We start from the raw sequence: 55,982 nt of genomic DNA on the forward strand, positions 1-55,982 counted from the left end.
ACGTCCTCGGAGTCGAGGTCGCGGCCATTATGCAGCTTCACGCCCTTGCGCAGCTCGATCGTGTAGGTCTTGCCATCGGCCGAGACGGCCGGCAGCGCGGCCGCCAGCATCGGCTGCGTCGCCCAATTGGCGTCGAAGGTGAACAGCGGCTCGTAGACATGCTGCATGATCGTGCCGACGAGATCGGCGGTCGACGCCATCGGATCGAGCGACTGCGGCTCACCGACCATGGCGAGGTTCGCGCTCGAAGCGGCCTGGGCCCAGGCCACAGCAGGAGCCAGCATGGTCGAGCCCGCAAGACCGGCGGCAAGGCCGCCCAGGCCACGGCGCGTCAAACCGGCGCGAGAGAAGGAATCGTTGTGCATCGTCACTCCCCGGATGAAACCGCCCTCGGCGGCATTATGAAATTTTATTACTGATAACGATATTCGACACTGCCTCGCGTGGCAAGATGGTGCATCGATCGCTCTCGACAAACTCCGACACTGTCGGACTTTGTAGACGAAACTCATCCGCACACGCCGCCGTAGATATGTAATTTAATTCCCGCAAGCTGTCGCATTCGACCCTTACCGCGCTTCGAAGCGAAAGCACGAGCGCTGAAGCGATCAGTCCGCACCGATGCGGGCAGCGGCGAAGCGTTTGCGCAGCCAGCTCGCGGCCGGCCCGCAGGGACGCTGCTTGTGCCAGACCATTTCCAGCGCGACGGGCAGGTCGAAATTGTCGAACTGGAGATCGGGCATGGCGAGATCGGCGGCGACCGGCGAATGCTCGATCACGGAGCTGGAAACGAAGGCCCAGCCGATGCCCTGCTTCACCAGCTGCAGGATGACCCAGTGGCTCTCGACCCACCAGACCTCCGCCGCGACGCGCAGGCGCTGCTTCTCCGGCCCGTCGCCGCGCGCCGCGACAAGAATTTGCCGGTGCCGCTTGAGATCCTCCCAGTCGACGCGGGTGCCGGCCAGCGGATGCTCCTTGCCGCAGACGAGCTTGATCGGCACCCAGCCGACCGTCTGGAAGCCGAGCTCGGCCGGCAGCACCTCCTGCCGCCACATCACCCCGATATCGGCCTGCCCGGCCAGGACGAGCTGGCTGACATCCTCCATCAGCGGGAAAAGCAGCTCCAGCTCGACATGCGGGAACTGCCGGGCGAAATCCGCGAAGAGCGCACCCAGCAGATGTTCCGGATAGAGCTCGTCGATCGCGACCACCAGCCGGTTCTCGACATGCGCCTCAAAGCCGCTGGCGACGCCGAGCAGATGCTCCCGCCGGTCAAGGATCACCCTCGCCTCGCGCAGCAGCCTCTCGCCGGCCGCCGTCAGCACGGGGTTGCGGCCGGCACGGCTGAACAGCACGATGCCGAGATCCTCCTCCAGATTGGCCACCTGCGTACTGATTGCCGACTGCGCCTTGCGCAGGACCCGGCCCGCCGCCGAGAAAGAGCCGTGCTCGGCCGCCGCGACAAAGGCTTCCAACTGCTCGAAGGAGACACTCATCTATCTGCAATCCAGATAATACCCAACTTGAGATGCTCAAATTTGGCGATAGAAGACCGGGCGTCAACGAGAACAACGGGTTTTTGAATGTCGATGCGCTCCTTTCCCGACAGGGTTCGCCACACGGTCTTGTTCGAGGTGATCGGACTGGCTCTGGTGATTCCCGGCGGCGCCCAGCTCTTCGGGCTGCCGGCGACGCATATGGGCGTGATCGGCGTCGGCTCGGCCACCGTCGCGACGATCTGGAACTTCTTCTTCAACCTCGGCTTCGATCACGCCATGCACCGGCTGGTCGGGCACACGCAGAAGAACATCCCGGCGCGCGTCCTGCATGCGCTGCTCTTCGAGGGCGGCCTTCTCCTGCTGCTCCTGCCGCCGATCGCCTGGTATCTCGGCATGGGCCTGTGGGAGACCTTCCTGATGGATCTCGCGATCGTGATTTTCTACGTGGTCTACGCCTTCCTGTTCAATCTGGCCTATGACCGGGCATTTCCGATCCCGGGATCTGAGCGGCTGGCCGCCGCCTGAAGCCGGTAGCAGATGGAACACGCCGACATTGCGCGAAGGCCGTGCCAGTTGCGTCACGGCCATAGACATTCTCCCACGTTCGTATTCTGATCGCGCCGGAAACTTTGGACCGGTCTAACTGTGGCGCCGCCGGCACCGAGGCAGCCGGAACACCGGAGCGAACGCTGAGGCCACAAGCCTCGCCCAGGGAGGACAGATGACGCGCAAGATTTACGACAGCCCCGCCGCGGCGCTGGAGGGGCTGCTTTTCGACGGCATGACGATCATGTCCGGCGGCTTCGGCCTGTCGGGCAATCCCGAAAGCCTGATTCCGCAGATCCGCGATTCCGGCGTGAAGAACCTGACGGTGATCTCGAACAATGCCGGCGCCGACGGCTTCGGCCTGTGGATGCTGCTGCAGACCCGGCAGATCAAGAAGATGATCGCGTCCTATGTCGGCGAGAACAAGCTGTTCGAGCAGCAATATCTCGCCGGTGAGCTCGAACTGGAGCTCAACCCGCAGGGCACGCTGGCCGAGCGCATCCGCGCCGGCGGCGCCGGCATCCCGGCCTTCTACACTAAGACCGGCGTCGGCACCGTCGTCGCCGAAGGCAAGCCGATCGAGGAATTCGAAGGGCACCTTTATGTCCGCGAGACCTGGCTCCGGGCCGACCTCGCCATCGTCAAAGCCTGGAAGGCCGACACCGCCGGCAACCTCGTCTATCGGAAGACGGCGCGGAACTTCAATCCGAACATGGCGACCGCCGGCAAGGTGGCGGTGGCCGAGGTCGAGGAGATCGTGCCGGTCGGCTCGCTCGATCCCGAGGCGATCCACACGCCGGGCATCTACGTCGACCGCGTCATCAAGAGCACGATCAACGAGAAGCGCATCGAGAAGCTGACCGAGCGCAAGAGGGAGGCGGCATAATGGCCTGGACCCGCGAAGAGGTCGCCGCCCGCGCGGCCAAGGAGCTGAAGGACGGTTTCTACGTCAATCTCGGCATCGGCATTCCCACACTGGTGGCGAACTACATCCCCGAGGGTGTGGACGTCACGCTGCAATCCGAGAACGGCCTGCTCGGCATCGGCCCCTTCCCCTATGAGGGCGAGGCCGATCCCGACCTGATCAATGCCGGCAAGCAGACGATCACGACCCTGCCGAGCTCCAGCTTCTTCTCCTCAGCCGATAGCTTCGCGATGATTCGCGGCGGCCATATCGACCTGACCATCCTCGGCGCGATGGAAGTGTCTGCGAATGGCGACATCGCCAACTGGACCATCCCCGGCAAGATGGTGAAGGGCATGGGCGGCGCGATGGACCTCGTCGCCGGTGTCAAGAAGGTCATCGTCGTGATGGATCACGCCAACAAGGTGGGCGAATCCAAGGTACTGGAGCGCTGCTCGCTGCCGCTGACCGGCGCGGGCGTGGTCGATCTCATCATCACCGACCTCTGCGTCCTGAGCTGCGACAAGGAGAATGGCGGTGGCCTCACCCTGATCGAGCTCGCCCCCGGCGTCACCCTCGACGAGGTCAAGGCCAAGACGGCGGCGCCCTTCACTGTGGCGCCGAGCCTCGCCAAGGCCGCGTGAGCGGGTTCCTCCGCTCGAGGCCGGCGACCACCGAAGCCATGCTGGCCGTGTTCTCGGACGCGGCCACGCTTCGGCACGCGCTCGCCTTCGAAGCCGGACTCGCCCGTGCCGAGGCGGTGGAAGGGCTGATCGGCCCCGATGCAGCCGGCGCGATCGCCGCGCTTTGCGCGGAGATCGCGATCGACCCTGCCGCGCTTGCCGAGGAGGCAGCGCTGGCCGGCACGCTGGCGATCCCGCTGGTGGCACGGCTGCGCGCCGCCTTGACCGGCGAGGCCGCCAAGGCCCTCCACAAGGGCGCCACCAGCCAGGATGTCGCCGATACCGTACTGGCCTGCCAGATCCACGCCGCCAGCAATCGGCTCGGCGGCGATCTCACGCGTATCGCGACGGCGCTCGCCGCACTCGCACAACGCCATGCCGAGACCCCGGCGATTGGCCGCACGCTGTTGCAGGACGCGCTGCCGATCGGCTTCGGTCTGCGCATCGCACATTGGCAAGCCGGCATCGTAGAAGCCGCCGCCCGCCTGAACCGCGAGGTCGAAACCGGCGCAACGCTGCAATTCGGCGGCGCCGCCGGCTCGCGCGCCGGTCTCGGCGGCAAGAGCGCAGCCGTCTCCGCCCGTCTCGCTGCCGCACTCGGCCTGCCCGATTCCCCGCCCTGGCATGCACGCCGCGGCGGCATCGCCGGTATCGCCACGGCGCTGGCCATCATCATCGGCGCACTCGGCAAGATGGCACGCGACGTCTCGCTCCTGGCCCAGAACGGCGTCGGCGAGGCCCGCGAGCCGGCGATCCCCGGCCGTGGCGGCTCCTCCGCCATGGCTCATAAGCGCAACCCCACCGGCTGTCAGGTCGCGCTCTCCGCCGCCCTGCGCGCTCCCGGCCTCGTTGCCGGCATCCTCGCCGGTCTCCCGGCCGAGCAGGAGCGTGGTCTCGGCGGCTGGCAGGCCGAGGGTCCGGCCCTGGCAGAGCTTTTTCTGCTCGCGGCAGGCGCGGCCGGCGCCATGGCGATGGTCGCGGAAGGCCTTGAGGTCGACGAAGCCGCCATCGCCCGTAATCTCGCGGCCGCCGGCCTCGGAACCGATATCGGCGAGAGTCCGGCACTCGTCGCCGCATTGCTCGCGCAGAACGACTAAGGGACGAACGATGCCTTTCGCAGCAAGCAGCGACGCCCGCATCTATTGGAAGCTCGAAGGCACGGACGACAAGCCGGCCCTCGTCCTGCTGAACTCGATCGGCACCGATCTCGGCCTCTGGGACGCGGCTATGCCCGCTCTCCTCCCCTCCTTCCGTGTCCTGCGGCTCGACACCCGCGGCCATGGCGCCTCCGACGCGCCGAGCGGCGACTACACGCTCGCCCAGTTGGCCGGAGATGTTGCTGCGGTGATGGACGCAGCCGACGTGGACAGAGCGGCAGTCGCCGGCGTCTCGCTCGGTGGCATGATCGCCATGGAGCTCGCGCTCACCCGGCCGGAGCGGGTTGCGGCGCTGGCACTGATCTGCACTTCGGCAACCATGGACAAGGCGGCATGGCAGGATCGAGTCGAAAAGGTCCGCGCCGGCGGCACAGCGGCGATAGCCGATCTCGCCATGCAGCGCTTCCTCTCGCCGGCTTTCGCCACAGGCCAGCCGGCAGTCGCTGAGAGCGTCCGGCGCGGTCTCATCGCCATGAACAGCGAAGGCTATGCCGGCGCAGGCGCCGCCATCCGCGACATGGACCTGATCGGCCGGCTCGCCAGTCTCTCCTGCCCGACGCTCGTCGTCGTCGGCGATCGCGACGCCTCCACCCCCTTCGCCGGCCATGGCGAGAATCTCGTCGCCGCGATCCCGGACGCGACCCTCGAACGGCTCGACTGCGGCCATCTCGCCCCGCTCGAGGCGCCCGCTGCCCTGGCCGGTGCGCTGCGTGCCTTCCTGTCGCCCGGCCCCGATGCGGCCGGCGCTGCAGAAACCCTGTTCGAAGCTGGCCTGAAGAACCGCCGGCGCGTCCTCGGCGACGCGTGGGTCGATCGATCGCTCGCCAATCGCACGCCATTCAATGCCGAGTTCCAGGCGATGATCACCCGCATCGCCTGGCAGGAAATCTGGAGCCGCCCCGGCCTCGACGACCGGACGCGGCGCCTGCTCGTCCTCGCCATCACCGCGAGCCTCGGCCGCTGGGAGGAATTCCGCTTGCATGTCCGCGCCGGGCTGACCCGCGGCGGCTTCACCGCCGACGATCTCAAGGAGGTGCTGATGCAGACGGCGATCTATGCCGGCGTGCCCGCGGGCAACACCGCCTTTGCCGAGGCTGCCGCGGTGATGAAGGAAATCGAGGCCGCGGGCTGACCGGCGTCAGGGCGTCGCCCGATAGTCCGAGGGCGACAAGCCCGCGCGTTTGGCGAAGAAGCGCGAGAAATAGGCCGGGTCGGAAAATCCCAGGCGGAACGAGATCTGCGAGATCGTCATCGCTGTGTAGACGAGATCGCGCCGCGCCTCGATCATCAGCCGGTCCTGGATGACGCGCGCCGCCGAATGGCCAAGCAGTTCCCGGCAGCTGCGTGACAGATGCGGCACCGAGGCGCCCAGCGCGCGGGCGTAGTCCGTGAGCGCGTCATGGTGCTGGAAGCGCGTCTCGACCTGCTCGACGAAGCGGCGCACCAGCTCGGCCCGTGCATCCCGCGCCGGCTCGGCAACCGCGCGTGCGCCCCGCATCGCCCGCACGAACCAGGACGCAATCAGGTCGGCATAGGCGCCGAGCGAGAATTCCCGCACCGGCAGGTTCGCCGCGAACTCGCTCATCGCCAACCGCATCGTGGCGTCGAGTGCGGCGAACTGCGCGCTCCCGACCGGCACATGCAGCACCGCTGCCGCACCGAGCAGTGCGTGCGCCTCCGGTTCGTTGCCGAACAGGCGCTTCAACGATGTCGCGGCCGCGCTGGCAACAAAACCGTTGGTATCGTCGAGGAAGGCAAACTCATGGATCGTCGACGGCGGCAAAAGCAGCACCGATCCCGGCGCCAGCTGGTGCTCGCGACCGTCGACCCGCGTCCGGCCGCCGCCGTCGGTGACGAGGAAGAACTGGAAGAGATCGTGATGCAGATGCGGCTGGATCGTCCAGCCATGCAGCGAGCTGCGCGCCACGATCGGTTCGATATGCAGCGCGTCGGGGAAGCGATCCGTCAGGCGCTCGCCATAGAGCCAATAGGCGGGGACGCTCCTGCCGGGCATGCTTTCCTCAGGATCGATTTGTCCAAGACAATGCGCGAATCCTCCATTCCGTCAATCGCCTTGCGTAGGATATCCTTCGACCACGGATCGAACGGTGCAAATCGACGCTCCGTGGGAGGTCAAAAAGAATGCGAACGCAGGTCGCCATCATCGGCGCCGGGCCTGCCGGCCTGCTGCTTGGGCAGCTTCTGTCGCGTGCCGGCATCGACAACGTCATCCTGGAGCGGCGCAGCGCCGATTATGTGCTGTCACGCATCCGCGCCGGCGTGCTCGAGCAGGGCATGGTCGATCTCCTGCACGAAGCGGGCGTCGGCGAGCGGCTCGATCGCGAAGGTCTCGTCCATGACGGCTTCGCGCTGGCCTTCCGCGGCACGCTCCACCGCATCGACCTGAAGGAGCTCAGCGGCGGCAAGACGGTCACCGTCTACGGCCAGACCGAGGTGACGCACGATCTCATCGACGCCCGCCAGCGGCTCGGAGGGACGACATTCTACGAAGYCGAAGATGTCGCACTGCACGATTTCGGCGGAACCTCGCCGCGCGTGACCTTCCGGGCGAACGGCGAGGCCAAGGAGCTGCATTGCGACTTCATCGCCGGCTGCGACGGCTATCATGGCGTGTCGCGTCGCTCTGTCCCGGCCGATGCGCTGCAGATTTTCGAGCGCGTCTATCCCTTCGGTTGGCTCGCCCTGCTGGTGGACCGTCCGCCGGCAGCACACGAACTGGTCTATGCCAATCACGAGCGCGGCTTCGCGCTGTGCTCGATGCGTTCGGCCGAGCGCAGCCGCTACTACGTCCAGGTTCCGCTGGAGGAGCGGGTCGCGAACTGGTCGGACGATGCCTTCTTCGACGAGTTGCGCCGGCGTCTCCCCACAGGGATCGCCGATTCCGTCGTGACCGGTCCCTCGCTGGAAAAGAGCATCGCGCCGCTACGCAGCTTCGTCGCCGAGCCCATGCGCTTCGGCCGGCTCTTTCTCGCCGGAGACGCCGCCCATATCGTGCCGCCGACCGGCGCCAAGGGGCTCAATCTGGCGGCGAGCGATGTGCGCTATCTCTTCGACGCCCTGCGCGAGCACTATCGCGATCATTCGGATGCCGGCCTCGACGCCTATTCGGCCCGCGCACTTGCACGCGTCTGGAAGGCGGAACGCTTCTCCTGGTGGATGACCAATCTGCTGCACCGCTTTCCCGAAAAGGACGGCTTCGACCGACGCATTCAGGAGGCCGAGTTCGATTACCTCACGCATTCGCGGGCGGCGGGCGTCACCATCGCGGAGAACTATGTCGGCCTGCCCTATTAGGGCCGGGTTCGCCCAGCACCTCAGCAGGATCATCTTCATTTTTAGCCCCGGAAGGACGAAATCATCTCCAGCCAGCCTCAGTTCGAGGGTTTTGAGTTCCGGACGGCGATGGGCATTGCCCTCGCGCGAAAAATTGCGTTGGTGACAACAAGAGTCGGGCGCCGCAGCGCAGCGATCCGGCCAGGAACGAACGGCAAGAGTTGTCGCACCGCGCGAAAAGGCGGCCGCGGCAGAGGAAAGATCGGGAGGTAGGGACAATGCAGAAGACATCCTTCGGCCGGCTGCTGCGTGCCGGCGCCCTGGCGCTTGCAGGCACTCTGGGCATGGCCGGCGCAGCCAGCGCCGACACCATCAAGGTCGGCATCATCGGGCCGTTCTCCGGCCCCTTCGCCTTGCAGGGCAAGAACTTCCAGGCCGGCGCCGAGGCCTGGCTGGCGCAGAACGGCAAGACCGTCGCCGGCCATGACATCGAGCTGATCTATCGCGACCTGCCGACCGCCAATCCGCAGCAGGCCCGGGCCCTGGCGCAAGAATTGATCGTCCGCGACAAGGTGCAGTATCTCGGCGGCGTCTACTTCACCCCCGACGCCATGGCGATCACGCCGCTGCTGAAGCAGGGCAACGTGCCGCTCGTGATCTTCAACGCCGCGACTTCGGCGATCATGACCTCCTCGCCGCTGGTGGTCCGCACCTCCTTCACCACCGCACAGACCGCAACGCCGATCGGCAAGGCCGCAGTCGACCGCGGCATCAAGAAATTCGTCTCGGTCGTCAGCGATTACGGCCCCGGCGTCGATGCTGAAGGCGCCTTCAAGAAGGCGATCGAAGCGGCGGGTGGCGAAGTCGCCGAATCGATCCGAATGCCGCTCAACACCACCGAGTTCAGCCCGATCATGCAGCGCATCCGCGATGCCGGCGCGCAAGGCGTCTTCGCCTTCCTGCCCTCGGGCCCGCCGACGCTCGGCTTCGTCAAGGCCTTCAGCGATACCGGCCTGAAGCAGGCCGGCGTCAAGCTCTTCGCCACCGGCGACCTGACGCAGGAGTCCGATCTGCCGGCGCTCGGCGAGGCGGCGGCGGGGATGGTGACCTCCTTCCACTATGCCGTCTCGCATGACTCCGAGATCAACAAGCGCTTCGTCGCCGCCGCCGACAAGGCGATCGGCGCGCCGGATCTGCTCTCCTTCCCAGCCGTCGGAGCCTATGACGGCCTGTTCGTGATCTCGAAGATGATCGCGGCCACGGGCGGCAAGCAGGATGCGGAAAAGGCGGTCGAGGCGGTCAAGGGCCTCGCCTGGGAGAGCCCGCGCGGCCCGGTCAAGATCGATCCCGAGACCCGGCACATCACGCAGACGATCTATCTGCGCGAGGTTGCCAAGGATGCGCAGGGCCGCTGGATCAACCGGGAGATCGCCAGCTTCCCGGACCAGAAGGACCCCGGCCTCGCCAAGTGAGCGCAGCCGGCAACCAGCACTAAGATTGGCGAGGGTGCGCCAGGCACCCTCGTTCTCCACTGTCCGGTTCGACGAGGCCCGCAGATGCAGACCGCGCTGAGCATCGCCATGGACGCTTTCGCCTATGGCATGGCGCTGTTCATCATCTGCATCGGCCTGTCGCTGACGATGGGGCTGATGCGGGTGGTCAATCTCGCGCATGGCGCCTTCGCCATGATCGGCGGCTACATCGCGTCCTATGCGGCGCGCGATCTCGGCCTCGGCTACGGCTTCGCCATCATCCTCGCCATGGTCGGCACGGTGCTGCTCGCGATCCCGCTGGAGCGCCTGCTCTATCGCCGCATCTACGACCGCAGCGAGCTCTCGCAGGTGCTCATGACGATCGGCATCACCTTCTGCGTCATCGGCATCACCAACTACTTCTTCGGCCCGACGCTGAAGACGATCCCGCTGCCGGCCGAGCTCGCCCGGCCGATCGATCTCGGCTTCCGCAGCATCGCCGGCCACCGGATCTTCGTCATCGTCAGCGGCCTTGTCGTCGCCGGAGGTCTGTGGCTCCTGATCGAGCGCACCGGCTTCGGCATCCATCTGCGCGCCGCCGTCGAGAACGCTCCAATGGCGCGCGCGCTCGGCGTGCGCACTGAGATCATCTATGCAGCGAGCTTCGCGCTCGCGATCGGTCTCGCCGCCTTCGGCGGCGTGGTCGGCGCCGAATTCCTGCCGATCGAACCCTATTACGCCTTGCGCTATATGGTGACGTTCCTGGTCGTGGTCTCCGTAGGCGGCGCAGGCTCGATCCCAGGGGCGCTTGCCGCTTGCCTGCTGCTCGGCGCCATCGATGTCACCGGGCGCTATCTCATGCCGGAATTTGGCAATTTCTTCTTCTATCTCGCAGTGATCCTGGTGGTCTGTGCCTTTCCGCGCGGCCTGATGGGGCGGGCGCAGTAAGATGACTGACGCCACGCTCCGGCATCCCGGTACGCATCGTTTCCGCACGCTCGGCCGCGATCTCCTTGGCCTCGCCGTCATCGCGCTGGTCGGCCTCGCCGGTTATGTGCTCTTCCCTGACAACCTCGCCTTCCTGACCCGCGTCATCTCGGTTGCGCTGCTCGTGCTCTCGCTCGACCTGATCGTCGGCTATTGCGGCATCGCTTCGCTCGGCCAGGGTGCGCTCTACGGTGCCGGCGCCTATGCCGCCGGTATCGCCTGCGTGCATGGCGTGACCGAGCCCTTCCTGCTCATCCTAATCGGCGCCGCAGCAGGCGCCGTCATGGGGCTGCTCATGGGCACGGTGATGCTACGCGCCCATGGCCTGCCGCAGCTCGTCCTCTCGATCGCCATCGTCCAGCTCCTGCACGAGGCCGCCAACAAGGCCTCCTCGCTGACAGGCGGTAGCGACGGCCTGTCCGGCATGATTCCCGCCCCCCTCTTCGGCATCTTCGAGTTCGACCTTTGGGGCCGCAGCGCCTATCTCTTCGGCCTCGCTTTGCTCGTCATCGTCTTCGCGGCGCTACGCCTCATCACGCGCTCGCCCTTCGGCATGGTCTGCCGTGGCCTCAAGGAAGACCCGCTGCGCATCAGCGCGCTCGGCATCTACGCCTTCCCGGTGCTGCTCAAGATGTTCGTGATCTCCGGCGCGGTCGCCGGCATGGGCGGCGCGCTCGCGGCCATCGCGACGCAGGTCGTCGGGCTCGACAGCGTGAGTTTCGAGATCTCGGCCAACGCGCTCGTCATGCTGGTGCTGGGCGGTATCGGCAACCTCTACGGTGCGCTGATCGGCACCGTGATCTTCATGGCGCTCGAGCATATCGTCGCAGCCATCAACCCCTTCCACTGGATGACGCTGGTCGGCGCCGTGCTGATCGCCATCGTGCTCTTCGCCCCGCGCGGGCTTTCCGGGACGCTGGACGAAATCGCACGCTTGCTGACGCGCAACCGCTGGGGGGCCGGCCGATGAGCGCCGTGTTCGAGGTCTCGCATCTCACGAAGGAGTTCGGCGGGCTCAAGGTTAGCCGCGACATCTCGCTGGCGATGACCGAGGGCGAGCGACTCGCCCTGATCGGCCCGAACGGCGCCGGCAAGACCACCTTCGTCAACCTCGTCACCGGCCGCATCCCGCCGAGCGCAGGCAGCGTCCGCCTCGCCGGCGAGGACATCACGGGCCTGGGCGCCGTGAAACGCGTGCGACGCGGTCTCGTCCGCACCTTCCAGGTGACCCGCCTCTTCCCGGACATGACGCCGGAAGAGCATGTGGTGATGACCATCCTGCAGCGGCTTGGCCGGGCGACGCGCATCTTCGCCCGTTTCCACGGAGCTTCCGAAGCACGCGACGAAGCCGACGAGATCCTCGCCATGCTCGGGCTTGCCGAGGTCGCGCGCCGCAAGGTCGCCACCATTGCCTATGGCCAGCAACGCCTGCTGGAAATCGCGATCGCGCTGGCGCAGCGCCCGAAGGTGCTGCTGCTCGACGAGCCCGCGGCCGGCGTGCCCTCCGCCGATACCCCGCGCATCGAGGAGGCGCTGGCCCGCCTGCCCGCCTCCCTCGCGGTTCTGATGATCGAACACGACATGGACCTCGTCTTCCGCTTCGCCAAGCGGGTGGTAGTGCTCGCTGCCGGCGAACTCATCTTCCAGGGCCTGCCGGCCGATGTCGCCAGGGACCCTAAGGTCCGTGAAGCCTATCTCGGGAACTACGCGCATGCCGGCAGCCACGCTTGACGTCCGCGGCCTGAGCGCCGGCTACGGCCAGACCCATGTGCTGGAGGATGTCTCGTTCTCTGTGCCGGCGGGCGGGCGCCTCTCCATCCTCGGCCGCAACGGCATGGGCAAGACCACGCTGATGGCGAGCCTGATGGGGCTGACCCGCCGCTATGCCGGCAGCATCAGCGTTGGCGGCACGGACATCACCGCACTCGGCACCGCCGCCCGCGCCCATAGCGGCATCGGCCTCGTCCCCCAGACACGCGAGGTATTCAAGGGCCTGACCGTGGAGGAAAACCTCTTCGCCGGGCTGAAGGGCCGCCCGCGCAGCGCGATCGAGGAGGCCTATGCGCTCTTTCCCCGCCTGCAGGAACGCCGCCGCAACCTGGGCTCGCAGCTTTCGGGCGGCGAGCAGCAGATGCTGGCGACGGCCCGCACCATCCTCGGCGAGCCCTCGGTACTCCTGCTCGACGAACCGCTGGAGGGCCTGGCCCCAGTCATCTGCGACATGCTGATGGAAGCCTTCACGCGGCTCGCCGCGAGCGGCGCAATGACAATCCTCTTCGTCGAGCAGCGTCTGGAAAGCGCGCTCGCATTCGCCGAGGACGTCATCATCCTCGAACGCGGACGCATCGTCTGGTCGGGCAAACCCGACGCGCTGCGGAGCGATGCCGCCGTGCTCGAACGCTATGTCGGCGTCGGCGGGCTGCATTGAGCTTCACCGCACCCAAACCTAGCCGTCATCCTCGGGCTTGACCCGAGCATCTCGGAAACCAGCGCCTTCTCGTCACGAGATCCTCGGGTCTGCACTTCGCCCGAGAATGACGGATACCCAAGCCGGCAGACAGCGCCGACTCACACCACCAGATCGAGCGGCGGCACCGGCTCGCCGCGCGAGACGTGCTGCATGTTCGTGAACATCCGCTTCACCACCGGCGCGAAATTGTCGGACGCCATGGCGGCGAGATGCGGCGTGGTCACGAGATTATCGAGGGTGAGCAATTCGCTCTCGGCCGGGAGCGGCTCGATCTCGTAGACATCCATCGCCGCGCCGGCGATCTCCTTCGCCCTGAGCGCCGTGACGAGATCGGCCTCGTTGACGACGCCGCCGCGCGCGACATTGATCAGCACCGCCGTCTTCTTCATCGCCTTCAAGGCCGCCAGATCGATCAGGTCCTTGGTTTCGGGCGTCAGCGGGCAATGCAGCGAGACGACATCCGCCTGCGTCAGGATTTCGGCCAGCGACGCATGCTTTACGCCCAGCGCTGCTTCTTCGGCGGCATCGAGCGGCGTGCGCTTGCTGTAGAGGATGGTGCAGCCGAAGCCCTTCAGCAGCTTCGCGACATTCTTGCCGATCGCCCCGAAGCCGACGATGCCGACCGTCTTGCCCGAGAGCGTATAGGTATCCGACGGCAATTGACCCGTGCGCCAATGGCCCTTCTTAAGCTCAGCATTGCCGTATGCGATGAGGCGCAGGGTCGACAGCATCAACCCGATCGCGAATTCGGAAACGGCCACGGCGTTGGAGCCGGTCGTGCGCGCGACCTGGATGCCCAACTCCTTTGCGGCAGCGATGTCGATGTTGTCGTAGCCGACGCCCCATTTGTGCAGCAGCTTCAGCTTTTTCGCCGCCCGCAGCACATCGGCGGAGACGCCGACCTGCCCGGAAATCGCATAGTCGGCCTCGGCGATGATCTCCTTCATGTGCTCGTCGCCGCGCGCGGTCCCATGCGTCAGCACGAAGCCATCAGGCAGCAGCGCACGCAGCCGGTCGGCCCGCTCGGGGCTGGTCATATCGAGGAGAACGATCGTCTCGGGCATGGAAAGGTCCGGAAATAGGTCAGATGGTGAAGCGTGCGCCGGCACGGGCAAGCCCGCCGGAGATGGCGACCGGCGTGCCATCGGCGCGCCAGCAGGCGGCGCCCGTCAGCGTGCCATCCGGGTTGAAGGCGATGGCATTCATCCCGCCGGCGACGCGCGGCGAACGCAGGATCCTGTGGCCGCGGGCCGCGAGCTCCTGCGCGACCGCTTCGGGGATGGCTTCCTCGAGCTCGAGCACGCCGCCTTCTGTCCAGACGCGCGGCGCCTCGACCGCTTCCTGCAGCGTCATGCGGTGGTCGATCAGGTTCACGATCGCCTGCAGCGCCGACGGGAAGATGCGCAATGCACCCGGCAATCCCAGCGCGAAGGCAAGCTTGCCCTCCTTCAGCGCCATCATCGGCGCCATCGAGGTGAAGACCCGCTTGCCCGGCGCGATCGAGAGCGCGCGGCCGGGATGCGGATCGAAGTTGAACATGTAGTTGTTGGCGATCATCCCGGTGCCCGGAATCTGCACGCAGGCGCCGAACAGCCCGTTGATCGTCTGCGTCGCGCTGACGACATTGCCTTGCGCATCCGCGACGGTGACATGGGTGGTGTCGGCGGATTCACCGCCCGAAAGCCCGGCCGTCCAGCTCTTCGCCCGGCCGATCTCGATCAGGGCGCGCCGCTCGGCCGCATAGCCCTTGTCGATCAGCCTGTTGACCGGCACCTTGACGAAGGCGGGATCAGCCGTCGCCACCGCCCGGTCGGCGAAGGCGATCTTCAGCGCCTCGGCCAACAGATGCACCGCATCCGCCGAGCCGAAGCCGAGCGCACCGATATCGTAACCTTCGAGGATGTTGAGCATCTGCGCGATATGCACGCCCGAGGACGAGGGCGGCGGCGGGCCGATGATCTCATAGCCGCGATAGGAGCCGCGGATCGGCTCGCGCAACTCGATGCGGTAATTCGCGAGATCGGCCTGATCGATCAGCCCGCCATGGGCCGCCATGTAGTCGGTCAGCGCCCGCCCGAGCCGCCCACCATAGAGCGCATCCGGCCCCTCCACCGCAATCAGCTTCAGGCTGGCGGCATAGTCCGGCTGAACCAGCCGCATGCCGGGCTGGAGTGGCTGGCCGCCCGGCAGCAGGAGCGCGGTGAGGCCCGGATCGCGGGCGAGATCGGCGGCGTTGTCGGTGATGCAATTCGAAAGATAGGGCGTGACCACGAAGCCGCGCTCCGCCAGACCGATCGCCGGCTGCAGCACCTCGGCCAGCGGCAGCGTGCCGAAGCGCGCCAGCGCCTCGCACCAGCCCTTGAGCGCGCCCGGCACTGCAACGGCCTTGGCGCCGACCACGTTCTCGCGGTCGCGTGTCTCGCGCTGCCTGCCGATCTCGTCGGACAGGCAGTCATACATGTCCGGAGTCGCGTGGCCCGGCGCGGTCGAGAGATTGTCGATCACGACATGGCGGCCGTCCGCGAGGCGGATATGACTCAGGCCACCGCCGAGAATGCCGACCATCATCGGCTCGGCCACCGTCAGCGCGAACAGCGACGCCACCGCCGCATCGATCGCATTGCCGCCGGCGAGCAGCATCTGCGCGCCCGCCGCCGAGGCGAGCGGATGATTGGTGACGACCATCCCGCGCGAGCCGGTGGCCGGCTTCTTCTCGCAGGTGAAGGAGGCGATGCGGGGCGGCGGCGCGGAAAGGTTCATGGCCGGCACAGAAACGGTTTTGAAGGCCGGCGTCGAGCCTCTTCTTCGGCATGCGCGCCATGTCAGGATTTCGAGTCGGCTCCAACCTGGCCTTGCGCCGGCAACGCTTGACAAGCCATGGCCCGAAGCCCCACCTAAACCCTGTTCCCAGGGGGGCCTCGCTAGGAGGCTGAGATTCCGCCGGCTGGCTCTTGAGACCGGCAACGCGGTGACCCTCCGAACCTGATCCGGATCATACCGGCGTAGGGATGCGGGACATGCGGCCATCCAAGGCCCTGATTCCAGCTTGCGCCCGTGATCCTTTTGCGATCGACGCTCCCGGCTTGGCCGCGAGCGTCCGAACGGAGTGGGCCGCAGTGACGCAAGCCGAGATCATCGAGGCGCTGCTGGCGTTCATCGCGCTTCCCGACGCGTCGGAAGCCGAGTTCGAGGCGATGGCGCTGAAGGTCTTCGCCTATCAGTTCCGCAACAACGAGCCCTACAAGCGCTTCTGCTTGCAGCGCGGCCGCACGCCGCTTTCGGTGAAGCGCTGGCGCGACATCCCGGCCGTGCCGATCACCGCCTTCAAGGACCTGACGCTGAGCTGCAGCCCGCCGGAGGCGTCAAGCCATGTCTTCATGACGAGCGGCACAACACAGGGCGTGCGCGGCCGCAGCTACCACCCGACGCTCGCCGTCTGGAAGCGCTCGATGCTGGTGAATTTCCGCGCGCGTTTCATGCTTGGCCGCGAGCGCATCCGCATGGGCATCCTCTTCCCAGATGAGACGGCGCTGCCGAATTCCTCGCTCGGGCATTATCTCGGGCTCGCCCGGCGCGAATGCGGAACGCCCGATTCCCAGGTCTTCATTGGCGCCGCCGGTCTCGATCTGGATCGTTTACTGCCGGCGCTCGCGCAGGCCGAGGCCAGCGGCGAGCCCTATGCCCTGCTCGGCGCGAGCTATTCCTTCGTGCCACTGATGGATGAGCTCGCGGCACGCGGCCTGCGGTTTGCTCTGCCGGAAGGCAGCCTCATCCTCGACACCGGCGGCTTCAAGGGCCAGTCGCGCGAACTTACGCCGGACGAATTCTATGACGGGCTCGCCGCCGCCTTCGGCGTGCCGCGCTCATCCTGCATCAACATGTACGGCATGACCGAGCTGAGCTCGCAGCTCTACGACGACGGCAATGCGGTCTGCCCGTCGGTGAAATCCGGCCCGCACTGGATCCGCAGCCGCGTCGTCGATCCGCTGAGCGGAGCGGATTTGCCGGAGGGCGAGCGCGGCGTGATCGTCCATCACGACCTCGCCCATTTCAACTGCGTCGCGGCGATCCTGACCGAGGATGCCGGCGAGATCGTGCCGGGAGGCTTCAAGCTGCTCGGCCGTGTCGATGGCGAGGCCTCGAAGGGCTGCTCGGTCGCTGTGGCGGAGTTCCTCGCCGCGGCGCGGGGCTGACGGACGTGATCGAGCATGCGGGCCATCTGCCGGGCCTGAGCCGTGAGGCACTGCGCTGGCGCGAGGTCGGCCACAGCGCCTGGGGCGAGAGCGTCTCGGTCGCGCTGCCGGAACTCGACGAGGCTCAGGCTGCGACGCTCTGCGAGCATGTGCGCAACAATGCCCGCGCCCGGCTGAAGCGGATGGACACGGCGCGCATCGTCGCGGCGATCGACGCCGCCGTCGCGCGCCTGCTCGACCGACAGCACCCGCTACGGCGCAAGGCCGAGCACCTTCTACCGATCGTCACCGGCTATGACCGCGAGACGGTCCGGCTCGGCCTGACCGGCTATCTCAAGACCTTCCGGCGCCCGCAGCTCCTGCGCTTCCTGGCCGAGGATTTCGCCAATCCCGCCATGCTCGACGGCTTCCAGCCGACGGCCAAGGGCGGTTACCTGCGCGCCCATGGCCCAGAGCTCCTGCTGCATGTCTGGGCCGGCAACGTCCCGGCGCTCTCGCTCTGGAGCCTGATCTGCGGATTGCTGGTCAAGGCCGGCAGCGTCGGCAAGCTCGCTTCGGCCGAGCCGCTGACGGCCGGTTGGTTCGCGGGCCTCCTCGCCGAAATCGACCCGGAACTCGGCGAATGCCTCGCCATCGTCTGGTGGAAGGGCGGCAAAGCGGCTGCCGAACCGGCGTTCCTGCGCGCGGCCGACACCGTCATGGCCTATGGCGGCAACGACACGCTCGCGGCACTGCGTGCGAAACTGCCGATCACGACCCGCTTCCTGCCGCATGGCCACAAGATCGGCTTCGGCGTGATCGCGCGCGAAGCGCTCGACAGCCGCAAGGCTCCGGCCCTGGCCCGGCTCGCCGCCCATGACGTCGCACGCTACGAGCAGCAGGGCTGCTATTCGCCGCAAATGCTCTTCGTCGAGCGCGGTGGACGCGTCAGCCCCGCCGAATTCGCGCGCTACGTCGCGCACGAACTCGCCGCCCTCGCCTCCCGCCACCCCCGCCGCGCGCTTTCGCAAGGCGAAGCCTCTTCCATCGCCGCATGGCGCGGCGCACAGGAGATGCGCGCGCTGGAAGGCACTGCGGAACTCCTCGGCGAGCCCAGCGATGGCTGGAGCGTGGTTCATGTCGATGCGCCGGAAGCCCTGAACCCGACCGGCCTGAACCGCACGCTCGAGCTGGTCTCGGTCGAAAGCCTCGATGACGTCCCCGCCCTCGTCGCGCCCTATCGCAGCTTCCTGCAAACGGCGGGCGCCGCCGCAGCCCCCGAGAGGCTGTTCCGGCTCGCGGAGCAATTGGGCGAAGTCGGCATCAGCCGCATCGCCCCGCTGGGCCGGATGACCGCACCGGAAGCCGGCTGGCATCATGACGGGCGCTTCAGCCTGCTCGACCTCGCCACCTTCACCGAGATCGAGCAATCGACGGAAGCGGCGGCAGAGGGGTTCGCGCCCTATGTCGACTGACCCTGCCATGTCCGATTTCGTCACAATCAAACAGGTCCGCTATCGTTATGGCGCGGCAGGTTCCGCGGTCGTCGACGGCGTCGACTGGGCGATCCCGCGCGGCGAGATCCATTGCCTGCTGGGTCGCAGCGGCTGCGGCAAGACCACGCTGCTGAAGCTCGCGGCCGGCCTGCTCATGCCGAGCGAAGGCGCCATCCGCATCGGCGGCGAGGCGCTGCATGGCCCGAGCGCCCGCGCCGGTTTCGTCTTCCAGGCCCCGACGCTGCTCGACTGGCTGAGCGCCCTCGACAACGTGCTGCTGCCGATTTCGCTGAAGCGCCGGCCGACGGGAGCCGACCGTGACGCGGCACTCGATTTGCTTGCCCGCATCGGTCTGGTGGATTTCGCCGCGCGCCGGCCCTCCGAACTCTCGGGCGGCCAGCAGAGCCGCGTCGCTGTCGCCCGTGCGCTGGTCGACAATCCCGATCTGCTGCTGCTCGACGAACCCTTCGCCGCGCTCGACGCACTGACGCGCGAGGAATTGCAGGATGACCTGCTGCGGCTCTGCGCACTCAACGGCACCACCGCGCTCTTCGTCACCCATGACATCGGCGAGGCCGTCTATCTCGGCGACAAGGTCGCGGTGATGGCCGCTGGCAGCCTGACCCATGCGCGCCGCATCGAGTTGCCCCGCCCGCGCCACCGCGACATGCGCTACGCTCCCGGATTCGCCGCCTCCTGCCATGAGCTGCGCGACGCCATGGATGGCGAGGCGACGGCCGCAACGAGCCGGAGGCCGGCTGCATGACCGCGCGCCTGCCCTCCCTCCTGCTGCTGCTCGCCCTGCTCGGGGGCTGGGAGATCTGGTGCCGGCTCGGCGGCTTGTCGGCGCTCGTCCTCCCGCCCCCCTCCGCCGTGCTCGCGACGCTCTGGAGCGAGATCGCCACCGGCCGGCTCTGGCCTCATCTTGCCGTCACGGCCGCGGAGATGGCGCTCGGCCTTGGCATCGGCGCCGTCATCGGGCTCGGTGTCGGCATCATTCTGGCGGAAGTGCCGGCGCTCAGCCGCCTGCTGCGCCCCTATGTGCTGGCGAGCCAGCTCGTGCCCAAGCTCGCGCTCGGGCCCCTCTTCATCATCTGGTTCGGCTTCGGCATGACGCCGACGATCGTCATCACCGCGCTGATCTGCTTCTTCCCGCTAATGGAGAACACGCTGACCGGCGTGAGCGAGGTCGATCCGGCCAAGCGCGAACTCTTCCGCATGCTCCGCGCGAGCCGCCTCCAGACCCTGCTGCGCCTCAAGCTGCCCGCTGCCCTTCCCGTCATCATGGCGGGCCTGCGCGTCGCTGTCGTGCTCGCGCTTGTCGGCGCCGTGGTCGGCGAGTTCATCGGCGGGCGCACCGGCTTGGGCGCCTCGATCATCGCCGCGCAGAGCGTGATGGATTCGAGCCTGATCTTCGCGCTCTTCATCGTCATCACCGCGCTGGGCATGCTGCTCTACGAGGCCGTCCGCCTCATCGAGCGCCGCGTCCTGCACCGTTTCTCGAAAGGCTAGATCCATGCCAATCCGCCGCGCCTTCCTTGCTCTTGCCCTGTCGTGCCTCATCGCCGCCCCCGCCATGGCGCAGCAGCTGGACAAGGTCACCGTCGCCGGCTGGAGCCAGCCGATCAGCGAGATCACCAACCTGCTGGCCGAGCCGGACAAGGGCTTCTTCAAGGCCAGGGGAATCGCGCTCGACTATGTGCCCGGCAATGGCGGCGGCGCGGCGATCCAGAACATGCTGACGGGGCAGGCCGATATCGCCTTCACCGACCCCGCCTCGCTCTACATCGCGCTCGACAAGGGCGAGAAGCTCGTCGCGATCTACAACATCTATCCGCAGAACGTCTTCAACGTCGTCGCGCTGAAAACCAGTGGCATCCGCAGCGCCGCCGATCTCAAGGGCAAGCGCATCGGCGTTTACAGCCTCGCCAGCGGCACCTATCAGAACCTGCTCGTGCTGCTGCATCAGGTTGGTCTCGGCGAGAAGGACGTCACCATCCAGCCGACCGGCCTGCTCAATTTCGCGCCGCTGATGCAGGGGCAGGTCGATGCCACCGCCGCGACCGATACCGGCCTGCTCGTTGCCCGCGCCAAGGGACTGGGCGAGGCGGATGTCATCGAAGTCCGCGACCAGCTCAACCTTCCCAGCGACATCTTCGTGGTGAAGGAAGCCTTCTACGAGCAGAACAAGCCGCTGCTGAAGCGCTTCCTCGCCGCCTATCGCGACTCCGCCGCCTGGATGATCGCGAAGCCCGAAGAGGCCGCGCGCCTCGCCGTCACCCGCGCCATCAACGGCCGCGACGAAGCGGTCAATCTCGAGATCATCAAGCTGCGCAACCTCTCCAGCGTCTCGCCGATGACGGAGCGCGAGGGTCTCGGCCGCTTCGATCTCGATGCCCTGCAGAAGGGCGCCGATACCTTCCGCAGCCTCGGCCTGATCGCCCGCCCGCTCGACATGAACCAAATCGTAAAGAGCGATCTCCTCCCGCTGAAGGACGGCGCGCCGTGAAATTCCGCGACCGAGCCATCCTCGTCACTGGCGCGAGCCGCGGGATCGGCGCGGCAATCGCCAGGGCTTTCGCTGCCGAAGGCGGGATCGTCGTCGTCAACTACCGGACGAACGAGGCGGCGGCCGAAGCCGTCGCAGCCGAGTGCCGCGCACTTGGCGGCGAGGCGCTCGCCATCGCAACCGACGTCACCGCCCCGGAAGCGGTCTCCGCCATGGCCGCGCGCATTGCGGAGGAGGTCGGGCGGCTCGACGTCGTCGTCAACAATGCCTTCGCGCCCTATCGCTTCGACCCGGACAATCGCGCTCGCTTTTGGGAGATGCCCTGGGAGGCCTATGGCCAGCAGTTCGAGGGTGCAGTGAAGGCGGCCTACACGGTCAGCCGGGCGATGCTGCCGCTGCTCCAGCGCCGCAGCGGTGCCAGCATCGTCAATGTCGCGAGCGATCTGGTGACGCGGCCGAGCATTCCCTATCACGACTACACCACCGCCAAGGCGGCGCTCATCGGCTTCAGCCGCAACCTCGCGGCAGAGCTTGGCCCGCTCGGCATCCGGGTGAACTGCGTCGCTCCGGGGCTGGTCTACCCGACGCAGGCGAGCGAGACGACACCGGAGGAGGTGCGCGAGATGCTGATCGCCCAGACGCCTTTGCGCCGGATCGCGACGCCCGCCGATATCGCCGGCCCCGTGCTCTTCCTCGCCAGCGTCTGGAGCGGCTTCGTCACCGGCCAGACGCTGCATGTCGACGGCGGGCTGGTGATGGCCTGAACGGAGACCGCCCGGGCTACGCCGCCGGCGGCGTGCCGTGCGTATGGAAGCTCTCGATCGTCTTGAGCCCCCAGGCCTGTCCCTTCTTCCGCTCGGTCTCGGTCCAGGTCACAGTCTGCCAGTCGGGATCGAGAATCAGCCGCGCCCCGGCATTGGCGATCTCGACGCGGTTGCCGGCGGGCTCGTAGACATAGAGGAAGAAGGTCTGCTGCACCGCGTGCTTGTGCGGCCCGGTCTCGATGAAGACGCCATTCTCCAGAAAGAGATCGGCCGCTTCCAGGATGTGCTCGCGCTGGTCCACCGCATAGGTGACGTGATGGAAGCGCCCCTGCGCCTTGGTGTGGTCGCGCGTATAGGCGATGTCGTAGCTCTTGTTGTTGACGGTGAACCAGCAGCCGCCGACTTCCCCCGAATCCAGCACGATCTGCTCGGTGATGCGGCTGCCCAGCGCCTTCGGCATGAAGTCGCGGATCACCGCGACATCCTGCGCCAGCAGGTTCAGGTGGTCGAGCCGGCGCACGGCGCAGCCGCGACCATGATTGCGCTGCGCCTGATTCTTCAGCGCCGGCCGCTCATTGTCGGGCGCGACATATTTGTTGGTGTCGAAATAGATCTCGAAAATGTGGCCGTCGGGGTCTCGGAAGCGATAGGCCCGTCCATGGCCGAGATCGCCCTCGCTCCAGCCGATGCCGGCGCCCATCGCCTCGATCGCTGCAACGCGGCGCCGCAGCGCCGCCTCGCTCGAGGTGCGGTAGCCGATATGGCCGACGCCGGTCGTTTTCGACGCCGTGAGCTTCAGCGTGTGGAACTCGTAATCGTCCCAGGCGCGCAGATAAACCGAATTACCCTCACGCCCGCTCTCCGTCAGCCCGAAGACATTGACGAAGAAGTCGAGGCTCGCCTCGGGCTTATCGGTGAAGAGCTCGACATGGCCGAGATGGGCGATGTCGAAACAGGGTTCGCTGCTCATCCCCAGACTTCCTTGGCAACGTCGAGGATGCGCGAGAGCTTGGCCCATTGCTCGTCCTCGGCCAGCACATTGCCTTCCTCGGTCGAGGCGAAGCCGCATTGCGGCGACAGGCAGAGCTGCTCAAGCGGCGCGAACTTGGCGGCTTCCTCGATACGGCGCTTGAGGTTGTCCTTGCTCTCGATCTCGCCGAATTTCGAGGTGACGAGGCCGAGGACGACCTGCTTGTCGCCCTTCGGCAGGAAGCGCAGCGGCTCGAATCCGCCGGAGCGGTCGTCGTCCCACTCCATGAAATAGCCGTCGACATCGATCTGGTTGAAGACGAGATCGGCCACCGGCTCATAGCCGCCCGAGGCGATGAAGGTCGATTTGAAGTTGCCGCGGCAGGTGTGCGTGGTGATCTGCATGTCGGCCGGCTTCGCCTTCAGCGCGGCATTGAGCACGTCGCGATAGATGAAGATCAGCTTGTCGGGATCGTCGCCGCGCTCAGCCAGCATCTTCCTCTGCTCGGGATCGCAGAAATAGGACAGGCTGGTGTCGTCGAGCTGCAGATAGCGACAGCCGGCGTCGTAGAAGGCCTTGATCGCCTTGGCGTAGGCCTTGGCGAGGTCTTCGTAATAATCCTCCATCCTGAGATAGACGGACGGATCGACCGCCTTCCGCCCGCCGCGATAGTGCAGCATGGACGGGCTCGGAATGGTCATCTTCGGCACGCGGCTGGTGACCGAGGCCAGGAACTTGAAATGAGCCAGATGCGGGTGATCCGCCGGGAAGTCGAGCTTGCCGGTGACGCGGATGCCATGCCCCTTGGTCGCGACGCCCTTGAACTGGATGCCTGCGTCGGTCTCGTAGGTCGTGACGCCGGTCAGGCCGTCGAGGAAGTCGAAGTGCCAGAAGGCGCGGCGGTACTCGCCGTCGGTCACCGCCTGCAGCCCGATCTCCTCCTGCTTGCGGACGAGTGTCTTGATCTCCTCGTCCTCGATCCGGGTCAGCTCGGCCTTGTCCATTTCGCCGGCGGCGACCTTGGCGCGGGCATCCTTCACCGGCGCGCTGCGCAGCAGGCTGCCGACCATATCTCCCCGGAACGGCGGCTTTGTTCTCTGTGTCATGATTGTTCCTCCCGGTTCTTGATGGTCAGGCGGCGGCAAGGCCGAGGTGATGTTCGAGCTGTTCGGGCTCGGCGATGAGAGTGGCGCTGCGCTCGGCGAGAACGATGCGGCCGCGTTCGAGCACGATGGCGTCGTCCGTCAGCTCGAGGATCTTGCGCGCATGCTGCTCGATGACGATCGCGGAAAGCCCTTCCTCGCGGAACAAAGTCTTCAGCGCCCGCAGCAGTTCCTCGACGATGATCGGGGCCAGCCCCTCGGTCGGCTCGTCGAGCAGCAGGAGCTTCGGGTTGAGCATCAGCGCCCGGCCGATCGCCAGCATCTGCTGCTCGCCGCCGGAGAGCTGATTGCCGAGATTGGCCTTGCGTTCGGCCAGGCGCGGGAACATGCGGAAGACGCGGGCGGTGTCCCATGGCCCCGGCCGCGCCACCGCCGTCAGGTTTTCCAGCACCGTCAGCGACTTGAAGATATTGCGTTCCTGCGGCACCCAGCCGATGCCGGCATGGGCCCGCTGCTCGGGCGAGGCAGTGGTCAGGTCGCGCCCGGCCAGCACGATCCGACCGCCACGGCGGCGGGTGACGCCGATGATGCTGTTGACCAGCGTCGTCTTGCCGACGCCGTTGCGGCCGAGCAAAGCAAGCGAATGCCCTTCGGCCAGCGCAAGGTCGATATCGAACAGCACCTGCGCCTCGCCATAGCCAGCGCTGAGCTTCTCGATCTTCAAGAGCTCAGACATGGGCGTCCTCGCCGAGATAGGCCGCACGGACGGCCGGATCGCGTGCCATCTCCTCCGGAGTTCCCTCCGCCAGCACGCGGCCATTGACCAGCACGGTGATGCGCGTGGCGAATCGGAAGACGAGGTCCATGTCGTGCTCGATCAGCAGCACGGAAACGTCGTCTGGCAGATCGGCCACCGTCTGCATCAATTCACGCCGCTCGGCCTCCGGCACGCCGGCCGCCGGCTCGTCGAGCAGCAGCACCGAGGGCCGCGCGGCGAAGGCGGCGGCGATCTCGATCTGGCGCTGCTTGCCGTAGGGCAGCGTCGCGATCGTCCGATCCATGATGTCGTCGAGCCGGAAGCGGGTCAGGATTTCCGAGACCTGGCTGACGAGTTCCGTGTCACGGTCGAGCGCGCGAAACGGATGGCTGCCACGGCCGAGCCTCTCGGAAGTGACGAGCGCGATCATCTCCAGCGGCGTCATCCTCGCGAAGAGCTGGTTGATCTGGAAGGTGCGCGCGAGCCCGCGCTTCACCCGTGCTTCGCGCGGCAGCCTGGTGATGTCCTCGCCCATCAATTCGATGCGGCCAGAGCTCGGCTTGAGCACGCCGGTCAACTGGTTGACGAAGGTGGTCTTGCCGGCGCCGTTCGGGCCGATCAACGCATGGCGCGCGCCTTTCGCCAGCGTGAAATCGACATGGTCGGTAGCGGTGATGCCGCCGAAGCTCTTGCTCAGATCGACGGTCCGGAGGGCGATGTTCATCATGCCCCTCCCCGCCCGAACCGGGCGAAGCGGCCCGCGATAGTCTTGATCGCGCCATGGATGATCTCGCGCCCACCGAGCACGAAGAGCACGAGGAAGAGCCCGATCCAGAACATCCAGTATTGCGGCGTGAACGTCGCGATCGCGTCCTGCAGCAGCTTGAAGGCGATGGCGCCGATGAGCCCGCCATAGAGATAGCCGGCGCCGCCGATGATCAGCACGAGCATCAGATCGGCCGAACGGTGGAAGTCGAGCACGTCGAGCGAAACGAATTGCGTGGTCTGGGCGAGCAGCGCGCCCGCCGCCCCGGCATAGGCTGCGGCGAGCGTGTAGGCGGCGGCGAGCCGGCGCGCATTCGGCACGCCCGAAGCCGAGGCCCGCAGCGGGTTGTCGCGGATCGCGCGTAGCGACAGGCCAAAGGGCGAATGCACCACCCGCCGCGCGATCAGGAACAGGACGAACAGCACCGAAAGCGAATAGAAATAGGCGGTGCGGCCGAAGAGATCGAAGTCGAACAAGCCGAGCACCGGCGCCATCATGATGCCCTGCAAACCATCGGCACCCCCGGTCAGCGAGCCGAAGGAATTCGCCAGCTCGTAGAGGATCAGCGCCACGCCGAGCGTGATCATCAGCCGCGTCAGATCGGTGCCGCGCAGCACGAGCGGGCTGGTGACGAGGCCAAGTAGCCCCGCCGCACCCATGCCGACGAGGAGGCCAGCGAACGGATCCCCCCCGACATGCTTGGCGAAGAGCCCCGCCGCATAAGCGCCCATGCCGAGGAAGGCGGCATGCCCCAGCGAGACGATGCCGGCATAGCCGAGGATCAGATCGAGGGAGAGAGCGAACAGGGCGAGGATCGCGATCTCGTTGAGCAGCAGGAGGTTGCGCGGAAACAGCAGGAAGGCGGCAAAGGCGAGAAGCCAGAAGGCGATCTCGGCCGGGTGCCAGCGACGGCCCGCATAGAGTGCCTGCCTCACGCGGCTGTCGAAGGTTTCCGCCCTCATGCCCGCGCCCTCGCGAACAGCCCGTGCGGCCTGGTGATCAGCAGCACGACCATCAGCGCGTAGATGATGAAGGCACCGATCTCTGGCACGAGATATTTGCCGACGACATCGGCGACGCCGAGGAGCATCGCGGCGAAGAACGGGCCGGTGATGCTGGAGGTGCCGCCGACGGTCACGACGATCAGGAAGTAGATCATGAACTTCAATGGAAAGGTCGGATCGAGGCCCATGAGTTCGATCCCGAGCGCCCCGCCCAGCCCAGCCAGGCCACAGCCGAGTGCGAAGGTCAGTGCGAAAAGCCGGTTGACCGGGATGCCGAGCCCGCGCGCAACCCGCGCATCGTCCACCGCCGCCCGGAGCCGGCTGCCGAAGCGGGTGCGGGTGAAGCCCCATTGCAGGGAGAAGGCCAGCAAACCGCAGATGACGATGACGAAGAGCCGGTAGCGACCGATGCCGATGCCGGCGATCTCGAAGCGCCCCTGCAGCCAGGGCGGCAAATGGATGAACTGCTGGGTCGAGCCCATCAGCCAGTCCGTGCCGGCCACTGCCATGAAGACCAGCCCGATCGAGAACATCACCTGGTCGAGATGGCTCTTGGCATACATCGGCCGGTAGATCAGCCGCTCCAGCACGATCCCGACCAGCGCCGCTGCGAAGAAGGCCAGCGGCAGGCTGGCCAGAAAAGGCACCCCGAGCCGCTGCATCGCCTGCACGGCGACATAGCCGCCGAGCATGGCGAAGGCGCCGTGGGCGAGGTTGACGAAGTTCATCAACCCCATCGTCACGGAGAGCCCGCAGCCGAGCACGAACAGCACCATCCCATAGGCGACGCCGTCGAACAGGATGGTCAACATGCGCGTCGATCCGCTACGGTCGGATGTCTGCCCGTCACTTGCGGGCCTTCACCGGGTCCTTGACGTCCTTGATCGTCGCGAACTCGACATTGTGGAGATCCGAGCCGACCTTCTGCGTCTTCCGGACATAGATGTTCTGGATGATGTCGCGGGTGTCGGGGTCGATCTTGACCGGCCCGCGCACACTCTCCCAGGAAGCGCCCTTCATCGCCGCGATCAGCTTATCGCCGCTGGCATCGCCCTTGGTCGCTTCCAACGCCCCGGCGATCAGCTTCATGCCGTCATAACCGCCGACCGCCATGAAGTTCGGCCGCATGCCGGGATTGGCCTTCTGGAAGGCCTCGACGAAGGCCTTGTTCGCCGGGCTGTCATGCGCAGCGGAATAGTGATGCGTGGTGATCGCGCCAACAGCGACATCGCCGATGCCTTCGAGGATGTCGTCATCGACCACGTCGCCGGGGCCGATCAGCTTGACGCCGGCCTTGTCGAGCCCGCGCTCGACGAATTGCTTCATGAACTGCGCTCCGATGCCCGATGGCACGAAGACGAAGAGCGCATCGGGCTTGGCTTCCGAGACCCGTTGCAGGAAGGGCGCGAAATCCGGGTTGCGCAGCGGCACGCGTACGCTCTCCACCGTGCCGCCCGCCGCCTTGAACTTGGCCGCAAAGGAGGTCTCGGCATCGATACCCGGCCCGTAATCGGTGACGACGGTGAAGACCTTCTTGATGCCGTTTGCGGCGGCCCAGTCGGCCATCGGCTCCGAGGCCTGCGGCAGGGTGAATGAGGTCCGCACGATATATGGCGAAGCCTCGGTGATCGAGGCGGTCGCCGCCGCCATGACCACCTCCGGCACCTTGGCCTGCGTCGCGACCTGTGCGGTCGCCATGGCGAGCGGCGTCAGGCCGAAACCGGCAAGCACCGAAACCTTGTCGTTGACGACCAGTTCCTGCGCGAGGCGGCGCGTCGCATCGGCATTGCCGGCATCGTCCTTGAGGATCACCTCGAGCTTGCGCCCGCCATGAACCGCGCCTTCCTTCACGAGGAAGAGCTTCACCGCCGCGTCGATCTGCTTGCCGGTCGAGGCGAAGGGCCCCGTCATCGGCAGGATCAGGCCGATCTTCACCGCCTCCTGCGCCAGCGCGAACCCGCTCGTCGAGGTGGCGAGCGCCAGCCCGAGCATGCCACCCAGAATCGTCCTGCGATGCGTCATTGCCGTTCCCTTCCCCTGATCTGGCTTTCTGCGAAGCCCGTTCGTCGTCTCAATCGTCGTCGCGATAGACCAGGCCTGCTTTGGCGAGGCCTTCGCGCATAGCGTACATGTCCAGCCCGAGTTCGCCAGAGGCCAGCCTCCGACGCTTCTCCTCCTCGGCGGCCTCGCGCTTGCGGCCGGCCGCCGCCACCGCCTCCGCCTCCAGCCGCGGCACCACAACGACACCGTCGTCGTCGGCGACGATCACGTCGCCGGGCTGGACGAGCGCCCCGGCACAGACGACGGGCACATTGACCGAGCCCAGCGTCGCCTTGACCGTGCCCTTGGCCGAGATCGCACGCGACCACACCGGAAAGCCCATCTCGGTCAAAACCCGCACATCGCGCACGCCGGCATCAATGACGAGGCCGGCGCCGCCGCGCGCCCTGAGCGAGGTCGCGAGCAGGTCGCCGAACATGCCGTCGGTGTTGTCGGTGGTGCAGGCGACGACGAGCACATCGCCCGGCTGCACCTGCTCGATCGCGACATGGATCATCCAGTTGTCGCCGGGCTGGGCGAGCACGGTGACGGCCCCGCCGGCGATCTGCGCGCCCGGATAGATCGGCCGCATATAGGGCTTCATCAGCCCGCTCCGGCCCATGGCCTCATGCGCGGTCGAGACGCCCAGCTCCTTGAGGTCGGCCGTCGCCGCAGCCGGCGCGCGCTTTTTGGTGCGAATAACGACAGGGGTCATGCCAGCGCCTCCAGCGCTTCCGGGAAGAGCCGCTGATAGGCCTCGCCATAGGTCATCGCCTTGCCCGAGTTGCGGCCGCCCTGCATGCCGCGATTGAGCGCGACGCGGGTGTAGTATTCCCAGAGATGCTTCTGCGCGGCGAGGATCTCGAAGGCCCGGCGCTTCTGCTCCCAGACCTCGTCGATGTTGAGGATGACGTTCGGCTTGAAATTGCACTGCTCGGGCTGGTGCGGCTCGAACAGGAAGACCGGCGGCGCTGCATAGGCGCGCTCCGGGTCGGGCTTGTGCCCGGCGGCCTGCGCGATGATGCGCGCCTCCTGGGCAAAGCGCGTCGCCTCGGGGTGGTCGACATTGTAGGGATCTTCAAGGGCATGCGTCAGCACGAAGCTGGGCCCAAGCTCGTGGAAGATGTCGATGGCGCGGTCGAGCATTGCGGGCGTCGTGCGCAGCGGATAATCCCCCGCATCCATGAACTCGATCTCGGCGCCGAGCAGCTCGGCCGCGGTCTCCGCTTCCTCGCGGCGCTGGGCCTTGACCTCCTCCATGCTGACGCCGGTCTTCTTCCAGGCGAACTGGCTCTCGCCGCGTTCGCCATAGGACAGGCAGAGGATCTTCACGCGCATGCCGCGCTTCGCATGCAGCGCGATGGCGCCACCCGCCCGCCAGACGAAATCGCCGGGATGCGCCGTGATCACCAGACCTGTCTTCTGCAGGTTCGCCATCGGAATTCAGCCCTCTCTCACTTCATTCGGCAGCGCGGCGGGCACCGCCCGCATGTGCCGCCAGGGCGCGCGCCGGTACGAAGGCGCGGCCTTCCATCAGGATGCGTGCGGTCCGCAGCAGCCCGGCCCTCTCGATCACCGGCCGCTCGGCCGTCCCCCCCACCGTCAGCGTCACGGTGAACTCTCCTGTTGGATGCTCGACCGGAACCGTACGCTGGCGACCCGCGGGCATTGCCGCGACGGAGGCCGCGGGCGAACCGGGCAGCACGGCGGCGGTCGCCACCGTCACCGCGGCGAAGACGCCGATCGAGTCATGGCATTCATGCGGGATGAAGCTGCGCGTACAGATCGAGCCGCCGGCTTGCGGCGGCGCGACCAACGCAATCTTGGGCACAACCTTCTTCGCCACGTCGCCGAGATTCATCAGCGGCCCCGCAGCGAGGCGGATACGCTCGATCCGCGCCTTCAACTCGGTATCCTCATTCAGTTGCTCGCGCGGTTCGTAACCGGTGCGGCCGACATCGGCGGCGCGCATCACGATCACCGGCATGCCATTGTCGATCAGCGTGCAAGGCACGCCCTCGATCACATCGACGACGTTGCCGGTTGGCAGCAGCGCCCCGCAGACCGAACCTTCCGCATCGAGGAAACCGATATCGATCGGCGCCGACGTGCCCGGCGCGCCGTCGATACGCGCGCTGCCCTCGGCGCTGGCCTCGCCGCCGGGCGTATCCATCGTCAGGTCGGCGATGGTGCCGGTATTGATGGTCCGGACACGGACGGTCGTCCGCGCGCCGCTCGCCTTGATGAGCCCGCGCGCCAGTGCGTACGGCCCGATGCCGGCGAGAATGTTGCCGCAGTTCGGCGTCGTATCGACCTGCGCCGTCTCGATGCCGACCTGCGCGAACAGGAAATCGATGTCGCAGCCCGGCTCGCTCGATGCTGAGACGATCGCGACCTTGCTGGTCAGCGGATGCGCGCCGCCGAGGCCGTCCACCTGCCGCTTGTCGGGCGAACCCATGACGGCAAGCAGGAAGGCATCGCGCGCCGCGATATCCTCCGGCAAATCGTCGTGCAGGAAATAGGCCCCCTTCGAGGTGCCGCCGCGGATCAGCATGCAGGGAACGGCGATCTGCCCCATCGCCTCACTCTCCCGCCTTGATGCCGGCGCGCGTGACGACGTCGCGCCAGAGCGCCAATTCCGACGCGATCAGCTCGCCGAACCGGTCCGGCGATTCCGGCCGCGCGATGGCACCGTCCCGGGCGAGCGCCGCCGCGAAATCCGGCTGGGTCAGCAGGGCGTTGATCTCGCGGTTGAGCCTGTCGACGATCGGGCGCGGCGTCCGGGCCGGCGCCACCACCCCGTACCATTGCACTGCCTCGAAATCGGGCAGCCCGGCTTCCGCTAGCGTGGGCAGGTCCGGCGCGAAGCCGACGCGCTCGCGGCTGGCGACGCCGAGCACCCGGAGCTGCCCGCCTTCCGACAGCGGCAGGACGGCCGGGCCGCCGGTCAGCGTGAACTGGACATTGCCGGCGACGAGATCGTTCACCGAAGGCGAGGTACCGCGATAGGGCACATGCACGGCGTCGATGCCGGCACGATAGGTGAGATAGGCCGTCGCGATGTGCGCGGCGCTGCCCTGGCCGCCGGAGCTGTAGTTCAGCTTGCCGGGATTCGCCTTGGCGTAGGCGATGAACTCGCCGAGCGTCTTGGCCGGCAGCTTCGGGTTGATCGCGAGGATGTTCGGCACCATCGCCACGAGCGCGACCGGCTGGAAATCCTTGACCGGATCGTAGGGCACACTGGGGTAGAGCGAGGGCGCGAAGGCCAGCGTGCCGATATGGCCCATCATCAGCGTGTGGCCGTCGGGCTCGGACTTCGCGACCTGCCCCGCCGCCGTCATGCCGCCGGCGCCCGGCCGGTTCTCGATCACGAAGCCCTTGCCCGGGATCGTCTGTTCAAGCTTGGCGACGATCAGCCGGGCCAGCACGTCGGTGCTGCCGCCCGGCGTGAACGGCACGACGAGGCGGATGACCTGGCTCGGCCAGCCCTGCTGGGCCCGCACCGGACGGAGCCCTGCGAGACCGGCCGTTCCGAGACCGGCCAGAACGGAGCGACGATCGAGCGTCATCAAGCGCCTCCCTTCCGGCGCGCACCGCGCTCCTGGGCGTCGGCGATGGCACTGGCGAGGCCCGGTGCGAGCCCGGCCGCGGCAAGCATCTCGGCCGCCTCGCGCATCTCCGCTGCCCGGCGGATGCCATGGGTCGCGACGCGCTCGCGCATGTCGGCGGCGAGCGCATGGAAATCGATCGAGGGAAAGGTCGCGTGCAGGCTGGCGAAAACCGGGTCCTTGACGTCCCAGGCCTCGCAGGCAGCAGCGCAATCCACCATCAGCGCCTCCAACCCCTTGATGACGATGCTGCGGCACAGCTTCATCGCCGACGCCCGGCCGAACATCTCGGAGACCGGCGTCAGGTTCATGCCGAGCTCGTTGAGCGTCCCGGCCGCTGCCCGCGCCTTCGGGCCGCCGGCGAGGATGGCGACCTTGAGGCCGGGCTTGAGCACCGGCGCCATCACCGCAGCCTCGACATAATCAGCGCCGCTCGCCTCGACCGCCTTCGCCGCCCGCTGCTTTGTCGAGGGTGCGGCAGAGTTCACGTCGACGAAGATCTGGCCGGGTTTCAGCCAACGCGCCGCCTCGGCGGCGACAGCCTCGGCGCGATCGGCCGTCACGGCAGAGAAGATGAAACTCGCCTCAGCGCAGGCCTCGCCGGGCGAGGAGCCGCAGGTCACCCCGATCTGCCGCGCCGCATCCTCCAGCCGCAGCCCGGCATCGCTGCCGAACAGCAGATCATAGGCCCGGATTCCGGTCGCGCCATTGGCGACGAGACCCCGCGAAAAGACCTGCCCGACCTCGCCGAACCCGATGAACGCGATCGCGGCTGTTCCAGCCATCGTCGCCACTCCTTGTGCGTTTCTTCCCGCAGCAAGGGTGGAGCAGGCTCATTGCTTCATCAAATGATAAGAATGCAGCGATTGATTAATTTCATTCATCTCGGCGCGCCGAGACCGAGCGCTTCAAGGCTTGGCTCAGCAACGAAAGGAGATCGCGCGCCACCGGGCGCAGCGGCACGGTCTTGCGGGTGACGATGCCGAGCGTGCGCGTCACCGCCGGGGAGCGCAGCGGCACCGCGACCAGATCGCCCGCATCGACGACATCGAGCGCGAGCTGCGGCACCACCGCATAGCCGATGCAGGAACGCACCAGGCTAACCGCGGTGACGACGCGCTGGACCTCGTAGCGCCAGGTCAGCGTTTCCCGCCGCGCGCCCAGCGCATCGTCGAGGAGGATGCGGTTGCCGGTCTCGGCGCTGATGCGCACCAGCGGTTCGCCCTGCAGCTGCGCCCAGGTCAGCGACTGCGCCTGGGCGAGCGGCATGCTGCGATGGCTGACCAGTACGAAGGGCTCCTTCACCACCGGCTTGAGCTCCAGATCCCAGCGATTCGCGGCCACGATGGTGACGCCGAACTCCGCCTCGCCGGACTGCACCTTGTCTGCGATCTCCGAAGCCGAATTATCGTGAACCCTGACCCCGATGCCGGGATGGCGCTTGGCGAAGGCAGCGATCACCGAGGGCATGCAATGGACCGCGACCGTGGGCAGGCAGCCGAGCGAGACCTGTTCATCGCCCTCCGGGACATCGACTCGGACCTCGTCGAGCGCCGAGCCGAGATCCTCGAAGATGCGCCGCGCGCGGGGCAGCAGCGCCGTGCCGGCCGCCGTCAGCGAGACCTGACGCGTGGTGCGCAGGAACAGCGGCGTGCCCAGCGATTCCTCGAGCTTGCGGATGCGGTGGCTGAGCGCCGTCTGCGACAGGTTGAGATGCGAGGCGGCGGCGCGGAAGCTGCCGCGCTCCGCGATGCTGATGAACGCCTGAAGCCCTAGAACATCCGCGCGCATGGGATTGCCTGGTCCTCGCGATGGCCGCCGCCGACGGAGGGCGATCCGTCACCGGTATCAGCAACCGCGCTGCTGACAAATATCCCGTAGCCCTATTCGCCGAACTGGCGGATCCAGCCGATCTGCCGGTCGATGCAGCGCTCCCGCTCATAGCCGGCAATCACCGTCTCGCGGGCGGCTCGTCTCAGAGAGCGGGCAAGCGCCGGCTGCGCCAGTGCCTCGGCGATGCGCTCGGCCAGGAGCTCCTCGTCATGGAACGGCGTGAGCAGGCCGTTGTCTCCGTCGCGGATGACCTCCCTCACCGGCTCCGTATCCGAGCCGATGACGAGGCAGCCACAGGCCATGGCCTCGAGAAGCGACCAGGACAGAACGAAGGGAACGGTGAGATAGACATGCGCGGCCGAGACCTGGAACAGCCGAATCAGATTCTCGTAAGGCAGCCAGGGAATGTGGACGATGCGCTCCCCAAGCCCGGTCTCGCCGCACATCGCCTCACGCCAGCTGTTGTCATCGGAACGCGGGCGTCCGTAGCCGGCTCCATCACCGCCGACCACGACGAAGACGAGGTCCGGATGGCGGGCGGCGAGAATAGCCGCAGCGCGCATGAACTGGGGGTAGCCGCGATAGGGATCGAGATCGCGGGCGACGAAGGTGACCACCGGCGAGCCCGGTCTCAGCACGCGGCCATCGGGCAGCACGAAGGACGCATCCGCATCGGGCCGGCAGACGGTCGTGTCGATGCCGTCATGACAGACGGCGATTCGCTTGCGGTAGGCCATCGGATATTGCTGGCGCTGCCACCGCGTCGGCGCATAGGCGGCGTCCAGCGTGTCGAGAGCCAGAAGCTGTGCGGCGTTGCGCATGCGGACGCGATAGCGGTCGGCCGCTGGAACCGGATCGCTCATGCCGAAATCCAGGTCGGACCCCGCGCTGCGATAGTAATACTCGCAGTAGCCGATCAACGCGGCATCGGGCAGCGCGTCGCGGGCGAACAGCAGCCCGCCCCACCCGATATGTCCGAGGACGACATCGGGTGGGTCGGTGCTCTTCAGCCGCTCCATGAGCTGGGCCACCGCCTCGCCCGTCCGCAGGTGATATTCGGTGGCGGCGAGCGCGGGGTGCCGCGTCGACGTCTCCTCCACCGAATACACCAGCTGACTGACGCCGGGTTGCTCCTGCTCAGGGCGCTCCGTGATCAGCGACACCTCGACGCCCTCGGCGACGAGGCTCGCGATCAGAGCAGCGAACTGACCAGATCCTGCGCGATGAACGAATAGGACATGCATGATGCGAGTAGCACCCCGCCGTAGCGGAGCGCGTCATTCCACCATTGTTCGAGATGGCGCAGGGTTTCGTGGGTGGTGCGCAGGTCGGTATCGCGGTTGCTTTCGAGCCGCTGGCCGAACTGGCTGGCCTCGTCGAGAAGCCGCAGACGCTCGCACAGCATCTGCCCCTTCAACGAGAGCGAGATCCGTGCCTGCCGGCGATCGCGCGGCGAGGCCCCGCGGTCGAGATAGCCACTCTCCACCAGTTGCTTGAGATTGTAGGACGCGTTGGACCCTCCGTAATGTCCACGGTCCAGGAGATCGCGAACCGCGATCTCGCCCTGCCCTATCGTCATCAGCACCATCACCTGCGATGGCGAGATGTCGTCGATGCCCAGCTTGTTCAGCTCCTGGCGCAGGTAGTCCAGAAAGCGCCGGCTGACTCGTTCGATAACGCGAGCCAGATCGAACGGAGAAATTCCGCGATCGGGTTCGTCTTCGAGATCATCGGACCCATCCGCCCGATGATCGCCATTCAAGGATCTGCCCAGGAATTGCCCGCCGCTATGCAATTTATAGTGCATCCCTTACTCCGCCTGATCGAAAAATGAACAATCCACCCCGTTTGTCCCCTTTCTCTACTAACAGCCTATAGGCAAAGCACATGCCATATTCAGTGGCTAATAATTAAGATTGCATCAATCCGGATATGGCTGGAAACTAGTTCGAAATTCAAAGTTTTGCATGATTTTGCCTCATTTGCTTTCCGTCGAATCGATGGACTACATTTCTAATCTGTCATAATCTTGACACTCCCTCCGTATCACGTTTGCCTTGCTGATGGCGGGCACGTGTTTGGCGGTCTTGCCGCCACATCCCGCACCCCAATCACGATCCCGGAGTCATGCATGAAGGCTGCGATGCTGGCACCTGACGCCCTGATCCGAACTCTCCAACGATCCTTCGTTGGCGGCCTCGGCTATGCGGCGTTCCTCAGCCTTTGCGTGAATCTGCTGCTGCTGACCGTTCCGCTGTTCATGATGCAGGTGCAGGACCGCGTCATCGTCAGCCATAGCTACGACACGCTCACGATGCTCCTCGTCATCGCCATCGGAGCCCTGACGCTGTACGGCACGGTCGAGTTCATCCGCTCCCTGACATTCCAGACCATGGCCAGCATTTTTGCGCGCCGGCTCAATTTGCCGGCGCTGCAGGCGGCCGTGAGCTCCTCTCTGGAGCAGGGCTCGGGACAGGCGACCCAGGCGATTCGCGACCTCAACGACATCCGCTTCTTCATCGCCAGCTCGGCCATCGCCACCCCGCTGGAAGCGGCCTGGTCCCCGATCTTCCTCGCCGTTCTCTTCGCATTGCATCCGATCTACGGGCTGGTCGCCCTGGCCTCGCTGATCATCCTGCTGCTGCTCGGCGTGCTGTCAGACATGCTCACACGCCGGACCCTCAAGGAGGCGAACGAGGCGGGCGTCGCCAGCATCAACGAGGTCGGCGCAAGCCTGCGCCATGCCGAAACGATCGAGGCCATGGGCATGCTGCCCGCGCTTTCCAGGCGCTGGCGCGGCCAGCAGCTCGCAATGATCGAGCAGCTCGACATGGGCACCCGGCGCGCCAAGTTCATCGCCGCCGTGACGCGCTCCGCGCGCATGACCATGCAGCTTGCCGTCTATGCAACCGGCGCAACCCTCATCATCCGCAACGAGGTCACCGCCGGAACGCTGATGGCCGCGAGCATCCTGAGCGGCCGGCTGCTGGCGCCGTTTGATTCGATGATCACCGATTGGCGGCAATGGGTCTTGGCCGCCGCCGCCTGGAAGCGGGTGCGCGACCTTGTACTGGCGCGCAGCTCGCAGCGGCAGACGGTGCCGACCCCGCCCTGCCAGGGCGACCTCGTGGTCGACCGCGTCGTCTTCGCGCCGCCGGGCTCGGAGCAGACCGTGATCAAGAGCGTCTCCTTCACGCTCGAACCGGGCGAGGTGCTCGGCGTGGTCGGCCCTTCCGGGGCCGGCAAGTCGACGCTGGCGCGGCTTCTGGTCGGCGTGCTCAAGCCCAATGTCGGCGGCGTCTATCTCGATGGACACAGCACATTCCTGTGGGAACGCGGCTCCTTCGGCGCGATGGTCGGCTATCTCCCGCAATCGGTTTCGCTGCTGAACGGCACGATCGCCGAAAACATCGCCCGCATGCGCGAGCCCGATCCCCACGCCATCCTGGAAGCCGCGCGCATCGCCGGGGTTCACGAGCTGATCGGCCGCCTGCCGCTCGGCTACGACACCAATGTCGCCGATACCGGCTTCACGCTCTCGGGCGGCCAGCGCCAGCGCATCGGCCTGGCGCGGGCGCTCTACGGCTCGCCGCGGCTGATCGTGCTCGACGAGCCCAACGCCAATCTCGACGCAGAAGGCGAGCAGAGCCTGATCCGCGCGATCGCCGCGGCGCGCGAAGGCGGCGCCATCGTCGTGCTCATCGCCCATCGCCCCTCGGTGATGCAGGTCGTCGACAAGCTCCTCGTGCTGCGCGAGGGCCGCGTGCAGCAATTCGGCCCGCGCGCCGCCATCGCCGGCATGATCACGCCAAGCGGCCGCATCGAAATGGAGCCAGCCGCCAACGCACCCGCCCCACCGACCCCGATCCGTGAGGTGAAGGCATGACAGGACGTTCCTTGATCAAGCGCCCTGAACAGTCCCTGGCCGTGCAGATCGATGCGGATCCGCAGGACGAGCGTGTCCCGAGTCTGCGCAGCCTGGTCCTCGCCGGCGTGGCCGCGATCGGCGTCGGCTTCGGCGGTTTCGGCGCCTGGGCCGTCACCGCCCGGCTCGACAATGCCGCCGTCGCGAGTGGCGTCGTCGCGGTCGACAGCAAGCGCAAGACCGTCAGCCATCTCGAGGGCGGCATCCTGAAGACCCTGCTGAAGGCGGAAGGTGAGCGGGTCGCCAAGGATGAACCCCTGCTGCGGCTCGAAGACGCCCGGGCCCGCGCCGAACTGCAGCAATTGCAGGCCAAGCGCATCGGACTGGAAGCAAAGCTCGCCCGCCTGCGCGCTGAACAGACGAACGCAACCGGCATCGCTTTCCCTGCCGATATCGCGCGCATGGAAACGCCGATCGCACGCGAGGTGCTGCGGGCCGAGCAGACCTTCTTCAAGTCACGCAGCCAGGTTCAGGATGGCAAGATCCAAATCCAGCAGCGCGTCATCGAACAGCATCAGGCCGAGGCCGATGCGCTGAAGGCCCAGATCGATGCCACCATTCAGCAGCGCTCGCTCATCGACGAAGAGGTCCGGATCATGGCCGACCTCTATGAAAAGCGCTACGCCAAGCGCAGTCAGCTCGTCGAACTGCAGACCAAGCAGAGCGAACTCGTCGGCCGGGCGGGCGAGTTCGCCGCGCGCAAGGCCAAGGCGGAGCAGGCGGTGGCCGGGGCCAATCTGGAAATCCTCTCGATCAGCCTCGAACGGCAGAACGACATCGCAAGGGAGATCCAGGAATCCCAGCTCATGCTCTCCGAGGTCACCGAACGCATCGTGCAGGCCGAGGATGTGCTGCGCCGCCTGATCGTGACCTCCCCGCAGGAAGGCATCGTCGCCAACATCCGCATGCGTACCGCCGGCAGCGTGATCGCCGCCGGCGAGGCGATCCTCGACATCGTGCCGGAGCGTGAACCGCTGATCGTGGAAGCGAAGGTCGATCCGCGCGACATCGATGCGGTCCGCGTCGGCGCCAATACCCGCGTGCGCCTGACCGCCTTCAATTCCCGTCTGCTGCCGCCGATACAAGCGAAGGTGACCTATGTCGCGCCGGATCAGCTCGTCGATGACAAGACCGGCGCGGCCTACTTCGTCGTGCGCGCCGAAATCGATCAGGAAAGCCTGCGCGACTATAAGGTTACGCTGCACGCCGGCATGAATGCGGAGGTCATGATCGTCAATGGTGCACGCCGGGCGATCGACTATCTGGTCTCGCCGTTCACCGACAGCTTCAACCGCGCCTTTCGCGAGGACTGACCGGCGTGGCCTGCCGCCGGCATGCAGCAGATCGGCGCGTATTTCGAATTTGGAAGTATATTTACGGTATCTTCGAAAGAATTATCTCCGTAAATTAAAGACTAAACTGTGACGCATCGCAAAATCGTCACAACAAAATCCTTGCTGCAACGCACTCATTGAGTAATTCTTAGGTCGTCGAGCGACAGCATAACCTATGCGGAGCTGTCGGAACCGTTCCTGGACTTTTAGTTCCGCGGCGTCCCCGCCGAACGACCGGGATCATCAGATCGCTATGGAGGTGCCGTATGGCGACGATCGAAGGAAGTGCATTCGACGATTTTTTGATTGGGAGTCGGTTCAACGACGTCATCCTCGCCGGAGCCGGCCATGACATCGTTCATGGCGGCGACGGCGTGGACTCGCTCTTCGGCGAGGAAGGCAACGACCTGCTTTATGGCGATGGCGGCAATGATGCCCTGTTCGGCGGCGAGGGTAACGACATCCTCTTCGGCGGGCTCGGCGACGACATTCTCTCCGGCGATGCGGGCAACGACGCCCTGTTCGGCGGCGAGGGTAACGATACGCTGCTTGGCGGCGCCGGCGACGACATCCTGCGCGGCAATGCCGGCGACGATGTGCTGATCGGCGGCGAGGGCAACGACCTGCTGCAAGGCGGGCCGGGCAACGACATCCTGCAGGGTGGCGACGGCAACGACGTCCTGCAGGGCGGCGATGGCGCCGACATCCTCTATGGTGGCGACGGCAACGACGTCCTGCAAGGCGGCGCTGGTGACGACATGCTCTTCGGCGGCGCCGGCAACGACGTCCTGCAGGGCGGCGCTGGTGACGACATGCTGTTCGGCGGCGCCGGCAACGACGTTCTGCACGGCGGCGCCGGCAGCGACGTGTTCGTCTTCGCCGGCGGTGGCGGCAACGATGTCGTCCTCGATTTCGAGGCCGGGTCGGACATGCTGCAGATCGCGCACGACATCAATGGCACCGGCGTGGCTTCGGCCGAGGACGTGGCGGCGCGCGCGACCACGGTCGGCGGCAACACCGTCATCGATCTCGGCAATGGCGACACCCTGACCCTCGTCGGCGTGCACGCCGAGGAGGTGCAGGCCGATCCGCACTCCTACTTCTCGGTCGCCTGATCCTGACGCATCGACCCGCCCAGCCATGTGCGGGCGGGTCGACACAGCCCAACACCGTCCTGGAGCGCCCTTCACGGGGCACTCCAGGCTCCCCAGTGCCGCAGGAACGCCTTCATGCTTTCACTTGCGCCCGCCCCTGTTGCGGTGACACCCCCGGCCCAGCTCGAACTCCATCGCCTCGGCGGATCGGTATTCCTGCTCTGCTGGACACTCGAGGCTTCCCCCTTCGGCAAGCCGTCGATCGCCCTGACGGGAGGAGGCAGACGCCTCGCGGCCGCATCGATTTCGCTCGGCCTGCGTGACGGGCGCGAACGGCTTGCCATCGCCTTCCGCGCCTCCGGCCATGACAGCATCGTCGCGACGCTTTCCGATCAGGGTCCGCAGGGCGATGTGACTGCCTCTTTCGACCCTGCACTCGTCCACGGCCTCGCCGATCCCGCAGAGATTCTGAAGGATCTCACGCCGCAAGCCCGGGTGACGCTGGCCAATGCGCTGGTGCGTGCCTGGCCGCCGCTGTTCGGCCTGTCCGCGATTCCCAACTACCTGTCCTTTCTGCGCCAGCTTCTGCTGACCTTGTTCGCCAAGCCGGCCGCGATGCAGCCCACGGCGGCGCTGGTCGCGGGCCAATGGCTGTTCGAGACCTTCGTGCCCGCAGATTTCGGCGCGTTGCGCACGGCGTCTCGCCTCGACGGTGCCGGCCTCACCCGCCTGGATGTGAAGTCGCGCATCGGCGCCGCCGATCGCAGCGGTAAGCGCGAGCTGCACCTTGTGCTGGAAGAGCCGCCCGTTCGTGGCGGCGGATTGCTGATCCTGCAGAGCGAGCGCTCCCTGATCGTCCGCGCGCTGCCGGGCCGTCAGGCGGCGCCCTCGCTCGGCCGCTGGTGGGCGGGCAAGGCCGCGAGCCGCGACGGCCTGCGCAACTGGGTCGTCGAACAGCTGGCAGCCCTGTCCGAGCAGGGGCGGCTGCTGGCCGTCGAAATGCAGCGGCGCGTTCCGCTCGCGGTGCAGCATGTCCGCCGTAACGACGACCTGCCCGCGGCCGAGCTCGACCTCGCGGTCTGCAACCGTGCCGGCCTGCTGATCGGCGGCTGGCTGCGCGATCCCGACGATCTCCTGCAGGAGGTGCTGCTGCATCGCGGCGCCGGCGAGCCGATCGCCATGCTCTCCCGCCTCCAGCGCTTCCCCGTGAGACTACCGACGGGTGCGGAAGGCGAAACGCGCACGGCAACGGGCTTCGCCGCCTTCGCCTCCGACTACGCCGCGGGAGCGCCGGTGCTGCAGCCCCGCTGCGAGATCAAGCTGAAGTCCGGGACGACGCTGACGCTGCGCCCGGCGGTCCAGCCGGCCGACGCGGCCACGATCCGCGCCCGGGCCCTCGCGGCGATCCCGCCGCAATATCTGACGGCCACGATGCTGGAAGAGACGCTCGCGCCGATCCTCGCTGCCTGCCAGGACGAATTGAGCGAAAGCCGTCCGGAACCGACGATCAAGGAATTCGGACAGCCCTGGGGTCGGCCGAAGGCTTCCGTGGTGATCCCGCTTTATCGCGTCTACGATTTCCTGCGCGTGCAGGTCGCAGCCTTCGCCGGCGATCCCTGGTTCGTCGAGAATGCCGAGCTGATCTATGTGCTCGACTCGCCCGAGCACGAGGCCGAGGTCGCGCATCTGCTCGGCGGGCTCTACCTCGCCTATGGCCTGCCGATGCGGCTTGTCGCGATGCGGCGCAATGGCGGCTTCTCCGCCGCCTGCAACGCCGGCGCACGCCACGCGCGCGGCGAGGCTCTCGCGCTCGTCAATTCCGACGTGATCCCCAGCAGAAGCGGCTGGCTGGCGGCACTGATCGCCAAACTCGACCGCCGCCGCCGCGTCGGAGCAGTCGGGCCGAAGCTGCTCTACGATGACGGCTCGCTGCAGCACGCCGGGCTTTACTTCAAGCGCGACAGCAAAGGCACCTGGCTCAACCATCATTACTTCAAGGGTATGCCGAGCAGCTATGCGCCGGCCAATATCGAGCGCCCGGTTCCGGGCGTCACCGGCGCCTGCATCGTCATCGCGCGCGAACTCTTCGACGAGCTCGGCGGCTTCGACGAAAGCTATGTCATCGGCGATTACGAGGACAGCGACCTCTGCCTCAAGATTCGCCGCGCCGGCTTCGGCATCCTCTACGCGCCGGATACGGCGCTCTATCACCTCGAGCGCCAGTCGATCTCCAAAAGCGTCGACTACACGCGCGGCGCCGCCTCCCAGCACAATGCCTGGCTCCAGACCCGGCGCTGGGACGCGCAGATCGACGCGCTGATGCAAGCCTTCGAGACCTCTGCGGCGGAACCTGCACTGCGCGAGCCAGCGCCGAGCGAACCCAACCTTGTTCCCCGCTTCAGCTTCAGGAGAGCGACCGCGGCATGACGGCTATCACGGCCCTGAGACCGATCGCGCCCGAACCGGCGCCCGAGAACAACCCCATCGGACCACAGCTCGATTGGCTGATGGCTTCGCTGCAAACCAACCGGTTCATGCCCCACCCGCCGCCCGACTCGATCTTCGTCGGCGATGGCGACTATCGCGCGATCGGCGCCGAGTTCCTCGGGCACTTCATCCGAATCGGCGGCCTGAAGCCGCATGAGCGCGTCTTCGACATCGGCTGCGGCATCGGCCGCATGGCCATCCCGCTGACGCAGTATCTGGACGACGAACGCGGCAGCTATGACGGCGTCGACCCGGTGATGGAGGGCATCCTCTGGTGCGCCCAGACGATCACCCCGGCCTATCCGCGCTTCCGCTTCCAGCGGCTCGACATCGCCCACCCGCTTTACAATCCGCAGGGTTCGCTGCCCGGCGCCGAGGTCCGCTTCGGCTTCGCCAATGGCAGCTTCGATTTTGTGACGATGATCTCCGTCGCCACGCATCTGCCGCCGGACGAGCTCGTCGTCTATCTGCAGGAGGCCTCGCGGCTTCTGGCGCCGGGCGGCCGTCTCTTCCTGACGGCCTTTGCGATCGACGGCGCCGCCACGGGCCAGGAGCGCCTGTCGTTCAAGCGCTGGCAGGACGGTCCGGGCTGGTACGCCATCGACGAAGCGCCGCTCGCCGCCGCTGGCATCGATCAGGGCTTCCTCTTGGAGCAGGCCGCACAGGCTGGTCTTGCAGTCGAGCCACTGCGCCCGGGCCATTGGCGCGGCATCAGCGCAGCGCATTATCAGGACGTGCTGATCGCGACGAAGCCGGGTAACCGCCGATGACCCGTCGCATCCTCGTCGTCGCGCACAATCATCCCGCTCTGCATCCGGGCGGCACCGAGATCTTCGCGCATGATCTTGCTGGCGCCTATCGCGAGCAGGGTTGCGAGGTGCTGCTCCTCGGCGCGACCAACGCGATCCATCGCCAGCCGCATCCCGGCACGGCGCTGCAATCCGTCGGCGACGACGTGGTCCTCTGGAGCGCTCATTACGACCGCTTCCACATGAGCCAGATCGACCATTACGGCACGCTGCAGGATCTCGGGACCCTGCTCGGCGAGTTCCGGCCGGATGTGATCCATGTCCACCATCTCGTGCTGATCGGTGCGGAGTTCCTGACGCTGGCACGCCGGCTCCTGCCGGAAGCCGCGATCGTGATGACGCTGCATGACTACTACCCGATCTGCCACCATGATGGCCTGATGGTCCGGCCCAGCGACCGGAAACGCTGCTCGGGCGCCTCCCCCACCGCCTGCCATGGCTGCTTCCCGGAGATCGGCTCCGACCGCTTCCTGCTGCGCGAGCGCTTCATCAAGACGCATCTCGCCGCCGTCGACCGCTTCGTCGCGCCGAGCCGCTTCCTGCGCCAGCGCTATGTCGACTGGGGGCTGCCGGCCGAGAAGATCGAGGTCATCGCCAACGCCCGCCCAAGCCAGGAGCCGGCCCCGCACAGGCAAGGCGACGGGCGCCGCGCGAGCTTCGGCTATTTCGGCAATCTCAATCCCTGGAAAGGTGTTCTCCCATTGCTCCAGGCGGCGCAGCTGCTGCGCACGGCCGGAGAACGGGAGTTCTCGCTGCGCATCCATGGCGGCGCCCCGTTCCAGAGCGAGGCTTTCACCACCGCCCTCGATGCTGCCCTCGCCGGCACCGCGGGTGTCGTCACCCATTGCGGCGCCTACGCCCGCGAGGAGGTGCCGGCACTTATGGCCGAGGTCGACTGGGTCGTGATGCCCTCTATCTGGTGGGAGAATGCGCCCCTCGTCATCCAGGAGGCGTTCCAGCATCGCCGGCCGCTGATCGTCAGCAATATCGGCGGCATGGCCGAGATGGTCCGCGACGATGTCGATGGGCTCCATGTCCGGCCGGGCGACCCGGCCGCGCTCGCCCGCTCGATGCGCCGGGCGATGGACGAGTATGGGCTCTGGCAGCGCCTCGTCGACGGCATTGCCGAGCAGCCATCGCTCGCCGAATGCGCCGGCCGTCACCTCACCCTCTTCGATAGCCTCAAGCTTGCGGAGGCCGCATGACGACAGCTCCCCGACAGGACAACGAAGTCCGCCTGCCGAACGTCAATCCGGCGAAGCTGAACGGGCGGATCGACGCCCTCGACGGCAGCCGCCTGCATGGCTGGATCTGGGACGAGGCCCGTCCCGACGAGGCCATCACGGTAAAGCTCTATTGCGACGGCCAACTCGCCAGCGAGATCAAGGCCGATCAGAGCCGCATCGACCTGCGCCGCAACGGCATCGGCGACGGCAAGCATGCCTTCTCGATGGAGCTCGACGAGGCGCTGGTCGCGGCCCGCAACCGTCTCACCGTCGTTGGTGTTTCGCCGGCAACTGGCGCCGAGCTGGAGCTGCGCCTGCCGGCCGCGGACGAGCTCGCGGCGGAAGCCGCAATCGCCGTGCCGCTCGCCCGCTTCTTCGACAAGGTCGAATTGCTGATCGCGCTCAACCGGCGCGGCCAGCTTGCCCAGAAGGAGCTGAACGAAAAGCTCGACCGCATCGCCGCGCGCCTGGAAGAGAACCACGCGCTCGCCGAAGCCACCAAGGCCGAGACCGAAAGCCAGAGCGAGATCGTCCGCCGCCTTGGCGAGCTCGACGTCTTCCAGCTGCGCTTCGATGGCACCCTGCGCGGCTTCGACGAGCGGCTTGATGCGATCCGCAAGGAGGCGCGCGCCCCGCTGCGGCAGGTCACGGTCATCCTCGGCTTCCTCTCGTTGCTCGCTGCAGTGATGTCCTTCGTCACCCTCGCCGTGACGCTCTGGGGAGGCTGAGGCGATGAGCGAGGTCATCGTTCCCGAGAGGACGGCGGTCGCCCCGGCGCCGACCGTCGCCTGGACGCCGCTCGGCGAGAACGCCATCCTCGTCCGCAGCACCTGCGACGCCATTCCGGCCAAGGTCCCGGTCGCAGTCGACGGCAATCCGCGCAACCGCGCGCAGACCATGGTGCTGAGCTGGCGCCGGCCCGGGGCCGAGCCTTCGGTGGCCACCGGCTTTCTTTGCCTGGCGCCAGCGCCCAACGTCGACAACAGCGGCACCGGCGCGCTCTTGATCGGCCGCCCCGGCCGGCCGCTGCGTCTGATCCTGGCACCGAAGCCGCAGCCGCTTCAGGTTTTCCTGTCCGAACTCGCCGACGACGCCGGACAGGCCTTTCCGAGCGTTGTCGACGGGCTGCTCGAAGTCCTGTTGACCGGCGCCCCCAATCCGCGCCGCCTGCGCGCGGTCGCGATGCTCCTGCAGACCGTCGCTCGGCCCGGCGGCTTCGTTGAGGTGATGGGTTCGCTCGATGGCGACGGCATCTTCCTGCAGGGCTGGACCTCCCATTTCGCAGCCGGGCGGATCAAGCTGCTGATCGCCCATGGCGGCCTCTCCCCCGCCAATCTCGAAGCTGGAACCTTGGAGCGGGATGATCTCGGCGAAGGCGCCCGCGGCTTCTTCGGCCTGCTCGAGGATTGCCAGGCCCAGCAACCCGGCGAGATCGAGCGGCTCTATTTCCGCGGAAGCGACGGCTGGCGCGCGCTCGAAGTGTACGAGCGCTATGTCCTGCTCGAACCGATCACCGTTCCCGGCCATCTGCGCGACGGGCTCCAGCGCGGCACCGCTCCGCAGGCCACCACCGACAAGCTGCGGCGCGCCTCCCAACGTTTCGACGGCCGCGACACAGTCTGTCTGCTTGAAGAACCGGTGCGCGCTGGCATCGATGCCGTGACCATCGTCGAGGATACCGGCGTGCTGATCATCGGCTGGCTGTTCGATCCGGAGCGCCGGGTCGATGCGGTCACACTGCGCAGCGGCAGCCAGTCCTGCGCCGTCGACCGGATCTGGACGCGCGTGCAGCGCCCGGACGTCACCACCGCCTTCATGGAAGATCCGCGCTTCGGACCAGCTCTGGCTTCGCGGCGCAACAGCCACGGCTTCATCGTCTTCGCGCCGAAGCTCGTTCCGGAGCCGGGCCAGCCGCTGCATCTCGCCTTCGAGGTGCAGGGCACTGGCCCGGCCTTCCTGCCGCTCGAACCCAGCCGCGCCCAGGCGCGCCGCGCATTGGAGCGCATCCTCGGGCTGCTCGACCCGCGCTCCTCGACCGCGAACGCCGTCGTCGAGCGCCAGATCGCGCCGGCGCTGCAAGCAGCCGAAATCGCCCCGCCCCGCGCCGTCGAAACGCTCGATGTCGGCCCCTTCGACCCCGAGGCGCCGCTCGGCCTCGTCATCGGCTTCGACCACCGCCACCGCGAGATTTCGGCATTGTTTGCGCTGATGGCGATGGACCCCGAGGTCAGGCCGCTGCCGATCGTGCTTGCCGCTCCGTCCGAGAGCTTCGACCGCGTTGGCGCCGAGGCGCGGCGGCTCGGGCGCTTCTATGGTCTCTCGGTGCGCCTCGTCGCCGTCGAGGGCGTCGAAGATACCTGTGACGCACTGGAGGCGGGCGTTCGCGCCTGCCGCTTCCAGACGGTCGCGCTGCTCTCGGGCGCAGCGCAGATCCGCATGCCTGGCTGGCTCGGTCGTCTCGAACGGGCCTACCGCGCCCGCGGCGGCCAATGCGTCGCGAGCCCGACCCTGCTGTTCGAGGACGATTCGATCCGCTGGGCTGGCGCCTGGCTGGAGGGCGAAGGAACGAGCCGGCGCATCGCCAACCGCTTCGTCGGCTATCCGCTGGAGGCGGTCGGCAATCTCGGCCCGATGGAGGTCGCAGCCGGTGCGAGCGAATGCTGTGTGCTCTCGCGCGCTGCCTTCATCGAGGTCGGCGGCTTCGCGCGCAACTATTTCACGACGGCGGAGAAGGGTCTCGATCTCTGCCTCAAGCTCAGGATGGCGGGTTCGCCCTCGCTCTGGGTTCCCGACGTCGAGGTCTATGCGGTCGATGACGGCGAGATGGCGGCGCCGCATGCCGGCGCGCTCGCGCAACTCGCCGACCGGACCAGCTTCGACCGGCGCTGGGCGCTCGCCATCTCCAACATGAAAGGCTGAGGATGCGGGTTCTCGTCATATCGCACGGCCACCCTTCGCTGTCCCTGGGCGGGGCGGAGATGGCGTCCTACAACCTGCATAAGGGGTTGCAGACCGGCGAGGGTGTCGATTCCCATTACCTCGCCCGCGTCGGTGCACCGACCCCGCGCCATGCCGGCACGGCGCTGATGAGCCTGCGCCAGCGCGGCGGCGAGCTGCTCTACTATGCCGAGGATTACGACCACTTCCTCATCTCCAACCGTGCGACGGAAGAGATCGAGCGCGACTTCGTGCGCGTTCTTCATGACCTGAAGCCGGACGTGGTGCATTTCCACCACTTCATCGGGCTCGGGCTGGAATGCCTGTTCGCGGTGCGCGACGCTCTGCCGGATGCGCTGATCGTCGTGACCTTCCACGAATATCTCAGCATCTGCCACCATCACGGCCAGATGGTGAAGACCGGCGCCTTCAAGCTTTGTTACCGGGCCTCGCCAACGGATTGCAACGCCTGCTTCCCGGACATCTCGCCGGCGCGCTTCCTGGCGCGCGAGACCTTCATCAAGGGCATGCTGGGCCTGGCCGACCATTTCGTCTCGCCGAGCCGCTTCCTCGCCGACCGCTATGTCGACTGGGGGCTCAGCGAGGAGCGCTTCTCGGTGATTGAGAACGGTATCGACGTCGCCAGCGTGGCGCCGCCGCGCCCACTGCCCGAGGGCAAGACGCGGCGCTCCCGTTTCGCCTATTTCGGCCAGCTCACGCCCTATAAGGGCGCCGATGTGCTGATCGATGCGGTGACGCGCATCCCGGATTCCATCTGGGACGACGACGCGATCCTGCTTGTCTATGGCGGCAATCTCGAGCGCCAGCCGAAAGCCTATCAGGACAAGTTCGCCAAGCTGGTCGAAAGCGCGGGGCGCCGTGTGCGCTTCTGCGGCGCCTTCCAGAATCACGAGATGCCGAACCTGATGCGCTCGGTCGACTGGGTGGTGATGCCCTCGGTCTGGTGGGAGAACTCACCCATCGTCATCCAGGAGGCGTTCTTCCACGGTCGCCCGATCCTGGCGAGCCAACTCGGCGGCATGGCCGAGAAGATCACCGACGAGGTCGACGGCCTGCATTTTCGCGCCGGCAGCCCGGAAGACCTCGTCGACTGCATGACGCGCGCCCTGACCGAGCCCCAGCTCTGGGACCGGCTGCGCGGCGGCATCAAGCGGCCGATGAGCCATCGCGAATGCGCCCAGACGCATCTCGATCTCTATCGCCGCCTCCTGGCCGAACGCAGCCGGCCTGCGCCCGCGCGGCAAGACCCCGCCGCGATGATCGCCTGAAACCATAACGAGATAACAGGGGAGACCTGACATGGCCCGCATCCTCGTCATCAGCCCGTCGGGAGAGGTCTACGACCACGACAACGTGCGCTGGTATCGCTATGCCGACCTGCAGAACCACATCAATCACTACCATAATATCGGCGACGCCTTCGTCTTCGATTCCTCGCTGAAGCTGCTCAACTTCGACAAGCTCGATGAGCTGCCGATCGCGCATGTCGATCCGGCCAGGATCGACCGGCTCAATGCCGAGTACGATTACGTCTTCCTGCGCGGCTCGAATTACATCCATGCGCAGATGAACTGGTCCAAGGCGGCGGAGGTGCTGCGCCGACTCAAATTGCCGGTCATCGCCTTCGGCATCGGCGCACAGGCGCCGGTCAGCGGCAAGCTGGAACTGAGCGAGGACACCAAGACCGTCCTGAAGCTCATTTCCGATTCCACCACCTCGCTCGGTGTGCGCGGCGCTTACTCGGCCGAGGTGCTGAACGATCTCGGCATCCGCAATGTCCGCATCATCGGCTGCCCGACCGCGTTCCGGAACAATGATCCCGATCTCGCCATCCGCTTGCCGCCGCTGGAGCAGGTCAAGACTGTGGGCATCACGCTGCGCCGCGAGGTCTCCAAGACCTATGCGCAGGACATCAAGCGCTATCTCACCTTCCACCGCGATCTGGTGAAGGCGATGGCTGATCGTTTCGAGGTCACGCTGATGGCGCAGGGCGAGGTCGAGGAGAAGAAGCTCGCGCTCGGCACACCCGAGCAGAAGGAAGCGGCCATGGCCGCGTTGCGACAGAATGAATGGGCGCGCGAGTGGTATCTCGATGAGCAGGTCGAGGGGCTCTACCAGAGCCGCATGTTCTATTCCGACGTGGTCGCGGAATATGAGCGGCTAGTGCGCGGGCTCGATCTCGTGCTCGGCTACCGGCTGCACGGCAATCTGATGGCACTCGCCAATGGCACACCCTCGATCTACTTCACCTATGACAGCCGCACGGTCGAATTCGCCGACACCTTCAAGATCCCGAGCGTCGATGTCTTCGGCGGAAAGGATTTCAAGCTGGAGGAGTACTGGGATCAGGCGCGCTTCGACCGCTTCAACGCAGCCTATGCCCGGGTCTACAGGGAGATGCGCGACTTCCTCGTCGAGAACCGCGTCGACAACAAGATGGTGGACCGCGTGGCTGCGGAGCCGCAGCGGAAGGTGGCGTGAGGAGCGCCCGCAGCTTCCGGCACACCGCGCCGCTGCTTGCGGCGCTGTTGGCCGCCTCGTTCGCCGCAGCGGCGGAAAGCCCGCGCTACCGGCTGGAACTTGCGCCCGGGGCGCAGGAGGAGACCGTCTTCGACTGGTCGAAGGAGCGCTGCCAGGAGTGGCACATCCCGGACGCGCCCTTGCGGGCCTTCCGCGACGACAAGGGAGAGGTCGTCGCCTTTGCCAGCCACCATCGCAACCGTGCGCTGATCGGCGATCGCCTCGACCAGATCAAGACTACCTGTGCGATCTCGTTCGAGGCCAAGAACAGCGCCGATCCCAGCCAATACAGCGACATGAGCTGGATCGCCGCGACCTGGACCAGGAATGGCCGCGACGTCTACGCGCTGATGCATGACGAGTACCATGCCGACCAGCACCCCGGCGCCTGCCGGTTCAAGGCCGGCATGGCCTGCTGGTACAATGTCGTCACGGCCGCGCGCTCGCAGGACGGCGGCGCAAGCTTCAAGGTCGATGATCCGCCGACGGTCGTGGCCGCGCCGACCTTCAAGCAGGAGGTCGATCAAGGTCGTCATCGCGGCTTCTTCAACCCCTCCAACATCGTCGAGAAGGATGGCGCCTGGTATGCGCTGATCGCGACGACCGGCGGCGGTGGCCAGAAGGGCGGCACCTGCCTCTATCGCTCCACGGACATCACCGATCCCAAGGCGTGGCGCGCCTTCGACGGGCAGGATTTCACCGTGCGTGCCGTCGATCCCTATCGCGAGGACACGTCGCAGGCACACCCCTGCCAGCCGCTCAAGGTGCTGCCCACGGTCGTCGGCTCGGTCACCCGCCACGAGGCGAGCGGGCTTTGGCTCGCGATCTTCCATCTCGGCCCCGACCCCAAGCAGGGCATCGCCGGCGGCCGCGTCGCCTATAGTTGGTCGAAGGACCTGATGAAGTGGTCTCCGCTGCAGACGCTCCTCACCCATCCGACGATGTGGAGCAAGGATTGCGGCGACAGCGTCCGCTATTCCTACGGCGCCATCGCCGACCCCGCCTCGCCCTCGCGCAATTTCGAGACGACGGGCGATGAGCCCTACCTGTTCATGACCAAGATGCACGTCGCCAACTGCAAGATGGGGCCGCAGCGCGACCTCGTCCGCATCAAGGTCCGCATCGTGAAGGAAACCCCATGAACGCGAATGCGCCCGCGCAGCAATTTGCCGTGAGCCAGGCCGTGCCGACCATGAAGATCCTGCGCGCCACCACGCAGGAGGTCGTCGTCCTCGTCGTCCGCGAGCCCGGCGGCGGCTGGCCCTCGCTGCGCCTCATCCTCGACGGCCAGGACTACGCCACGATCAACCCCGACGCGCTCGTCACCGGCGATGCGACGGTGGCGGAGCTCGCCATTCCGCTGCCGGCTTTGCCCGAAACACGGCTGCGCGCGATCGCGGTGGCCGATGCGAGGACGGGCGCGCTCGCGCCCGGTTCGCAACTGCGCCCCATCGCCAGGACGAGGCCATTGCGGGCGCTGGTGATCTATCCGGCGGGCGAGGTCTACGGCCACGACAAGGTGCGCTGGTATCGCGCGCCGCTGGAAAAGCTGCTCTCTGACTACTTCAATATCGGCGACATGATCGTCTACGACTCGACGCTGAAGCTGCTCGACTACGTCCATCTCGAGCCGATGAAAATCATCAACCCGACCGATGCCGATATCGAGCGCTACGCCAGCGAATTCGACTTCGTCTTCGTGCGTGGCTCGAACTTCATCCATGAGAAGATGGAGTGGTTCCGCGCCGTCGAGGTGCTCGAGAAGGTCAAGCTGCCGGTCTATGCCATCGGCGTCGGCGCGCAGGCCAGCCAGAACCGCGCGATCGAGCTGCCGGAAAGTTCGAAGCGTTTCTGGCAGATCGTCGCGGACCGCTGCGCTGCCATCGGCGTGCGCGGCGCCTTCAGCGCCGAGACGCTGCGTCGCAACGGCATCGGCAATGTCGAAATCGTCGGCTGCCCCTCGATCTTCCGCACTTGCAACCGCGATCTCCAGATCCGCGTGCCCGATCAGCGCGCCATCCGCAAGGTCGCCTTCAGCCTGCGCCGCGAGGCCGACAAGAGCTACACGATCGATCCCGAAGCCTATCTGCGCAACCAGCGCGCCGCCCTGCTCAAGGTCGATGCCCAGAGCGAGATGGTGATGTCCTCCCACGGCGAGCAGGAGGAGAAGGCGTTTTTCCTGCGCGACGAAGCGGCCAAGGAGAAGGCCATCGCCGAATTCGCCAGGACCGGCTGGTGGGACGGCCCAAACGATACGCGAATGCGCGAGATCTACGAGCGCAAGCTCTTCAGCTTCTTCGACGTCGAGGACTATGATCGCTTTTCACATAGCGTCGACCTCGCCGTCGGCTATCGCGTGCATGGCGTCTTGCCGGCGGTCGCCCACGGCGTACCGGGCGTGCTCGTCGCTTACGACACGCGCAGCCAGGAACTGGCCGAGACGCTGAAGATCCCGGTCGTGCCCGAAGAGGCGCTGGCGGAAGGCGGCTGGCGCGCGGTCTATCGCGAGGCGGCGCTCAACGGGCTCGCTAAATCCTATGCCGCCTCCTACGACCGTATGCGCGCTTTTCTCGACCGCAACGGCGTCCCGCACCGGATGTGACCGGAGGATATGGGGGATGAACAAGGTCGCCGTGGTGACGATGCAGTACAACGAGGCGTTCTACGTCTCGCGCTGGATCGACTACTATTCCGGTCTTATCGGGCGCGAGAACCTCTATGTCATCGACCATGACAGCGACGCGGCAATACGCGAGACCCTGCAGGGCGTCAGCGTCGTCCGTTATCCGCGCTCGGCGCTCGACGATCAGGAGCGCGCGCGCTTCGTCTCGAAACTCGTCAGCGCGCTGCTCGAGCTCTACGAGACCGTGATCTACTGCGATTGCGACGAGTTCATCAGCCATGATCCGCGGCGCTTCGAGAGCTTCGGCGCTTGGCTCGACGCCACTGATTTCGAGCACGCGACCTGCATCGGCCTCAACGTGACGCCGATGTTGCAGGAGGAGAATGCGGCGCTGCTCGACGGGCCGATCCTGCGCCAGCGCGGCCATGTTCGCTTCGTTTCGCCGATGTGCAAGACGCTGATCGTGCGCAAGCCCGTCCGCTGGGGCGGCGGCTTCCACCACGCCAATCAGCCGCCGCATTTTCGCGGCGCCTATCTGTTCCACCTCAAATACGCCGATCTCGGCGAGCGCCTGCACCGGCAATCGCTGACGCGCGGGCTCGACTTTGCCCAGGTCGACCAGGGCCATCACCAGCGCCGCAGCGATCTCGACCTGCTCAACCTCTATCGCAGCTTCGACCGGCTCGAACGCCGGGACTGGGACGACGATGCGATCGAGCGCTGCTGCCAAAGCTTCATTGCAGGCATCAGGCCCTCGGAGCGCGGCGACGAGGTCGGCACGATGTATGTGGCGCCGCTCAATATCGCCGGCACGGAAGCCTGGCGTCTGCCCGACAGCTTCCGCGGACTGTTTTAAACAGTTCGGCGCAGCCGGACCTCCCCGGGGCCCCCTTTCAGGCTGGGAGAGCGATCGGGCGCTGCGTCTGAGGATGGAAGATGACGCTCATCTCGACGCCGTAGATACGGGCCAGCTGCTGCGTCGTCATGACGTCCTCAGGTGTTCCCCTGACGATCATCTTGCCGGAATGCAGCGCAATGATCTCGTCGCAGTACCGTGCCGCCATATTGACGTCGTGCAGCACGACCATGACACCGAGTCCCCGGTCGGAAGACAGCCGGTGCACCAGCGAGAGCACCTCGATCTGGTGGGCGATGTCGAGCGACGAGGTTGGCTCGTCGAGGAGCAGACACTCGGCATCCTGCGCGACGAGCATCGCAAGCCAGACGCGCTGGCGCTCGCCGCCCGAGAGCGTGTCGACCAGCCGATCGGCAAAACACGCGACATCGGTCAGCGCCATGGCCTCGGCCACCATCTCGCGATCCTTCGCGCCGAAGCGACCAAGCGCGCCATGCCAGGGATAGCGGCCAAGCGCGACCAGTTCCTTGACGAGCAGACCTGAAGAGGGCGGCGTCTGCTGCGGCAGATAGGCGACCTTGCGCGCGAAGGCCCGGCCATTCCAGGCATCGAGCGCCTTGCCTTCGAACCGGATCACCCCGGTCGACGGCACCTGCTGGCGAGCGAGCAGCTTCAGCAGTGTCGATTTGCCCGAGCCGTTATGGCCGATCAGCCCGATCACGCGCCGCTTCGGCAGCGACAATGTCAGCGGCCAGCAGCACCCGGCCGGGGACGCTGAAGGTGACACCGTCGAGTTCGAAAAGGTCACCCTGACCTTCAGCAAGCGGGCCGGGCCCGGTCATCGCAAGCGCCTTCGCCGCCAGAAATCCATCACCGGACGGGAATGCGGAAGCCTTGCTCGCCATGATCGAACTCGCCTTCGGGATCATCGGTCTCAGCCGCTGCTTCCTCGGCCTACACCGCCGCGGCCCATCGCGAAAGCAGAGTTGTTCCGTCTCCGAAAGCCACCGGACTCGTGCCTGCGCGAGCCGCGGCCGATCGATCGCCTCAATCCATCGACTCGCGGCCCTGCCCCGTCACCGCCGCGGCAAACGACCGCTGGCAAGAAGTTCCCTCGTCAGGGCTGTGCTAGACCCGCGCGCATGATCGGCATCCCGTCATCCCCGACACGACGCGGCGCATTGGCGCTTCTCGCCGCCACCGGCCTCCCGCTGCTGGCCGTGGCAGCGGGACTGCGCGTTGCGACCGTCGACTGGTCGGTGCTGGAGACCTTGCTTGCGCTGGGAGTGCCGCCGATCGCGGCACCGGAACTGCGCCAGTTCCGCGAAGTCGCGGTAGAGCCCGCCGTTCCTACGAGCGTTACCGATCTCGGCTTGCGCGGCACGATCAATTTCGAGCTGCTCTTGCTGTCACGGCCGGAGCTGATCTTCTCATCAAGCTTCTACGCCGCCTCCGAGCTGCTACTGCGCCGGATCGCTCCGGTCGAAAGCTTCTCGATCTACGCGCCGCACCGCCCGCCCTATGAGCCGGTGGTCGCGATGACCCGCAGCGTCGGCGGGCGCCTCGGCATCGCCACGAAGGCCGAGCGCTACATCGCCGAAACCGAGGCGGAATTCGCGGGCCTGCGCGAAAGGCTGAAGCCTCTGGGCGCGCGTCCGGTGATCCCGGTCAATCTCGGCGATGCCCGGCATTTCCGTGTTTTCGGCGATGACAGCATGTTCGGCGAGGTGCTGAAGCGGCTCGGCCTCGCCAATGCCTGGACCGAGCAGACGAATTATTCGGCCATGGCCCCGATCGGGCTTGAAGCGCTCGTTCGTGTTCCGGAAGCCTACATCGCTCTGATCCCGCCGGTGCCGCCCGGCGCCATGCAGACCCTCGCGGCCAGCGCCTTCTGGAATGCCTTGCCGAACCTGCGCGAAGGCCGCCTCCTGCAGCTAGGCTCGATCAATCCCTATGGCGGTCTGCCGGCGGCGCGGCGTTTCGCGCGATTGCTGACCAACGCCTTGCTCGCGGCGGAGACGGCCCGTGGCTGAAGCGGTCCGTCACATGCGCCTTCAACCCGATCGACACCTCGGCGCCTGGCTTCTGGCGGCGCTGACGGCCGCAGCCCTTTTCC

Annotated in this window: 52 protein-coding genes, 1 pseudogene and 1 riboswitch (2 of these 54 running past the window's edge); of the genes and pseudogenes, 32 read left to right on the forward strand and 21 right to left on the reverse strand. The window is 66.7% G+C overall.

What is annotated here, in order from left to right; genetic code table 11:
- Together AC1DE3_RS12620 and AC1DE3_RS12625 are read right to left on the reverse strand one after the other, a co-directional pair.
- On the reverse strand, positions 1–365 hold the beginning of the coding sequence (locus AC1DE3_RS12620) for an ABC transporter substrate-binding protein (protein ID WP_476852416.1). It extends 1,201 nt beyond the left edge of the window; the window shows 365 of its 1,566 coding nt (coding positions 1–365); its start codon is at positions 363–365; the stop codon falls past the left edge of the window.
- Positions 366–608: 243 nt separating this feature from the next.
- Complete coding sequence (locus tag AC1DE3_RS12625) at positions 609–1,496, reverse strand: LysR family transcriptional regulator (protein WP_476796868.1); 888 nt, start codon at positions 1,494–1,496, stop codon at positions 609–611.
- An 87-nt stretch (positions 1,497–1,583) separates the two neighbouring features.
- Here AC1DE3_RS12625 and AC1DE3_RS12630 point away from each other — a divergent pair, with 87 nt between their 5' ends.
- From AC1DE3_RS12630 to pcaDC, 5 genes are all read left to right on the forward strand, one after another.
- The gene (locus AC1DE3_RS12630; RefSeq protein WP_476779426.1) at positions 1,584–2,024 is read left to right on the forward strand and encodes a PACE efflux transporter; all 441 of its coding nucleotides are present in this window, start codon (positions 1,584–1,586) and stop codon (positions 2,022–2,024) included.
- Positions 2,025–2,220: 196 nt separating this feature from the next.
- Complete coding sequence (locus AC1DE3_RS12635) at positions 2,221–2,931, forward strand: CoA transferase subunit A (protein WP_476796869.1); 711 nt, start codon at positions 2,221–2,223, stop codon at positions 2,929–2,931.
- Positions 2,931–3,593, forward strand: a complete 663-nt coding sequence (locus AC1DE3_RS12640; protein ID WP_476779427.1) for a 3-oxoacid CoA-transferase subunit B — start codon at positions 2,931–2,933, stop codon at positions 3,591–3,593. Before AC1DE3_RS12635 ends, AC1DE3_RS12640 begins: the two co-directional genes overlap by 1 nt.
- Positions 3,590–4,729: a lyase family protein gene (locus AC1DE3_RS12645; RefSeq protein WP_476796870.1), complete on the forward strand. Its 1,140-nt coding sequence runs from the start codon at positions 3,590–3,592 to the stop codon at positions 4,727–4,729. Before AC1DE3_RS12640 ends, AC1DE3_RS12645 begins: the two co-directional genes overlap by 4 nt.
- A 10-nt stretch (positions 4,730–4,739) precedes the next feature.
- Complete coding sequence (pcaDC, locus tag AC1DE3_RS12650; RefSeq protein WP_476796871.1) at positions 4,740–5,921, forward strand: bifunctional 3-oxoadipate enol-lactonase/4-carboxymuconolactone decarboxylase PcaDC; 1,182 nt, start codon at positions 4,740–4,742, stop codon at positions 5,919–5,921.
- A gap of 6 nt (positions 5,922–5,927) precedes the next feature.
- Here the strand turns inward: pcaDC and AC1DE3_RS12655 are convergent, their stop codons facing one another.
- A complete protein-coding gene (locus AC1DE3_RS12655; RefSeq protein ID WP_476796872.1) occupies positions 5,928–6,803 on the reverse strand; it encodes a helix-turn-helix domain-containing protein in 876 nt (291 codons plus the stop codon).
- Between the two features lie 128 nt (positions 6,804–6,931).
- Between AC1DE3_RS12655 and pobA the strand changes: the two genes are divergently transcribed.
- The 6 genes from pobA to AC1DE3_RS12685 all read left to right on the forward strand — a co-directional run bounded on the left by pobA (position 6,932) and on the right by AC1DE3_RS12685 (position 12,970).
- A complete protein-coding gene (pobA, locus tag AC1DE3_RS12660) occupies positions 6,932–8,104 on the forward strand; it encodes a 4-hydroxybenzoate 3-monooxygenase (protein WP_476852417.1) in 1,173 nt (390 codons plus the stop codon).
- A gap of 323 nt (positions 8,105–8,427) precedes the next feature.
- Entirely contained in the window at positions 8,428–9,555 is a 1,128-nt protein-coding gene (locus AC1DE3_RS12665; RefSeq protein ID WP_476852457.1) for an ABC transporter substrate-binding protein, read from the forward strand.
- Positions 9,556–9,639: 84 nt separating this feature from the next.
- The gene (locus AC1DE3_RS12670; protein ID WP_441511805.1) at positions 9,640–10,503 is read left to right on the forward strand and encodes a branched-chain amino acid ABC transporter permease; all 864 of its coding nucleotides are present in this window, start codon (positions 9,640–9,642) and stop codon (positions 10,501–10,503) included.
- Between the two features lies 1 nt (position 10,504).
- Positions 10,505–11,512, forward strand: a complete 1,008-nt coding sequence (locus tag AC1DE3_RS12675; RefSeq protein ID WP_476796874.1) for a branched-chain amino acid ABC transporter permease — start codon at positions 10,505–10,507, stop codon at positions 11,510–11,512.
- A complete protein-coding gene (locus tag AC1DE3_RS12680; protein WP_476796875.1) occupies positions 11,509–12,273 on the forward strand; it encodes an ABC transporter ATP-binding protein in 765 nt (254 codons plus the stop codon). Before AC1DE3_RS12675 ends, AC1DE3_RS12680 begins: the two co-directional genes overlap by 4 nt.
- Positions 12,254–12,970: an ABC transporter ATP-binding protein gene (locus AC1DE3_RS12685; RefSeq protein WP_476796876.1), complete on the forward strand. Its 717-nt coding sequence runs from the start codon at positions 12,254–12,256 to the stop codon at positions 12,968–12,970. Before AC1DE3_RS12680 ends, AC1DE3_RS12685 begins: the two co-directional genes overlap by 20 nt.
- 140 nt (positions 12,971–13,110) lie before the next feature.
- Here the strand turns inward: AC1DE3_RS12685 and AC1DE3_RS12690 are convergent, their stop codons facing one another.
- Positions 13,111–14,076: a 2-hydroxyacid dehydrogenase gene (locus tag AC1DE3_RS12690; RefSeq protein ID WP_476796877.1), complete on the reverse strand. Its 966-nt coding sequence runs from the start codon at positions 14,074–14,076 to the stop codon at positions 13,111–13,113.
- 19 nt (positions 14,077–14,095) lie between these two features.
- On the reverse strand, positions 14,096–15,772 hold the full coding sequence (gene ggt, locus AC1DE3_RS12695; protein WP_476779436.1) for a gamma-glutamyltransferase: 1,677 nt from the start codon (positions 15,770–15,772) through the stop codon (positions 14,096–14,098).
- Positions 15,773–15,911: 139 nt separating this feature from the next.
- A riboswitch (TPP riboswitch) is annotated at positions 15,912–16,039 on the forward strand.
- Positions 16,040–16,128: 89 nt separating this feature from the next.
- Between ggt and AC1DE3_RS12700 the strand changes: the two genes are divergently transcribed.
- From AC1DE3_RS12700 to AC1DE3_RS12725, 6 genes are read left to right on the forward strand one after another with little or no spacing between them, the layout of a single operon-like run.
- Positions 16,129–17,205 carry a LuxE/PaaK family acyltransferase gene (locus AC1DE3_RS12700; RefSeq protein WP_476796878.1) on the forward strand — a complete coding sequence of 359 codons (1,077 nt, stop codon included), beginning with the start codon at positions 16,129–16,131 and terminating at the stop codon, positions 17,203–17,205.
- A 5-nt stretch (positions 17,206–17,210) separates the two neighbouring features.
- Positions 17,211–18,659, forward strand: a complete 1,449-nt coding sequence (locus AC1DE3_RS12705; RefSeq protein WP_476852418.1) for an acyl-CoA reductase — start codon at positions 17,211–17,213, stop codon at positions 18,657–18,659.
- Positions 18,660–18,666: 7 nt separating this feature from the next.
- Positions 18,667–19,446: an ABC transporter ATP-binding protein gene (locus AC1DE3_RS12710; protein WP_476796880.1), complete on the forward strand. Its 780-nt coding sequence runs from the start codon at positions 18,667–18,669 to the stop codon at positions 19,444–19,446.
- Positions 19,443–20,192: an ABC transporter permease gene (locus tag AC1DE3_RS12715; protein WP_476796881.1), complete on the forward strand. Its 750-nt coding sequence runs from the start codon at positions 19,443–19,445 to the stop codon at positions 20,190–20,192. Before AC1DE3_RS12710 ends, AC1DE3_RS12715 begins: the two co-directional genes overlap by 4 nt.
- A 4-nt stretch (positions 20,193–20,196) precedes the next feature.
- A complete protein-coding gene (locus tag AC1DE3_RS12720; protein ID WP_476796882.1) occupies positions 20,197–21,189 on the forward strand; it encodes an ABC transporter substrate-binding protein in 993 nt (330 codons plus the stop codon).
- Entirely contained in the window at positions 21,186–21,953 is a 768-nt protein-coding gene (locus AC1DE3_RS12725; RefSeq protein WP_476796883.1) for an SDR family oxidoreductase, read from the forward strand. The genes AC1DE3_RS12720 and AC1DE3_RS12725 overlap by 4 nt, the downstream gene beginning before the upstream one ends.
- A gap of 16 nt (positions 21,954–21,969) precedes the next feature.
- Here the strand turns inward: AC1DE3_RS12725 and AC1DE3_RS12730 are convergent, their stop codons facing one another.
- The 15 genes from AC1DE3_RS12730 to AC1DE3_RS12800 form a co-directional block, all read right to left on the reverse strand.
- The gene (locus tag AC1DE3_RS12730) at positions 21,970–22,923 is read right to left on the reverse strand and encodes a catechol 2,3-dioxygenase (protein ID WP_476852419.1); all 954 of its coding nucleotides are present in this window, start codon (positions 22,921–22,923) and stop codon (positions 21,970–21,972) included.
- Complete coding sequence (locus AC1DE3_RS12735) at positions 22,920–24,029, reverse strand: 5-methyltetrahydropteroyltriglutamate--homocysteine S-methyltransferase (RefSeq protein WP_476796885.1); 1,110 nt, start codon at positions 24,027–24,029, stop codon at positions 22,920–22,922. The genes AC1DE3_RS12730 and AC1DE3_RS12735 overlap by 4 nt, the downstream gene beginning before the upstream one ends.
- Positions 24,030–24,054: 25 nt before the next feature.
- The gene (locus AC1DE3_RS12740) at positions 24,055–24,762 is read right to left on the reverse strand and encodes an ABC transporter ATP-binding protein (protein ID WP_476796886.1); all 708 of its coding nucleotides are present in this window, start codon (positions 24,760–24,762) and stop codon (positions 24,055–24,057) included.
- Positions 24,755–25,507 (reverse strand): ABC transporter ATP-binding protein, encoded by a 753-nt coding sequence (locus AC1DE3_RS12745; RefSeq protein WP_476796887.1) that lies wholly within the window; start codon positions 25,505–25,507, stop codon positions 24,755–24,757. The genes AC1DE3_RS12740 and AC1DE3_RS12745 overlap by 8 nt, the downstream gene beginning before the upstream one ends.
- Positions 25,507–26,511: a branched-chain amino acid ABC transporter permease gene (locus tag AC1DE3_RS12750; protein ID WP_476852420.1), complete on the reverse strand. Its 1,005-nt coding sequence runs from the start codon at positions 26,509–26,511 to the stop codon at positions 25,507–25,509. Before AC1DE3_RS12750 ends, AC1DE3_RS12745 begins: the two co-directional genes overlap by 1 nt.
- Complete coding sequence (locus AC1DE3_RS12755) at positions 26,508–27,365, reverse strand: branched-chain amino acid ABC transporter permease (protein ID WP_476796889.1); 858 nt, start codon at positions 27,363–27,365, stop codon at positions 26,508–26,510. Before AC1DE3_RS12755 ends, AC1DE3_RS12750 begins: the two co-directional genes overlap by 4 nt.
- A gap of 34 nt (positions 27,366–27,399) precedes the next feature.
- Complete coding sequence (locus AC1DE3_RS12760; RefSeq protein WP_476796890.1) at positions 27,400–28,575, reverse strand: ABC transporter substrate-binding protein; 1,176 nt, start codon at positions 28,573–28,575, stop codon at positions 27,400–27,402.
- 49 nt (positions 28,576–28,624) lie between these two features.
- On the reverse strand, positions 28,625–29,308 hold the full coding sequence (locus tag AC1DE3_RS12765; protein ID WP_441511786.1) for a 4-carboxy-4-hydroxy-2-oxoadipate aldolase/oxaloacetate decarboxylase: 684 nt from the start codon (positions 29,306–29,308) through the stop codon (positions 28,625–28,627).
- Entirely contained in the window at positions 29,305–30,030 is a 726-nt protein-coding gene (locus AC1DE3_RS12770) for a PIG-L deacetylase family protein (RefSeq protein WP_476796891.1), read from the reverse strand. The genes AC1DE3_RS12765 and AC1DE3_RS12770 overlap by 4 nt, the downstream gene beginning before the upstream one ends.
- Before the next feature lie 22 nt (positions 30,031–30,052).
- The gene (locus AC1DE3_RS12775) at positions 30,053–31,171 is read right to left on the reverse strand and encodes a 4-oxalomesaconate tautomerase (RefSeq protein WP_476796892.1); all 1,119 of its coding nucleotides are present in this window, start codon (positions 31,169–31,171) and stop codon (positions 30,053–30,055) included.
- A gap of 4 nt (positions 31,172–31,175) precedes the next feature.
- Positions 31,176–32,162: a Bug family tripartite tricarboxylate transporter substrate binding protein gene (locus AC1DE3_RS12780; RefSeq protein ID WP_476796893.1), complete on the reverse strand. Its 987-nt coding sequence runs from the start codon at positions 32,160–32,162 to the stop codon at positions 31,176–31,178.
- Complete coding sequence (locus AC1DE3_RS12785; RefSeq protein WP_476796894.1) at positions 32,162–32,986, reverse strand: NAD(P)-dependent oxidoreductase; 825 nt, start codon at positions 32,984–32,986, stop codon at positions 32,162–32,164. The genes AC1DE3_RS12780 and AC1DE3_RS12785 overlap by 1 nt, the downstream gene beginning before the upstream one ends.
- 91 nt (positions 32,987–33,077) lie before the next feature.
- Positions 33,078–33,992 (reverse strand): LysR family transcriptional regulator, encoded by a 915-nt coding sequence (locus AC1DE3_RS12790; protein WP_476796895.1) that lies wholly within the window; start codon positions 33,990–33,992, stop codon positions 33,078–33,080.
- A gap of 92 nt (positions 33,993–34,084) precedes the next feature.
- Complete coding sequence (locus AC1DE3_RS12795; RefSeq protein WP_476796896.1) at positions 34,085–35,278, reverse strand: glycosyltransferase; 1,194 nt, start codon at positions 35,276–35,278, stop codon at positions 34,085–34,087.
- On the reverse strand, positions 35,227–35,841 hold the full coding sequence (locus tag AC1DE3_RS12800; RefSeq protein WP_476796897.1) for a MarR family winged helix-turn-helix transcriptional regulator: 615 nt from the start codon (positions 35,839–35,841) through the stop codon (positions 35,227–35,229). The genes AC1DE3_RS12795 and AC1DE3_RS12800 overlap by 52 nt, the downstream gene beginning before the upstream one ends.
- 324 nt (positions 35,842–36,165) lie before the next feature.
- Between AC1DE3_RS12800 and AC1DE3_RS12805 the strand changes: the two genes are divergently transcribed.
- The 13 genes from AC1DE3_RS12805 to AC1DE3_RS12865 all read left to right on the forward strand — a co-directional run bounded on the left by AC1DE3_RS12805 (position 36,166) and on the right by AC1DE3_RS12865 (position 53,866).
- Complete coding sequence (locus AC1DE3_RS12805; RefSeq protein WP_441511778.1) at positions 36,166–37,920, forward strand: type I secretion system permease/ATPase; 1,755 nt, start codon at positions 36,166–36,168, stop codon at positions 37,918–37,920.
- A complete protein-coding gene (locus AC1DE3_RS12810) occupies positions 37,917–39,272 on the forward strand; it encodes an HlyD family type I secretion periplasmic adaptor subunit (RefSeq protein WP_476779457.1) in 1,356 nt (451 codons plus the stop codon). Before AC1DE3_RS12805 ends, AC1DE3_RS12810 begins: the two co-directional genes overlap by 4 nt.
- Positions 39,273–39,559: 287 nt before the next feature.
- Positions 39,560–40,408 carry a calcium-binding protein gene (locus AC1DE3_RS12815; protein ID WP_476852421.1) on the forward strand — a complete coding sequence of 283 codons (849 nt, stop codon included), beginning with the start codon at positions 39,560–39,562 and terminating at the stop codon, positions 40,406–40,408.
- Between the two features lie 114 nt (positions 40,409–40,522).
- The gene (locus tag AC1DE3_RS12820) at positions 40,523–42,814 is read left to right on the forward strand and encodes a glycosyltransferase (RefSeq protein ID WP_476852422.1); all 2,292 of its coding nucleotides are present in this window, start codon (positions 40,523–40,525) and stop codon (positions 42,812–42,814) included.
- Positions 42,811–43,644, forward strand: a complete 834-nt coding sequence (locus AC1DE3_RS12825; protein WP_476779460.1) for a class I SAM-dependent methyltransferase — start codon at positions 42,811–42,813, stop codon at positions 43,642–43,644. The genes AC1DE3_RS12820 and AC1DE3_RS12825 overlap by 4 nt, the downstream gene beginning before the upstream one ends.
- Entirely contained in the window at positions 43,641–44,888 is a 1,248-nt protein-coding gene (locus AC1DE3_RS12830; RefSeq protein ID WP_476852423.1) for a glycosyltransferase family 4 protein, read from the forward strand. The genes AC1DE3_RS12825 and AC1DE3_RS12830 overlap by 4 nt, the downstream gene beginning before the upstream one ends.
- Complete coding sequence (locus AC1DE3_RS12835; RefSeq protein WP_441511772.1) at positions 44,885–45,637, forward strand: hypothetical protein; 753 nt, start codon at positions 44,885–44,887, stop codon at positions 45,635–45,637. Before AC1DE3_RS12830 ends, AC1DE3_RS12835 begins: the two co-directional genes overlap by 4 nt.
- Before the next feature lie 4 nt (positions 45,638–45,641).
- Complete coding sequence (locus AC1DE3_RS12840; RefSeq protein WP_476779462.1) at positions 45,642–47,828, forward strand: glycosyltransferase family 2 protein; 2,187 nt, start codon at positions 45,642–45,644, stop codon at positions 47,826–47,828.
- A 2-nt stretch (positions 47,829–47,830) separates the two neighbouring features.
- Complete coding sequence (locus AC1DE3_RS12845; protein ID WP_476779463.1) at positions 47,831–49,135, forward strand: glycosyltransferase family 4 protein; 1,305 nt, start codon at positions 47,831–47,833, stop codon at positions 49,133–49,135.
- Positions 49,136–49,166: 31 nt separating this feature from the next.
- On the forward strand, positions 49,167–50,348 hold the full coding sequence (locus AC1DE3_RS12850; protein ID WP_476779464.1) for a polysaccharide pyruvyl transferase family protein: 1,182 nt from the start codon (positions 49,167–49,169) through the stop codon (positions 50,346–50,348).
- Positions 50,345–51,529, forward strand: coding sequence for a hypothetical protein (locus AC1DE3_RS12855; RefSeq protein ID WP_476779465.1), 1,185 nt, complete (start codon positions 50,345–50,347; stop codon positions 51,527–51,529). Before AC1DE3_RS12850 ends, AC1DE3_RS12855 begins: the two co-directional genes overlap by 4 nt.
- Entirely contained in the window at positions 51,526–52,989 is a 1,464-nt protein-coding gene (locus AC1DE3_RS12860; RefSeq protein ID WP_476852424.1) for a polysaccharide pyruvyl transferase family protein, read from the forward strand. Before AC1DE3_RS12855 ends, AC1DE3_RS12860 begins: the two co-directional genes overlap by 4 nt.
- 16 nt (positions 52,990–53,005) lie before the next feature.
- Positions 53,006–53,866, forward strand: a complete 861-nt coding sequence (locus AC1DE3_RS12865; protein WP_476779467.1) for a glycosyltransferase family 2 protein — start codon at positions 53,006–53,008, stop codon at positions 53,864–53,866.
- 37 nt (positions 53,867–53,903) lie between these two features.
- On the opposite strand, the pseudogene AC1DE3_RS12870 reads toward AC1DE3_RS12865, so the two are convergent.
- Positions 53,904–54,708, reverse strand: a pseudogene (locus AC1DE3_RS12870) (ATP-binding cassette domain-containing protein).
- 300 nt (positions 54,709–55,008) lie between these two features.
- Between AC1DE3_RS12870 and AC1DE3_RS12875 the strand changes: the two are divergent.
- A complete protein-coding gene (locus AC1DE3_RS12875; protein WP_476779468.1) occupies positions 55,009–55,899 on the forward strand; it encodes an ABC transporter substrate-binding protein in 891 nt (296 codons plus the stop codon).
- Positions 55,892–55,982 carry the 5' portion of a Fe(3+)-hydroxamate ABC transporter permease FhuB gene (fhuB, locus tag AC1DE3_RS12880; protein WP_476779469.1) on the forward strand. 1,907 nt of this gene lie beyond the right edge of the window, so only the first 91 of its 1,998 coding nucleotides appear in the window; it begins with the start codon at positions 55,892–55,894; its stop codon lies beyond the right edge, outside the window. The genes AC1DE3_RS12875 and fhuB overlap by 8 nt, the downstream gene beginning before the upstream one ends.

The organism is Allobosea sp. 10L417 (genome assembly GCF_056395485.1).

Excerpts from the sequence above, each read along its gene's own strand:
- AC1DE3_RS12625 (WP_476796868.1), bottom strand. The coding sequence starts at position 1,496 with ATGAGTGTCTCCTTCGAGCAGTTGGAAGCCTTTGTCGCGGCGGCCGAG.
- AC1DE3_RS12630 (WP_476779426.1), top strand. The coding sequence starts at position 1,584 with ATGTCGATGCGCTCCTTTCCCGACAGGGTTCGCCACACGGTCTTGTTC.
- AC1DE3_RS12635 (WP_476796869.1), top strand. The coding sequence starts at position 2,221 with ATGACGCGCAAGATTTACGACAGCCCCGCCGCGGCGCTGGAGGGGCTG.
- AC1DE3_RS12640 (WP_476779427.1), top strand. The coding sequence starts at position 2,931 with ATGGCCTGGACCCGCGAAGAGGTCGCCGCCCGCGCGGCCAAGGAGCTG.
- pcaDC (WP_476796871.1), top strand. The coding sequence starts at position 4,740 with ATGCCTTTCGCAGCAAGCAGCGACGCCCGCATCTATTGGAAGCTCGAA.
- AC1DE3_RS12655 (WP_476796872.1), bottom strand. The coding sequence starts at position 6,803 with ATGCCCGGCAGGAGCGTCCCCGCCTATTGGCTCTATGGCGAGCGCCTG.
- AC1DE3_RS12665 (WP_476852457.1), top strand. The coding sequence starts at position 8,428 with ATGGCCGGCGCAGCCAGCGCCGACACCATCAAGGTCGGCATCATCGGG.
- AC1DE3_RS12670 (WP_441511805.1), top strand. The coding sequence starts at position 9,640 with ATGCAGACCGCGCTGAGCATCGCCATGGACGCTTTCGCCTATGGCATG.
- AC1DE3_RS12675 (WP_476796874.1), top strand. The coding sequence starts at position 10,505 with ATGACTGACGCCACGCTCCGGCATCCCGGTACGCATCGTTTCCGCACG.
- AC1DE3_RS12680 (WP_476796875.1), top strand. The coding sequence starts at position 11,509 with ATGAGCGCCGTGTTCGAGGTCTCGCATCTCACGAAGGAGTTCGGCGGG.
- AC1DE3_RS12685 (WP_476796876.1), top strand. The coding sequence starts at position 12,254 with ATGCCGGCAGCCACGCTTGACGTCCGCGGCCTGAGCGCCGGCTACGGC.
- AC1DE3_RS12690 (WP_476796877.1), bottom strand. The coding sequence starts at position 14,076 with ATGCCCGAGACGATCGTTCTCCTCGATATGACCAGCCCCGAGCGGGCC.
- ggt (WP_476779436.1), bottom strand. The coding sequence starts at position 15,772 with ATGAACCTTTCCGCGCCGCCGCCCCGCATCGCCTCCTTCACCTGCGAG.
- AC1DE3_RS12710 (WP_476796880.1), top strand. The coding sequence starts at position 18,667 with ATGTCCGATTTCGTCACAATCAAACAGGTCCGCTATCGTTATGGCGCG.
- AC1DE3_RS12715 (WP_476796881.1), top strand. The coding sequence starts at position 19,443 with ATGACCGCGCGCCTGCCCTCCCTCCTGCTGCTGCTCGCCCTGCTCGGG.
- AC1DE3_RS12720 (WP_476796882.1), top strand. The coding sequence starts at position 20,197 with ATGCCAATCCGCCGCGCCTTCCTTGCTCTTGCCCTGTCGTGCCTCATC.
- AC1DE3_RS12730 (WP_476852419.1), bottom strand. The coding sequence starts at position 22,923 with ATGAGCAGCGAACCCTGTTTCGACATCGCCCATCTCGGCCATGTCGAG.
- AC1DE3_RS12735 (WP_476796885.1), bottom strand. The coding sequence starts at position 24,029 with ATGACACAGAGAACAAAGCCGCCGTTCCGGGGAGATATGGTCGGCAGC.
- AC1DE3_RS12740 (WP_476796886.1), bottom strand. The coding sequence starts at position 24,762 with ATGTCTGAGCTCTTGAAGATCGAGAAGCTCAGCGCTGGCTATGGCGAG.
- AC1DE3_RS12745 (WP_476796887.1), bottom strand. The coding sequence starts at position 25,507 with ATGAACATCGCCCTCCGGACCGTCGATCTGAGCAAGAGCTTCGGCGGC.
- AC1DE3_RS12750 (WP_476852420.1), bottom strand. The coding sequence starts at position 26,511 with ATGAGGGCGGAAACCTTCGACAGCCGCGTGAGGCAGGCACTCTATGCG.
- AC1DE3_RS12755 (WP_476796889.1), bottom strand. The coding sequence starts at position 27,365 with ATGTTGACCATCCTGTTCGACGGCGTCGCCTATGGGATGGTGCTGTTC.
- AC1DE3_RS12760 (WP_476796890.1), bottom strand. The coding sequence starts at position 28,575 with ATGACGCATCGCAGGACGATTCTGGGTGGCATGCTCGGGCTGGCGCTC.
- AC1DE3_RS12765 (WP_441511786.1), bottom strand. The coding sequence starts at position 29,308 with ATGACCCCTGTCGTTATTCGCACCAAAAAGCGCGCGCCGGCTGCGGCG.
- AC1DE3_RS12770 (WP_476796891.1), bottom strand. The coding sequence starts at position 30,030 with ATGGCGAACCTGCAGAAGACAGGTCTGGTGATCACGGCGCATCCCGGC.
- AC1DE3_RS12775 (WP_476796892.1), bottom strand. The coding sequence starts at position 31,171 with ATGGGGCAGATCGCCGTTCCCTGCATGCTGATCCGCGGCGGCACCTCG.
- AC1DE3_RS12780 (WP_476796893.1), bottom strand. The coding sequence starts at position 32,162 with ATGACGCTCGATCGTCGCTCCGTTCTGGCCGGTCTCGGAACGGCCGGT.
- AC1DE3_RS12785 (WP_476796894.1), bottom strand. The coding sequence starts at position 32,986 with ATGGCTGGAACAGCCGCGATCGCGTTCATCGGGTTCGGCGAGGTCGGG.
- AC1DE3_RS12790 (WP_476796895.1), bottom strand. The coding sequence starts at position 33,992 with ATGCGCGCGGATGTTCTAGGGCTTCAGGCGTTCATCAGCATCGCGGAG.
- AC1DE3_RS12795 (WP_476796896.1), bottom strand. The coding sequence starts at position 35,278 with ATGCATGTCCTATTCGTTCATCGCGCAGGATCTGGTCAGTTCGCTGCT.
- AC1DE3_RS12800 (WP_476796897.1), bottom strand. The coding sequence starts at position 35,841 with ATGCACTATAAATTGCATAGCGGCGGGCAATTCCTGGGCAGATCCTTG.
- AC1DE3_RS12805 (WP_441511778.1), top strand. The coding sequence starts at position 36,166 with ATGAAGGCTGCGATGCTGGCACCTGACGCCCTGATCCGAACTCTCCAA.
- AC1DE3_RS12810 (WP_476779457.1), top strand. The coding sequence starts at position 37,917 with ATGACAGGACGTTCCTTGATCAAGCGCCCTGAACAGTCCCTGGCCGTG.
- AC1DE3_RS12815 (WP_476852421.1), top strand. The coding sequence starts at position 39,560 with ATGGCGACGATCGAAGGAAGTGCATTCGACGATTTTTTGATTGGGAGT.
- AC1DE3_RS12820 (WP_476852422.1), top strand. The coding sequence starts at position 40,523 with ATGCTTTCACTTGCGCCCGCCCCTGTTGCGGTGACACCCCCGGCCCAG.
- AC1DE3_RS12825 (WP_476779460.1), top strand. The coding sequence starts at position 42,811 with ATGACGGCTATCACGGCCCTGAGACCGATCGCGCCCGAACCGGCGCCC.
- AC1DE3_RS12830 (WP_476852423.1), top strand. The coding sequence starts at position 43,641 with ATGACCCGTCGCATCCTCGTCGTCGCGCACAATCATCCCGCTCTGCAT.
- AC1DE3_RS12835 (WP_441511772.1), top strand. The coding sequence starts at position 44,885 with ATGACGACAGCTCCCCGACAGGACAACGAAGTCCGCCTGCCGAACGTC.
- AC1DE3_RS12840 (WP_476779462.1), top strand. The coding sequence starts at position 45,642 with ATGAGCGAGGTCATCGTTCCCGAGAGGACGGCGGTCGCCCCGGCGCCG.
- AC1DE3_RS12845 (WP_476779463.1), top strand. The coding sequence starts at position 47,831 with ATGCGGGTTCTCGTCATATCGCACGGCCACCCTTCGCTGTCCCTGGGC.
- AC1DE3_RS12850 (WP_476779464.1), top strand. The coding sequence starts at position 49,167 with ATGGCCCGCATCCTCGTCATCAGCCCGTCGGGAGAGGTCTACGACCAC.
- AC1DE3_RS12860 (WP_476852424.1), top strand. The coding sequence starts at position 51,526 with ATGAACGCGAATGCGCCCGCGCAGCAATTTGCCGTGAGCCAGGCCGTG.
- AC1DE3_RS12865 (WP_476779467.1), top strand. The coding sequence starts at position 53,006 with ATGAACAAGGTCGCCGTGGTGACGATGCAGTACAACGAGGCGTTCTAC.
- AC1DE3_RS12875 (WP_476779468.1), top strand. The coding sequence starts at position 55,009 with ATGATCGGCATCCCGTCATCCCCGACACGACGCGGCGCATTGGCGCTT.